The following is a 43691-nucleotide window of genomic DNA, read 5'->3' on the forward strand; positions in this document are numbered from 1 at the left end:
AACGTTATACTATGCTTATATTTCACCGCGAAACGAGCTTTTGCCGCAAGGGCGGCTTCAGCCGTTTACGCTTGAAATATAAGAAAGTATAAATTTTAACGTTATACTATGCTTATATTTCACCGCGAAACGAGCTTTTGCCGCAAGGGCGGCTTCAGCCGTTTACGCTTGAAATATAAGAAAGTATAAATTTTAACGTTATACTATGCTTATATTTCATCGCGAAACGAGCTTTTGCCACCAAGATGGCGTCAGCCGTTTACGCTTGGATAGCGAGGGCATTTATGTTTATTTATACGTACGCATGTCATGAGGATGAGGCTGCCTTGTGCGGGCTTGAGCTGCAAACCTTGTTCGGCCAGGCGGCAGCCAGGGGAGTGATTCGCAGTCCGTATGCCATATCCGTCCACCGCAGTCCGTTCATCAAACGGCGGATTGAGGTTACGCATCAAGCGGATAGCTTAGAGGAGCTCATCCTTCAACTGCCGTCAATTGATCTAAGTAACCGAACGTTCAAGGTGTTGTTCACGCAAGGGGATGAGGCGTTCGCCTACGATGAACAGAGGCAGCTCGAGAGGGCTGCCGGAGCGGTCATCCGGGGTAAAGCAGACATGCGCAAAGCAGAACGGCTCTTTGGTTTAACGAAGCATCAGGGCAGCTGGTTTTTCGGATTGCTTGAGGAGAACAGCGCGGCTTGGCTCAAGCATCAGAACAAGCCGCAAAATTATTCGACGGCGCTTCCGACTAGAGCAGCGAGGGCGATCGTTAACCTTGCAGCGGGGCGCTCTCCGGAGGAGCTGCAGCTCATCGATCCCTGCTGCGGAATGGGCACTGTCCTCATTGAAGCATTGTCGATGGGGATTCGTATTCAGGGGGTGGATATTAATCCGCTTGCCGTTAAGGGAGCGAGGGTCAATCTCGCTCATTTTGGTTATCCTAATCAGGTGAAGCTCGGCGATATGCGGCTCCTTGAGGGGATGTACGATGCGGCAATTGTAGATATGCCATACAATCTATGTTCTGTTTTGCCGGAGAACGAGCAGCTTGTTATGCTGGAAAGCATAAAAAAATGGGCAAAGCGAGCGGTTATCGTGACGACGGAACCGATCGACCGGCAGCTGCGGCAGGCAGGTTGGCGGATAACAAATAACACAACCCTGAGCAAAGCCTCTTTTACCAGATATATAAGTGTAGTAGAATAAGAATATGTAGTGCATGAAGTGAGGTGAACCTATGTCTACAATCGAACAAAATGAATCTGCAGAGCAGCCGAAGAAGCTGACTCAAGCAGAGAAAGCGAAGCAGCTGCTCGCTCAGAAGAAGCAATCGAAAGCTGGAGGAGCTCCAGGCCAAACGCATCTTTCTACCGGGACGCAGGCACTGAAGAGCCAAAACACGAAGAAGGTAAACAATCAGCGTAAAAAAATGGGTGTATAGCTGTTAAAGTCGGTTAGTTAGATGCAGCAATAATCAAAGAAGAGCGCCGGCTAACAACAGCCTGGCGCTCTTCTTTTTAAATATATAAGAATTTATAAGTTATCACTTATAAACGTGCTTATATATCTCCGCGAAACGAGCTATTGCCGCCAAAGGACGGCTGCAGCCGTTTACGCTTGTAAATATCATAAATATGCAAGAATGAAATTTGCGGTAAACCCACATAATGAATATAAAGTTACGGGTTGAAAATCATAAGATTGAGCGACACAAGTTAATGTTTATTTTGGAGGGAATCGTTATGACGGCGACCAAACCATCACGAATGAATATCTATTTGCTTGCCGGTATCGCAACATCCAACAGTATTTTTACCGAATGCAAAATAAAGCTTGAAAAGCTGTTTCAATCTGACGGCGTGGAGCCCGACATTCATGTCATTTTCCCCTATGGCGACGCCAGCCGCAGTTTGGTCCGGCAGGTGCTTGAGGTAAAAAGCGATTTATCTAATCGTTTAACGGCAGGAAGAATCGGCGGGCAGCATGCGCTTGGGAAGATTAAAGAGACATTGACCAATGAACGCATTCTCCTGATTGGGCACAGCGGCGGCGGAGCGGCTGCCTATCAAGCAGCGAAAATGCTGTATGAACAAGAAAAGATCGAGGATTTCCGCATCGTGCAGGTCGGCTCGCCAAGAACCCCAATTGAGCCTAAGCTTCAGGACCGCGTCAGTTATTTTCATTCAATCGACAGATTGGGTAATCCAAATGATCCAATTAGCCGGATCGGCACCTGGGGCGGCTGGAGCAGAGATCGCTTTACGATGCCAAGATGGAACCGCATGAAGTATGCGCCTGGTTATGTTGAGGGTATCCCTACGGTAGGAGGACATGCCGATTATTTTCGCCATACGCAGGACTATGCCGACCAAGAGGCCATCTGTAATTTGGATAAAACGGTTGACCGTGTGCGCGGCTGGTTGAAAGGATGGGTATGATCCTATACACTAAGAAGAAAGTATGCGGCCCGAAGGAATAAGGGTTCATGCTTACGACTTAGGAGGTGAGCCAGTGGCAAATACCCATACGTACTCCAGAAAAGAAGAAATAGCTAACGCTGTCACCCATGGTATCGGAGCTGGTCTTAGCGTAGCCGCGCTTGTGCTGTTGATTGTATTCGCAGCATCGAAGGGGACGGGTCTTCATGTGGTTAGCTTTACGATATATGGAACGGCAATGCTGCTGCTGTATGCAGCTTCTACACTCGTTCACAGCTTCCCGGAGGGAAAGGCGAAGCGGGTATTCGAATCGCTGGATCACTCGTTTATCTATGTGTTTATCGCGGGTACGTATACACCGATTTTGTTCCACATCGTAAAAGGGACGCTCGGCTGGGCATTGTTTGGCATAGTATGGGGAGCCGCTCTCGTCGGAGTTATATTTAAAGCGTTTTTTGCATCGCGTTTTCTCTTCACGTCAACGATCATTTATATTGCTATGGGATGGATTATCGTTTTTGCCTGGAAGCCGTTGATCGAGCATTTGGCACCAGGCGGCATACAGCTGCTCGTTACCGGCGGTTTGTTATATACATTCGGTACGGTGTTTTATGTGTGGCGCGGTTTTCCTTATCACCATGCGGTATGGCATTTGTTTGTACTGGGCGGATCGATTGTCCACTTCTTTGCTATTTTGCTTTACGTGCTGCCGGCAAAATAAGGAATCCGCGTAAACAGCATAGCAAAAATAATTACGTATCCAAAAATAGTGAGGCAAATCTCATTCACCATGAATCCAGTTTCATGGAGGTAGAGATTTACTTCACTATTTTTTTTTCGAGGCATGCATTTAGAGATCAATCGCAGGGCACCATCCGGGAGGATCTGCGCAAATGGACAAAGCAAAAGAGGGATCCTCGTTTGCTAGATCGGCAAAGTAGCTTGATAAAATGTGATTGCCCGCGACGGAGCCCATCCGGAACGAGCGCTTAACTTCGCCTTTTACATGCATGTAGTAATACGTTTGTTTGGTTTTCGGGGATTGGTAAACGAGCGTTGGCAAATGCGGTACGATATCAAATTCATTTTGAAAGCGCCAGTGAGTTGCGATTGTTGCGTTATAGGTCGTCACAAACTTTGGATCGCCAATCCTGGGGGTCCCAAATGTATATACAATGGGGGACGTAAAAGCAGAATTGTTTGCCAGATCAATGGCCGCCAGCGTTGCTAGCGATCCGCCAAGGCTGTGCCCCGTAATGAACAATGGTTTATCGGAAGAAAGCTCTTTTAGTATATCGAGTATGCCGATGCGGGCGGACATATAAATGTCGGTAAACCCCTTATGGGTGAGGCCCGCGTTTTTGACGGGGCGGTATGCGGTCTGCTGAGCGATGAAATCGGATACCCAATCCACTGCGGAACCGCTGCCGCGAAAAGCAAGCACGGAGGCTCTCTCCGAAGTCAGCACAAAACCAAATCTCTCCGCGCTGTTATCATAGGCTTTTGCAGTAAATTCGCCGACTAGGCTGTAGCCCCGCGGTACAAGGAACAAACCGTCCTTGTTGTTGTACTGCATATAGGTTTGCCCGCAAACGGCTGCCAAAAACAGAGCTGTTCGCAGATCCAGCTCCTGTGGTGCTTGTGTGTTTCTCGAGTTTGCTCCCTTTGCTCCCATATCATCCCTCCGCTCATACGGCTCCGGCTGTACCGATGTAGTATTGTATGATGAACTGGGCTAATGGGTACCGGTGGATATAAAGTGGATATAAATGGACTTTATGATGGCAATCCAAGTATAATCGGGGAAGAAACCGATTCTGAAAGGGGATTCATTCATGACACTTCAAATAGGTATTGTGGGTACAGGCTGGTTTGGCATGATGCATGCAGAGAAGCTGGCCAAGCTGGACGGTGTGAATGTCGCGGCTTTCGTTGCGACGAATCAACAGAAAGCAGATGCGGCAGCGCAGCGTTTTGAGGGCGCCCGGGGTTATGATTCGATTCATCATATGCTTGATGACCGCAAGCTTGATGCTGTGTATGTATGTGTACCGCCGTTCGCGCATGGTGAAATCGAGTCAGCCTTGCTTGAGAGAAGCATTCCTTTCCTGGTGGAAAAACCGATCGGAGTAGATGAGCAGCTGCCGACTGCCATTTTGAAGGGCATAGAGGAGAAGCAGCTTATCACATCAGTCGGCTATCATTTCCGTTACATGGAGGGAACCGACCGTGCAAGAGAGCTTCTGCGCGAGCGTACAGCTTTAATGGCGCTTGGTTACTGGATGGGCTCCATGCCAGGGGTAAGCTGGTGGCGCAAGATGGAAGGATCGGGCGGACAGTTCGTTGAGCAGACCACCCATATCGTGGATTTGCTTCGTTATACCGTTGGTGAAGTAACAGAGGTTTATGCGGCGTACGGCGACCGTTACATGAGCATTGTCGAGGAAGGCATAACCGTTCCTGATGTGGGTACGGTAACCTTAAAACTAGCAGGGGGCGCAGTGGCGACGATTAGCAATACTTGTGCCATTCCGGCGGGCGATCGTGCCGGATTGCATATTTATACGAATAAAGGCGTGCTGGAGCTGGGGCATGGCGGATTGATTGATATGGAAGCGGGACGCAAAACGGAATATGTCAACCGAACCAATCCCTATGAGCTGGAAAACGATGCTTTTCTGCACGCGGTGAGAACGGGAGATACGTCGCGTATCCGTTCGAGCTATGCGGATGCGGTGCTTACGCATCGAGTTACAATTGCGGCAAACTTATCTGCGCGTTCAGGACAACCAGTCAAGCTGTAGGCAACGATTTAAACGAAGAAAAACCATCTTTACAGGTTATTAACCTGCATGGACGGTTTTTTTGTTTGCATGCTGATGAAATGGTTTACGGCATGTAAAGAATCGGATTAGTTTTTTTTTCGGCCTGAACGGGTTTTTGCTTGCGGCGGCGGTGTAGAAGCTGCTGCGGTAGACGTTCGTTCTGAACGGCTTGCCTTCATCCGATCTGAGCGCTTTCCCCTTGCAGAGGAGCCATCTGGTGCAATGATTTCATTTGGCGTACGCCCATTCAGTAAATCGCCAGTCCAGCCTTTCTTCCACAGCCAAATATACATGAAGAGAGTGATTATGCTAATGACCGCTATCATGGCCGCGAAACTCCATTTATAGTCCTTGAACGGCAGAATTTCGAAGTTGACCCCCCATATGCTGCCTATGATCGTAGCGGGCAGGAATAGGACGGTAAATATCGTGAGCGTCTTCATGATATCATTGCCGCGGAAGTTAGAGATGGCATCGTCCATGGAGATAAGGGTATCAATCTCAAGCGCGTAATGCTTGAGCAGAGCATCGATTCGCTCAAGTTTATGGGTGATTCGCTGAAAGCTGTCAACATCGGTAAGATCATTCATGAAAGCTTCTTTTGCGGCGCTGTGCACCTCTCGGATGGGGATAAAGAGATGGCTCCAATGCAGCAATTCATACCGTCTCTCGAAGATAATATCGATAAGACCGGTGCGGTTCTCTTGGCGCATCGTCGTTTCCAGTTCGCCAAGCCGCGTCTCAAAGCCGTCCAAGCCGGCATGAAAGGTATCCAAAACGATGCTAAGCATAATGAAAAACGCTTCAGGGGCGGTCGCGCAGCTGTCGAGCTTTGAAGTATGCTGAGCGGATTGCAGCCTAAGCGGAAGGCGCATATCCTCATGCATCGTCAGCAAGCGGTCCTCGGTCAGCCAAAAATGAAAGGGCTGAACATCTGCTTGATCATCGGTTATTTGAAACATGAGTGTGCCGAAGAGCAGCTTCTTCGAATGAGAAGCATCACCTACCGAAATCATGTTTGTCCGTCTGCCGGAACATTCATCAATCCAAGAAGCGCATTCCGGAAAAAGATGCTTTAGCTCATCCGTGTGCTGCTCAGCAGCATCCTGCTCTTTTCTCGTAATGGCTTTAACGGCTCTTTGCTCTTCGCGTGAAGCATTTGTATGTTTTTGTGCATCTTTTCTGCTTGGCAAGGGTTCATTTCTTGGGGGTTGCTGCCTTGCTTGCTGCAGTACATGCCATTCCCATCCTGCGGGATAGCGAAGCATCCGATGGATCATCGCTTTGCCTCCTGCTTGTCCGAATTTCCAATATCTATTCCTTCATCATACCGTGAACTGCATTGATGCACAACCTAATCGTCAGATTAGGCAAAACCATCATAAATTCAAGCTGCCATTCTACAAAATGCGACTTATTCCGTCAAAAACAGGGCATACCAAGATTAGCTTGAAGCATGAACAGCATATGTATTTCTGTTTGTATCCAGGAGGTAAAGTCGATGGCTAGAAAAATTGGTATTTTTGAAACCGAACAGCAAGCAATTACGGCGATAGAACAACTCGAGCAGGCTGGCTTCGTCCAGGGCGAGCTAAAAGTGCTTGCCAAGGATTCCGAGCATTCCAGGCGCATAGAAGCGGAGAGCGATGTCCATGTTGACGAGCTCAGAGAGCTTGAATCTACGTCAGATCATGATGGATCAGGCAGCTTTGGAATGGCCGCTGCTACCGGTTATGCCGGCGTCGGCACAAATGCCGTTTACGGGATAACGGGTTATGGAGCGGCGCCTTATGCCGTGGGAGGCAATCCTTTTGCGGCTGCCATATTGTTTAATGAGGATGAGCACAGCAGCAGTTTGCATGCGCTCGGACTTGACGATGACGAAGCGCAAGTGTGCAGCAAAGCGCTGCAAAGCGGTTCTTTAATCGTCATCGTTGAAACCGATGAGAGCAAGTCGTTGTTTGATAAGGAAGGCGGACCTGATTTGTCGCGCCTCGGCGCGGCAGAGGCCGTTTTTCGTGAATGTAACGCCTCAATAATTGCATCCGGTGCATAAGAGTCATTGTTAAGGATGCAAAAAAGAAGTCTCATTTATTACGCAAGTTGTTTCTTGCGGCTAGATGAGGCTTCTTCTTATTTATCCAAGCACGTCTACATGCATGCAGGCTGTCTCTAGACATTAGTCAGGGATTTACGGTCTAGCTTAACGATATCGATTAAAGGATGTTTATCGCCAAAAATCAGATCGCGTACAATATGGGCAGCAATCATACTGTATACGGTTCCGTTGCCCCCGTAGCCTAAACAGTAATAGACGTTCTTCCAAGCAGGATCGGCACCGATAAAGGGTAGATTGTCACATGATTCCCCAAAAGTAGCGCTCCATTCAAATTCAATTGGCGCCTGAAGCTCGGGAAATAGCGTTTTTAGCTGTTCATGCAGCTTCTCGCTTCGTTCTTGCCTTTGCTTTTCACTGTGGAGAGGCTGCTCGATATGCTCATCCAAGCCGCCAAGGACTACGCGTCCATCGAGTGTCGTACGCATGTATAAATAGGGGCGAGCGGTTTCCCACACTAAAAAACGCTCGTGCCAGCTTTGAAGATTACACTGGATACCGGTTACGAGCGCGAAGGAGCGGCTCATCTCTGCTTTGATTAGCTTGCCGCGAAGCTCCTCAGGCTCGTAGCCGACCGCGTAAACCACATGTTCGGCTTCTATCTCATAACCATCCGCAGTGCGAAGGCGGTGAATACCGCTTGGCAGTGTATCATGCGCCACAATATCAGTTTGCTCAAATATCTCAAGCCCGGCATCGGCTGCGGCGTTAGCGACTCCGTTTACAAATTGATAGGGATTTACCTCTGCATCGCCATGTGTAATGATCGCACCAGGCTTCCGGAATGGGAAATGTTTCTCGATTTCATCAGGGGACCAGTATTCAACATCAAGTCCACATGTTTTCAGTGCCTCGTACTCTTTTTTTAGCTTCGGCAAGTCTTGTTCGGTCGATGCGAAAAAGAGGCTGCTTCTTCTTCTAAAGCCGACATCCTCGGATAGAGATTCGGCCGCTTTTTCAATCAAATGGACAGCATCCCTGCATGCCCTATAAAAACTTTGAGCGTCACGCTCTCCGATTTGGTCGATTAAGTCGCATAACATGATATCGTTTGAAAAATGCAGCAGACCGACATTTGCGGAAGTGCTGCCGCCTGACACTTGTCCCCGTTCTGCCATCAACACGGATAGGCCGCTGTTAATAAAAGTGGATGCGCAAATACTCCCCGACATACCGCCGCCGATGATGGCAACTTGTGTTTTTTTGTTCTCCCGCAGTGGTGCATATTCCCTTGTACTGTCTAATGTATCCGGCCAATATAAGTTGCCGGTATATAGCTCCTTCATTGGTCATCACTCCCTTAGATAGTATTACCCGCTTTTAGGAATATGAAGCGACGGAAGGCCGATACTAATGCATGCAGGTTAAATGGTAAAATTATTCCTCAAGGTTCCGCATCGCTTCGCGATATGCCGTTGGCGATTGTCCGTGAAAACGGCGGAATTGCTTCGAGAAATAAAGCGCGTCCTGCAGTCCGACAGAGGCGGAGATCTGTTCAATCGTAAGCTCGGGACGTTCGCGCAGCATCTGCCGCGCTTTGTCGATTCGCAGTTGAAGGAGGAATGTTACAGGGGATACGCTGGTCCGCTGCTTGAACAAGCGCGACAAATAGGCCCGGTTATAACCAAGTGATTCCGCCATTTGCGCAATAGAAACCGGATGGGCATACTGCGTGGACAAGTAATGGACAACCTGCCGGAACAGATGGTCGCCCTCTGCCTGCGCGGTGCGCGGCGAGCTTCCGCTTTGTGAATGCAATAATGTTTTGTATTCGGCCAGCAGCAAGTGCAAATAGCCGGCCGCCTTCATATCCGCCGCGATACCGCCGCGCCTGAAGGTCTCGAATATTTGACGAAACAAGGCACTGGTGCGCCGTTTATCCGGAGTAAACACAACCTGCTGCCCGGCAGTAAAGCCGGATGCGGAAACGAGCTCGGCCGCTTGCGTTCCATTAAAAGCGACCCAGCGGTACCGCCAAGGCAGGTCGTTGTCCGATTCGTAGCTGATCAGCTGCTCCGGCTCAATCAGGAAAGTGTGGCCGGCACGGAGCTCATGCCTATTGCCGTCGCAAATAAAAAGCCCCTTGCCCTCGAGCACGGTATGCATTAAATAAAAATCATACACCTTTGGGCCAAGCCGGTGGAGGGGTTTGGTTTGGCTCTCGCCGGCAAACAGCACATTCAGCCGCGCTTTCTCGCTGCCGTCAATGACCGGATTGGAGGCCACCTTATACATATCCTGCTGCATTTTACATTACACCTGCTTTATATTGAAATGATAATGCGAACAATTGCATAGTTTTCACTATCATAGCATGTCCTCTGACCAACAGAGAAGTCACATTAATCCATATAAAAAGCACTTGCCGCCATTTCGTTTTACAGCGGGTTCCCTTATACTGAAGTTGAAATCAAAACAAACTAAATTGATAAAAAGGAACGTGATAGCAAATGGCAAACATTGACGCGCTAACACAGCAATTCATACAGCAATACGGCGGAGAAGCGGGCGACATTGCCGTATTCCATGCTCCGGGCCGTGTAAACCTGATCGGGGAGCATACAGATTATAACGGAGGTTATGTTTTCCCGGCTGCACTAACCTTCGGTACGACTCTGCTTATCCGCAAGCGTCCAGACAACCAGCTTGGACTTGCGACAACGAACTTCCCTTCCTCGAAAAGCTTCTCGCTGGATGCGATTGTTTATGATGAGGCTGACGACTGGATGAACTATCCAAAAGGAATCGTATATGAGCTTCAACAAAGCGGCGTGCAATTCACTAGCGGCTACGACTTGCTATACCATGGCGAGATTCCGAACGGAGCTGGACTTTCCTCCTCTGCTTCCATTGAAGTTGTAACGGCGTACGCGCTTCAAACGCTGGAAGGCCTAGAGACAGACAAAGTGAAAATCGCTTTGCTTTCGCAAAAATCCGAAAATGAATTTAACGGCGTGCAATGCGGCATCATGGATCAATTTGCAGTAGCAAACGGCAAAAAGGACCATGCGATTCTCTTGATGTGCGATACGCTCGAGTATGATCTTATTCCTTTTGACGCAGGCAAATATAAGCTTGTCATCGGAAATACGAATAAACGCCGCGGTCTTGTTGATTCCGCATATAACGAGCGTCGTGCACAATGTGAGCAAGCGGTTCAGGATTTGCAAGAAGCGTTCCCCGAGCTTACGCTGCTCGGACAAATCAGCCTTGAGCAGTTCAATTCAGCTAAACATTTGATTAAGGATGAGACCGTACAAAAACGCGCTCAGCATGTCGTGGAAGAAATCGACCGCGTTCTGCAATCGATCAAAGCTCTGAAAGCAAATGACCTGGCTCAATTCGGCCATTTGATGAACGGTTCCCATGATTCATTGCGCGATCTGTATGAAGTAACAGGCGCAGAACTGGATGCGATGGTTGCGGCGGCTCGTCAAGTGCCGGGCGTGCTTGGCTCCCGTATGACGGGCGCGGGCTTTGGCGGATGCACGGTTTCGCTCGTGCATGAAGACAGCGTAGAAGCGTTCCAAGAAGAGGTAGGCCGCAAATACAACGAAGCGACAGGCTTAACGGCTGACTTCTACGTTTGCACCATTGGTAACGGCGTAGAACGTCTCGTATAAATCACTTTATTTCAACAGCAACCATATGGAGAGGGGAAATGAAAGATGGCAGTTTTAGTGACAGGCGGAGCAGGTTATATTGGCTCGCATGCCGTAGCGGCTTTACAGGAGCGCGGAGAAGAAATCGTTATCGTCGACAACCTGCAGCAAGGACATCGCAGTGCATTGCTTGGAGGGAAGCTTTACGTGGGAGACCTTCGCGATGCAGCTTTCATGGATACGGTTTTTAAAGAAAATGAGATCGATGCAGTCATTCATTTCGCAGCAAACTCGCTTGTGGGCGAGAGCATGAAGGACCCTGGGAAATATTATCACAACAACGTATTCGGTACGCTATGCCTGCTTGAGAAGATGAACGAGTATAATGTTCGCAAAATCGTATTTTCGTCCACTGCCGCAACTTACGGCGAGCCGGAAAACGTGCCAATCGATGAGTTTGACCGTACGCTTCCGACCAATGCTTATGGCGAAACGAAGCTGGCAATGGAAAAAATGATGAAATGGTTCGATGTTGCACATAACATCAAGTTCGTTTCCCTTCGCTACTTCAATGCAGCCGGCGCGCATGAAAGCGGCAAAATCGGCGAGGACCACAGCCCGGAAACGCATTTGATTCCAATCGTGCTCCAAGCAGCGCTTGGTCAGCGTCCGCATATTTCCGTCTTCGGGGAAGATTACGATACACCGGACGGCACTTGCATCCGCGACTATATCCATGTAAGCGACTTGGCTGACGCGCATGTGCTGGCTGTGGACCGCCTTCGCAGCGGCGCGGACAGTGCTGTTTACAACCTGGGTAACGGAACGGGCTTCTCGGTCAAACAAGTCATCGATATTGCCAGAGCCGTAACCGGAAAAGAAATTCCTGCCGTATTTGAGGCTCGCCGCGCAGGCGACCCGGCTACGCTTGTCGCTTCGTCTGATCGTGCCCGCAAGGAGCTGGGCTGGAATCCGAAACGCGATAAACTCGAGGACATTATAAGAAGCGCTTGGAGCTGGCATGAAGCGAATCCAAACGGTTACAACGACTAAGGTTACCCGCTTAACCGAAAGGGGCTACATCCATTGGCAAAAGAACAACTAGAGATATCAGCTAACGACGCGCTGATTCTAATCGAAAGATTGCTGCAGTTCGCTGTGCAGCGTAAGCTGCTGGCCGATCAGCTGGATACGCATGCAGCCAGAAATGAGCTGCTTGATTTGTTTGGCTTTACGGAAGCTTTCGAGGGGAATGTAACCGAGGAGCATCTGGAGAGCGCGGTTCCGCTGCTGGAGCAGCTGCTCGATTACGGTTATGCAATCGGATTGATCCCAGACAACATTACAACATACCGCGACCTGCTTGATGCCCGCATCATGGGTTATTTATTGCCGCGTCCATCCGAAGCGAGCGCTGCATTTCAGCGTTTAACTAAGGAAGAGGGGCTAAAAGCAGCCACAGATGCCTTCTACAATCTGAGCATCGACTCGAATTATATTCGAATGGACCGCATACGCAAAAATTTGTACTGGCTCCATGAGACGGAGTTCGGCAAACTCGAAATCACGATTAACCTTTCGAAGCCGGAGAAAGATCCGAAGGAAATTGCCTTGCTCAAAACGATGCCGCAGGCGAAATATCCGAAATGCTTGTTATGCGTCGAAAACGTAGGATACGCGGGACGTCCGGATCATCCTGCGCGTCAAAACCTGCGTGTATTGCCGCTGACGCTGCAAGAGGAGCAGTGGTATTTTCAATATTCTCCTTATGTGTACTACAACGAGCACAGCATTATTTTCAAAGGCGTGCACGAGCCGATGGTTATATCCCACTCGTCCTTTGCAAGGCTGCTCGATTTTGTTGAGCAATTCCCGCATTATTTTATCGGCTCTAACGCCGATTTGCCGATCGTTGGCGGCTCGATTCTAAGCCATGACCATTTCCAAGGCGGCCGTCACGTGTTTCCGATGGAGGCTGCCTCCACTGATGTCTTATTTGTTGATCCGAAGCTTCCAGGCGTTCGCTTTGGTATCGTGAATTGGCCGATGTCTGTCGTCCGGGTCAATGGCACGTCAAAGGCAGACGTACACAGCGCGGCATGCCGACTGCTGGACGAGTGGCGGGCTTATAGCGATGCTGCGGCAGATGTGCTTGCTTTCACCAAAGAAGCGGACGGTAAGCTAACGCCTCACAACACCATCACGCCTATTGCAAGGCTGCGTGATAACGGCGAATATGAGGTCGATTTGGTGCTGCGCAACAACCGTACAAGCGAAGAACATCCGGATGGCATTTTCCATCCGCATCAGCACTTGCATCATGTTAAGAAAGAAAACATCGGGTTAATCGAAGTTATGGGGCTTGCGGTGCTGCCAGGGCGCTTGAAGGATGAGCTTGAGCAAATCGCAGCGTATTTGACAGGCGAGGCAGTAGCTACTTCCGCTGAACTTCAGGCTGATACGCGTCCGCTTCATAAGCATGCGGACTGGCTCTTGTCGCTTATCGAGCGCTTTGGCACGGCTAATACAGCGGAGCAAGCCAAAACAATCGTAGAGTCTGAAACAGGCGGCAAGTTCTTGGAGGTGCTGAAGGACGCAGGGGTGTACAAGCGTACAGCAGACGGCGCTGCAGCATTCGAGCGGTTCTTGACGACAATACGGCTTCAGAGAGCATAGTATAAAAGAACCTTCATTTGCGCTAGATGATCAGCGGCGGAATGGAGGTTTTTATTATTTTATAAGAATGAGCCAAAACGCTTAATAAACATGGAATGTGAAATTATATTAATTTGTAAAGTGACAAAATTTATGGTATTTTTTATATGATAAACAAAGCTATATGAATAATTATTTTTATAACTCTATAAACTAATTATCGGAGGGGTCATGATGTCCGAAAAAATGCTGCCGCTAGACGATTTTTTGCAGCTGAGCACAGACGAGCAGGTAGAGAAGCTTAAGCGTTGGAAGATGGACTATACGCTTAAAGATATTCGAGAGGCTTGGAATTTTAAACATTCCGCGCAATATTACATGCTGCTGAAGAAGCTGCGCATTTATGAAAGAGTCGTAAATAAATCAGATAAATTTTATCCCGTACAGGAGCAGCTGATCGCCAGGGCAAATGCGGGCGGAGATCGCGGCTGGGCAGGGCAGAATGCTTATTCGGATCGGAAGCTGCCGGCAGATAGTTTTGACTATCACTTGAATACGACGTTAAGCGGCCCTGAACTCGCAGACAAGCTGGAGAGAATCGCACATTTCCTTAAAGGCGAGCATAAAGAAGTATCGATTAAGCTGTCTATAGAAGCTGCGGAAGTGGAAGCCGAAGAACAGGATTAATAGCTGTAAAAGCAAAAAAAGAACCGAGCTCGGCGAAGATGCCAGGCTCGGTTCTTCTTATGTTGGAAAATGAAAATTATTGTCTGATACTGGAATATTTTGCTTTAAAAAAATATTATTGTATACGCAGCTTGCCAAGCTCGGACACAAGAGCTTCAACCTCGCTGATGCTAAACTTTTCCTTGGATGCGACGACTTCGTACAGGTCTCTTATATCCTCATATTTGGCAAGGTCGAAGTTAGATGCCTGCATAGCTGCGGCGGAAGCCATTTTAAGCTTTGTTTTGATAACCTCAATCATAAATTCGACATTTTCTTGAGTTTGCAAGTCTAAATTAGTCATGGAGTGCCTCCTGAATTTTTTATGAGCCGTAAGCGGCCTCGGGGGAAATAAGCATATTCGGACATGTTGCTTTGCTGCAATTGTAACATGTTTCAAAAGGGAATGACCACAAATTGAACAGTAACTTAAAATTGGATACAATTAATAGTAGAATGACAAAGTAATCAATCACAGGGCAGGTGCAAGGCGACGGAACAGCTAACGAAAAGTGAAATAGATCTATTTCTTGAGGCAGTTGCAAATAAGCATCAAGATCGAAGCCGCATTGCATTTGTTTGTATTGGCAGCGACCGTTCAACCGGCGATTCCTTTGGTCCTCTTGCAGGAAGCCTGCTTAAGGACCGCGGCTGGCCGAATGTCATCGGGACGCTGCAGCAGCCTTGCGATGCGCATGCCGTAGAGCACGCGGCACTTGAGATACCTAAGGAATGTACGATCATCGCTATAGATGCTTGCCTTGGAAAACCAGGCTCTATTGGACGCTGCCTAGTGTCGGAGGGCCCGCTTCAGCCAGGGAAAGCCATCGGCCGCAGATTGCCGGCAATTGGAGATTACAGTATAGCCGGCGTAGTGAATGCAAATGGCCCAAAGGCCTATTGGATGCTGCAAACGACGTCGCTTTATCAAGTGATGCGTATGGCAAACGAGGTAGTGAATGCAATCGAAGCAGCTTGGAGCAGCTACATAGATGATGCGACATCAGTAAATCCTGAATTACAAATCCCGGTTTTGTAAAGGAGAATGCAGCAAATGGGCAACGAAGAATTAGGTAATGTGGAGTCAATCGCGCAGCGCAAGCTATTTTTGAATAACGGAGTAGAACTGGCTTATTATGATTCCCACCCGCATGACGGCGGAGCAGCGGACGGTATTTCCGAGGTTGTAGTTTTGCTTCACGGGTATTGCGGCAGCTCTGCGTATTGGGAGAGCATCGTAGAGGAGCTGGAACAATCGGTACGCATTATTGCGCCTGACGCGCGCGGACATGGCAGAAGCTCTGCGCCAACCGATGAGGTCTACACGATGGAAATGTATGCAGAGGATATTGCCGAATTGCTGATCAAGCTGCAAATTCACAACGCGGTGCTGCTCGGTCACTCTTTAGGCGGTTATATCACTTTGGCATTCGCAGAGAAATTTGCGAAGAAGCTCTCGGGCTTCGGTCTCATTCATTCGACAGCGCTCCCGGACAGCGACACAGCGAAGGAAAACCGGGATAAGGCCGTTGCGGCATTAGAGCAAAACGGTGTTCAGCCATTCGTAGACGGGCTTATTCCTAAACTCTTTGCCCCGGCTAACGTCGAAGCTTTGCAAGGCGAGGTTGAACGCGGCAAACGAATCGGCTACGGCACAGCTCTGCAAGGCGCGATCGCCACGGCCAAAGGGATGAAGGCCCGGCCTGACCGCAAGCATATTATCGAGCAGGCTGAGCTGCCCGTGCTGCTGGTAGCAGGCGCCAATGATAAAGTCATTCCGCTGGAGAGTGCTTTTGCGGCAGTGAACGGTTCAACAACAAAGGTAGAACTAGGCAGCTCCGGCCACATGGGAATGGTGGAGCAGCCGAAGGAGCTGATCACAGCGATCGTCAGCTTCGTGAATGCAAAGCAGTAACATGCAGGGAGAGGGGAAACGATATGTTTCAACGCGATTACTTCATGCGGATGATTGAGCAAATGACGGAAGCGGTCGGCCAAATTTTGAATCTGAGGCGAGAACGAAAGCATGAGGACGCGCTGCTTTTCATAGACGAGCTGCTGGATAAAAAATTCCGTCTGAGCAGCAAGCTCATTCGTTCCTTATCAGACGACGATTTGATGAGGATGATGACGACGAACGGTATATTGGAAACCGATCATTTGCAAGCAATCGCTATCTTGATGAAGCATGAGGCTGAGCTGAATGCGGAGCTGGGCAAGGAGGACGAGAGCTTCATTGCCAATCTGAAGTCTCTCCATCTCTTTTTGCGGTTATCGCTTGTTGGCGCGGAGCCAACGCTCGCGGAGCCTCGCTTGCAAATCAAGGAGCTGCTGGAGCGGCTCCTGCCATATGAGCTTCCGAGGCAGACCAAGCGGTTGCTTACGGATTGGCATATGGAGGAGGGCCGTTATGATTCCGCCGAGAATCTCATGCATGAGCTGCTCGAGGATAACGGACTTGGCCGGGCAGAGGCAGAGGAGCTTTACAGCCGAATGCTGCTGCAGGCGGATGAACGGCTTGAGGCAGGCGGGCTGCCCCGCGAGGAAATCAAGCAGGGCCTAGAAGCTTTATCAAACAAGTAAATATGACTTTAGACTAAGCGTAAAACGGTAAAACGGTATGCTTAGCTTCAATAAAGGCCTAGGAGTGAAGATGCGCATGACGGAACAATGGCGGCAAGACATCTCAAAATGGATCAGCGGCAAAGAGCTGCTGCAGGCAACGCTAAGCCAGCCTAAGCGGAAGGACGGTACCGTGGCACCCAAAACGGTCATCCGTCCAATCGAGATGAAGAGCGGACTCTTTTATCAATTTGAATATCATTTTGCGAATAAAGTTACGCATGACAATATTGAAGGGACAAAGGCTGCGGAGAGAGTCATTGACCTGCTGCAGGAAAATTACCGGCAAGCTCTTGTGAAAACGCCTGAGGCTGATGTCCAGCTGCTCTTTAATAAGAAAGGCAAAGCAGCCGTGCTGAAGAAGCCTCCTACAGGGGATTCAAAAAAGGGAGTCCAGCAGCATAACAGGCAAAAACAGCGCGTGCTCGCGGAAGGCAAAGCTGCGCCGTTCCTTGTCGAGCTGGGCATCATGACGCCTGAGGGCTTGGTCCATGCGAAAAAACAAGATAAATACAGGCAGATCAATCGTTTCCTGGAGATGGTTACGGATGTACTTGCGTACTTGCCGACGGACAGGGAGCTTACAATCGTTGATTTTGGCTGCGGTAAATCGTATTTGACGTTTGCGCTTTACCATTTGCTTGCAGTAGAGCAGCAGCGGAAAATTAATATTATCGGTCTCGATTTAAAAGCGGATGTCATCGCATTCTGCTCTGAGCTTGCGGAGAAGCTCGGTTACGATAAGCTGCAATTTCTTGTTGGCGACATTGCCGAATATGAGGAGCTGCAAGCTGCTGATATGGTCGTCACCCTGCATGCATGCGATACAGCCACGGATGCGGCTCTTGCCAAGGCGGTCAACTGGGGAGCCTCGGTTATTATGTCTGTTCCGTGCTGTCAGCATGAGCTGTTCAAGCAGGTCGATAACGATGTACTCTCGCCGCTTTTGTCGCAAGGCTTGCTGAAGGAGCGTTTTTCCGCGCTGGCAACGGATGCGGCACGCGGGACCCTGCTTGAGGTATTGGGTTACAAGGTGCAAATGCTAGAATTCGTAGATCCGGAGCATACGCCCAAAAATCTGCTTATTCGTGCCGTTCGTTCGGAGCAGCAGGGGATTTCTATGAAAAAATGGGAGCAGTACGAGCAATTCCGCCAGTTTCTGAATATCTCGCCGTCACTTGAGCAAATGCTCGCTGAGCGTTGGCCGAATGCTATCTCTAAATAATGGTTATTAAGACGATTGTTAAACTTTGAGTTTTTTGATGTTAAGTAATTGTCGATATAATTAACATTTGCTACAATGGAAGAAGATGGCTATCAAATGAATGGGTGAACCGTAATGGAATGGATGATCTGGCTAGACTTTAGTATGTTTCTAGTGCTGCTCGGCTTGTTTTTCTACGTGTTTGCCACAAGCACCGTTACGGTCCTGCATCGCATTTACCTTTCTTTACATATCGTTTTTATGAGCTGGACGTTCTCTCAATTCGTTTACCAGACAGTTACCGCAACGGCCTTCAAACTATTCTACCTCTCGGTTTCATACATAGGGCTTTCCTTGCTTGGCATTGGCTGGTTTGCTTTTATCCTTTTTCTTACCGGCCAGTCGTATGTGATTCGAAAGAGCCGGTTGTTCATTTTAGCAATACCTGCTCTTACATCCGTAGCAGCAGTCGTCATCAACCCAAGCGGCATGTTTTTAAGTATCAATGAACGGCTCAGCCCGATGAAGCAGCTTCAGCATGGGCCGTTATATTGGATTATGATTGTCCAGCTGATTCTTTATATGGTAATCTCGTTCACGATCATGTTTTACAAGCTGCGGGGTGAAAATTCGGTTAGGCAGCGTACTTTAATCAAGACAGCAATAACCGGCATGTTCGTGTTGGTTTCGTTTGCTATCGCTGATTTGATTGTCAATATTTTTCTCATAGAGGAAATGAATCGATATGTTCCGCTTATTTCAGTCGGCATGGCGCTTGCAGCTGTCTATCTGGTTCATGCCATCAGAAGGAATAAAGTACTCGACATTATTCAAACGGTCCAAAGGGACGTTATGAATACGATGTCGATGGGCATTATCGTATTGGACGAAAATGATATCATCATAGAAGTGAATAAAGTGATCAAGCCGATCCTGCGGCTGCGCATAGGCGATAAATTTAATCCTGCCCTGCTTGGCCCGCAGTTCAAGGGAGAGGCATCAAGAGGGTTTACGGCTTTTTTCGAGGAGCAGCGTAAGCGGCCTATGGACAGGCATGAGATCGAAATTGCTATATCTTACGATAAGTACCGGCATATTATCGTTCAATCGGCTCCTATTCTGAATAATAAGAAAACACCGGTAGGAAGGCTGCTTACCTTCCAGGACGTAACCGAGCTCCGGCTGCTCGTAGAAGAGACAAATAACCAGAATGAACAGCTTCAGGATCGAAACCGCGATCTGCTTATTATGCAGGACGAGCTGTTTCAAGCGAATAAAAAACTGGAGCATATGGCGATTACCGACGGATTGACAGGCTGCTTCAACCGACGGTATTTGCTGCATCAGCTTGAGCTAGAGGTCGTTGCGAATATCCGCTACGGCATTCCCTTTTCAATCTTTTTATTTGATCTGGATCATTTCAAATCCATCAACGATAAGTACGGACATCTGGTTGGCGACGAAGTGCTTTGCGGCACGGTGGATGCAGTGCGGGGCTCGTTACGGTTTACGGATATTTTGGCCCGCTACGGCGGAGAAGAATTTACGGTGTATTTGCCGCATACAAACCGGGAACAGGCGGATCAAATTGCCGAGCTGCTGATGGAATCGGTTGAGCAGAACAAAATCAATATGGGGAACGGTGAAATGCCGGTCTCGGTAACGATAAGCATGGGCGTCATCTCCATTGAGCATTTTGAGCCATCAGACCTTGCGGACCCCAAAGCCTTTTTGCGGGAGCTGCTCGCGCAGGCGGATGCTGCGCTGTATGAAGCGAAATATAATGGCCGCAACCGGATTGTAAAACGAAAACTAGCCTAGTGGCCCGAACATGATGTTCGGGCTTTTTTTCAAAATATAGGAACTTATAAATTTTAACCTTATACGATGCTTAAATTTCACCGCGAAACGAGCTTTTGCCGCCAAGGACGGCGTCAGCCGTTTACGCTTATGCGGTCTGCATAGTCAGTAGGGGATAGTTCTGCTAAAATAGATGCTATCCGGTTACAATCGCTAAACTATCGAAGGCGGGAACTAATCTAATGAGAAAAGTGCAAATTGGAATGGTCAAGCCGGGAGACAGAGTGGCTAAACCCATTTTCCAAGAAAACGGCAACGTACTTCTGGGAGAAGGGGTAGAGCTCAATGATCGTTACATCGATCGATTGCATAACTTGGGCATTGATTTTCTATTCATAGAGGATGGCTTAACGGCGGATCTTATTCCCGAGGACACGATCAGAGATGAAACGCGCAAGCAAGCGGTCGATACCATTTATAAAACGATGAACTCCTTCAAAGACCAAAACGTATCAAAAGGCCGGACGATCGCACCCGACATGGGCCGGAATTTCCGGGCGGTGTTCGGACAAATCATGCAGGACCTATCTTCAAGACCAAATATGCTAGTTAATTTAACGAGTATTCATGCCATGGACGGCTATTTGTTTCAGCATTCCTTTAATGTTGCGGTGCTTGCAGGCATCATGGGCATAGCAAAAGGCTTTAACCGTAATCAGCTGGAAGAGCTGGGCATTGGCGCTCTCCTCTTCGATATCGGGATGACAAAGGTTCCGCAGAAGCTATTGAATCATACGGGAGCCTTATCGGCAGAGGAACGTACTATCATTCAAGGCCATGCGAAGGACGGCTTCGATATTTTGCGGAAGTATCATGATATATCGATCGTATCCGCGCATTGCGCGCTGCAGCATCATGAGCGCTTTAATGGTTCGGGCTATCCGCGCGGGCTCAAGGAAAGTGAAATTCACATGTATGGTCAAATCGTCGGCTTAGCGGACACGTTTGATGCGTTAACTTCCCCGCGGCCGTACCGGAAGCGTTATACGGCGAGCGAAGCCATCGAGTTTCTGTTTGCCGCAGGAGGTACTTTTTTTGATCATGAGCTTATCAAGCTCTTTTGTCGACATATATCGATTTATCCGGTGGCCACCTCGCTCCTGCTCAGTACCGGGCAGGTCGGTGTCGTATCGGAAAATAACGAGCTTGCCGTTCATCGTCCGCGCGTGCGCATCATCATGGAGCCCGATGGCACGATGCCGGCCTCGCCCTATGAGATCGAGCTGAAGGACGAGCTGTTTATTACCGTCGTCAAAGAGCTATAAAGCTTTCGCCGGTTAGATTAGGCATTTCATATAGGAGCCTGACCATACCAAATCTTCGATTCTCGCATATTTTAATATAAATGCGGGAAGGAGTGAAAGTATGGCAAATCGAGTAGTACCCCCTCTATTTAATCCTAAAAACGTAGATAAAATACTACTAAATAAATCAAGTGCCCGCAGAATTCAAAGCGGTCCTACATTTAATCGCTTGACGGTATTATGGGTTGACGGCAGCGGTGTTCCATTCAATACAACAGGCTTTAACGCAGCTTTGTATAGAGGCAGTACGCTTATTCAAACCGCGGCTTTTGATCGTTTCGGCGTCGTGTTTTTTAGTTTGATAACGACATTAACGACCACGAATTATACCATTCAGGTATATGATAGCTTTGGCAGAGTCTATCGCACCAAATCGATACCGGCGGGCGTAGAAGCGTTCTCGGTTATCGGCTAACCAAAGGAACTTGGAAACCTTCCAAATCGGCGGCTGCATGCTGTCAGAGCGGAAGGTTTCTTTTTGCAATAATGGTAGACTTGCTTTATATCTGGTAGCGTTTAAGGTAAAATGATGAGAAAAAGAGCCAGTAGGGGATGTGAGTTCACTTATGGGATCATTACAGCACCACAAGCTCTCCAAGCTCGAAGTGCTGCGAAGAGTACTATTTATTACGCTCGGCGCTGCGCTGGTCTCGGTTGGATTGGAAATCTTTCTTGTACCAAATCACATTATTGATGGCGGTATTGTCGGTATATCGATTATGTCTTCCCATTTATCCTCATTACCGCTCGGTCTTTTTCTTTTTTTATTGAATTTGCCTTTTTTGTTTCTCGGGTATAAGCAAATCGGAAAAACCTTCGCGATTTCGACCTTATACGGCGTATCGGTGATGTCACTCGGAACGTTTTTGCTTCATCCGGTGCCGCCGCTTACGGTAGAGCCCTTTTTGGCCGCTATTTTTGGCGGCGTGATTCTGGGCATTGGAGTCGGTATGGTCATTCGTTTCGGGGGCTCGCTTGACGGCACCGAGATCGTTGCGATCTTGTTTAATAAGAAGCTTCCGTTTTCTGTTGGCGAGACGGTAATGTTTTTCAACTTATTTATTCTCGGCAGCGCTGGTTTTGTATTCGGCTGGGACCGGGCAATGTATTCTCTTATCGCGTATTACATTGCTTTCAGAATGATTGACATCACCATCGAGGGCTTTGACGAATCCAAGGCGGTATGGATCATTAGCGAGGAATCGAAAGAGATCGGCGCAGCAATCATGAGCAGGCTGGGACGCGGCGTTACTTATTTGCATGGGGAAGGCGGCTTCACGGGCGGCAGCAAACGCGTTATTTTTTGTGTCATTACGCGCCTGGAGGAAGCAAAGATGAAGTCTATCGTACATGAACTCGATCCCGTGGCGTTTCTCGCTGTCGGCAATATTCACGATGTGAAGGGCGGACGGTTTAAGAAACGGGATATTCACTAATGATGATAGTAGTCCTTATGAACAGATGACGAGGCCGGATCAGCTTGCAGCGAGCGGCAAACTGAGGCTTGGATGAAGGAGAACTGCATGTTGGATGAGTTTGCGAGTATTCATCATTGGACGGCGGCTCGGCAGGAGAGCAAATGGCAGCAGCAGCTCGGCGTGATTACGGGTATAGGCGACGATACCGCTGTCGTGGATCCTGCTTCCGCGGAGGATGGCGTAGCTGCTCCGAAGCGGCTGCTGCTGGCGGTCGACACGATGGTGGAGACCGTCCACTTTAAACAGTCGACGATGCGGGACGAGGATGTCGGCTATAAGGCGCTTGCGGCGAACATTAGCGACATTGCCGCGATGGGGGGCGTGCCCTTGCATGCGCTCGTCTCGGTCAGCGTACCGGCCGCGTACACGCCGGAGCGGATGCGGAGGCTGTACGATGGGCTGTACGAGTGCGCCGAGCGCTATGGGGTTGCGATTGCAGGCGGCGATACGACGTCGACGCCGGGGCAATTGGTTGTCGCGGTAACGGTGACGGGAACCGTTGAAGCGGGACGTGAGCTGCTTCGCTCGGGCGCGAAGCCGGGCGATGCGGTGTTTGTGACCGGCGCCATCGGGATGTCGGCGGCGGGCTTGCACGCGCTGCTGGCGCAGGAGGAGCGTGCAGGTGAGACGCTGTATCCGGCTGATTTCAGCGGTGAGCCGGAGGCGTCGATCGTGCTGGCGCATCAACGGCCGAGTCCGTCGGTGCGTGCCGGGCGGCTGCTGCTTTCGCGCGGAAGCTGCCGCTCGCTAAACGATGTTAGCGACGGGTTGGCGAGCGAGGCATGGGAAATTGCGGAATCCTCGGGGCTGCGCCTTGTGCTGAGGGAAGCGCAGTTGCCGAGAAGCGGAACCTTGGCAGCTTATGCGTCAAAGGTGGGCATCGATCCGCTTGATTGGATGCTCTATGGCGGCGAAGATTATGTATTGCTGGGAACGATGGCTTCCGAGGATGCGGAATTCATGCGAGCTGCTTTTCATCAAGAGGGCCTGCCGTTTTTTATTATCGGGGAAACCGAGGAGGGCGAGCCCGGAGTAGAGCTCATACGCTATAATCAGGTTTATAAGTCCCCTTCGGAGAAGAGAGTAAAACTTAAGAAGCGCGGATACAATCATTTTTCGTGATGAACGGGTGAATAGAATATGCAGCAACAGATAAACCAAGCCACATGGCTTACGCAAACGGAGCAAGACACGGTAGCCTTGGCTGAGCAGCTTGCTGCTTGGGTAAAACCGGGCGCAATACTTGCGTTGGACGGCGATTTAGGCGCAGGCAAAACGCGATTTTCGCAAGCCTTTGCCAGAGCAATCGGCGTAAAGGGAATCGTAAATAGCCCGACCTTTACCATTATAAAAGAATATGAAGGGGAACAGCTTCCCTTTTATCATATGGATGTATACAGGCTGTCGCTGGAGGAAGCGGACGAGCTTGGTTTGGACGATTATTTTTATGGCGACGGGGTAACGATCGTAGAGTGGGCAAGCTTGATTAAAGAGCTGCTCCCAACTGAGCGGCTGGAGCTGTATATCGAGCACCTAGGTGATGAAAAACGGCGTATACTGCTAACAGGCTATGGCGAAATTTACGCAAGCTGGTGCCGTGCAGTAAGCGAGATAGGAGCAGGCAGATGAAAATCGAACAGAGGCAAGAAGGAACCATTTTGGCTTTAGATACGTCAACGGCATCGATGGCTGCCGCAATTGTAAGCGGTCAAGAAGTGCTTGCTGAAATACAAACATTGGCTGAGAGAAATCATTCGGTTCACGTAGTTACGCATATTAAGGAAATGCTGTTGAAAAGCGGGATTAGCGATTCAGACATCGAGGCAATCGCTGTAGGAAACGGACCTGGCTCCTATACAGGAATGCGTATTGCGGTGTCCGTAGCCAAGACGCTTGCTTGGGTTTGGAACAAACCGTTAATCGGCGTATCCAGCCTAGAGGCGCTTGCTTATGGCGCTTGGCACCAGCATTCGGAGAAGCAAGCGGAGTTAGATAATACGCTGGATGGCGAACACTGGATACTTCCGATTATGGATGCACGGCGAGGGCAGGTTTACTCCTCCTGTTTTTCGATGACCAATAGGACAGAGTGGAGCCGCTGGCTTGATGATGGCGTGCGTCTTATGAAGGACTTTGTGGATCAGCTGGAGCAGCGATTGGCAGAGCAGAAGGGCAAGGTTCGAAGCATCTCGCTAGTGGGGGAGTTGTCTCTTCATGAGCAAGAGGCGGCGCGCTTGCAGCAGGTTGGCGAGTCCGCAGGCGCAGCGGTTCGGCTCCAGCCATTTATCCAAGAGGGACAGTGGGTAGCAAAGCTTGGCCGTATTAGACTTGAAGCAGGTCTGGTAGAGGACCCGCATACTTTTATTCCTAACTACACACAGCTTACCGAGGCTGAAGTCGTTTGGAAAGCGAAGCAGGCAGGTGAAGCGAAGGTATGAAGGTAGATGTGAATGAGCTCATTTACCGTGCCATGACGATGGCGGATATTCCTGCTATCGTTGATATCGAGCATGAAGCCTTCACGAGTCCTTGGACAGCGGAGGCATTTACGAATGAGCTTATGAATAACTTATTTGCCCGTTATATGATCATGGAATACGAGGGCCAAATCATAGGCTATGGCGGCATGTGGGTCATTATGGACGAAGCGCATGTGACGAACATCGCGGTAAAAGCTGATTTTCGCGGGCAAGGGCTCGGGAGCTGCTTGCTTGCCGAGCTGCAGCGGACGGCGGTTTTTTTTGGCGCAGTCAAAATGACGCTGGAGGTTCGTCCCTCCAATGAAATTGCCCAGCAGCTGTACCGTAAATACGGTTTTGAGCCGGCAGGAATTCGTCCGCGTTACTACTCGGATAACAATGAAGACGCGCTTATTATGTGGGCGGAGCTTGACCATGAGCGGTTGAAGACAGGGGAGCAATGAACGTGAGTCAGTCGGAACAGGCAGCTAGTACACAGTCGATGAATGATATTATTTTGGCAATAGAAACAAGCTGTGACGAGACATCGGCAGCCGTTATTCGCGGCGGCAAACATATTTTATCAAATGTGGTATCCAGTCAAATTGAAATTCATGAGCGCTACGGAGGCGTCGTGCCGGAAATTGCTTCGCGCAAACATGTGGAGTCGATCACGTTGATTATCGAGCAGGCTGTCAAGGAATCCGGGCTCACGCTAAAAGACATGTCGGCCATTGCAGTCACGCAGGGTCCGGGTCTTGTAGGCGCTCTGCTCGTTGGGATTGTGGCTGCAAAGAGCTTAGCGATGGCGCTGGATATTCCATTAATCGGCACGCATCATATCGCCGGACATATTTATGCTAACGAGCTTGTGCATGACATTGTATATCCATGTATGGCACTCGTGGTTTCTGGCGGTCATACGGAACTCGTGCTTATGGAGAGCGAAGGCGATTTTCAAGTCGTTGGGCGCACAAGAGATGATGCAGTAGGTGAAGCGTATGACAAGGTAGCGCGCGCTCTGCGTTTGCCCTACCCAGGAGGGCCGCATATTGACAAGCTGGCTGTCGAAGCCGAGGAAACGATTACTCTTCCGCGTGCTTGGCTGGAGCCTGACAGCTATGATTTCAGCTTTAGCGGTTTGAAATCTGCAGTGCTTGCCGTTATTAACCAGACAAGAATGAAGGGTCTGGAACTTAACGAAGCAGCGCTTGCACGCGGCTTTCAAGAGTCGGTTACCGAGGTGCTTGTTACCAAGGCGCTGCGCGCAGTTCGTCAATACGGCGCGAAGCAGCTGCTTTTGTGCGGCGGAGTGGCGGCTAACAGGGGCTTAAGAGCAGCTTTAACGGCGAAATGCGAGTCTGAACGTGTACCGCTGCTTATCCCGCCGAATACGCTTTGCACGGATAATGCGGCTATGATTGGTGCGGCAGCTTATCTAAAACTTAAACGGTCTGAATTTACCGATCTCGACATGAAAGCCGATCCAGGCTTTTCGCTGGAGAGCTGGTCTGTTAGCAAAAACAGTTAAAAAACATTTGGAAATGGAATTGACAGACTATTTATAAGAGCATATAATAAGCAACAATACTTCAAAACTTCAATCTCATACGTTACAAACGCAAAGAACAGGAACAGTAAAGCTTGTCCGGGAATGTTGGCAGCGCCGTTATGAATGAGCTTCATTCATGTACTGCTGCAACACAGAGAGCTGCGGGTTGGTGCAACGCAGTCGAAGGATGCTTGAAGCTCACCTGGGAGCGGAACAGTGGAAACGATGGCGGCATTTTTATAAATGCTGATCAGCCATGCAGGTACATTGTTACGGTTAACCTCCGTAATCGGGTGCATGTGAGTCAACATCCGGAGTTGGCCATATGCTTAAGTTGGGCGTCCCTGCTCGTTTGCGAGCGTATGGGAGTCAACAAGGGTGGTACCGCGCGGGTCTTTATAGCCTGTCGTCTCTTGATTCAAGAGACGACAGGCTTTTCTTGTTGTCTATGAAGTGAAGTATATGACCTTTAGTCGAATGTGCAGTAAACCATATAGAGTAGAAACGCAAGGAACAGGAGCAGTAGAACAATAAGCTGGCAAAACGGAATTCGCTAAACTCATGCTGAGCAGTGAGGAATCGAATCCGTACAGAGAGCTGCGGTGTGGTGCGACGCAGTCGAAGCTGAGTTTGAATCTCGCCTGGGAGCGGAACGGTGGAAAAGGGCTGCGTTACGGTTGTGACAGCCCATATCTACACCGTTACGGTTAGCCGCCGTCATCGGGCATTTAAGCGGGCATGGATTCCTGCGAGGTAAGCAAAGAACCTTTTATAAAGGGCAGCTTTGTCGAACTTCTGCGGTAAGATTCTGTCAATTAGAGTGGTACCACGGCAGCGAAAGCTCGTCGTCTCTTACAAGGAGACGGCGAGCTTTTTTTGTACCCAAAAAAGGATTTATCAATATCAATTTCAATCAAACCTTAGGAGGAAATAACAATGGCGAACGAAATGAAAAAAATACAAATATTCGATACGACTTTACGGGACGGTGAGCAATCACCAGGGGCTTCGATTGATTCGGAACGCAAAATCATCATTGCACGCCAGCTTGGAAAATTAGGAATTGATGTTATCGAGCCTGGTTTTCCCGTATCAAGTCCGGGCGAATTTGCTGCCGTACAGCAAATTTCCCGTGAGCTGCAGCATGTAGAAATTGCCGGTTTTGCTAGAGCAGTGAAGGTAGATATTGACGCTGCAGTAAAAGCGACACAGGATGCCGCTCGCAGACGTCTTCACCTGTTTATTTCATCGTCAGACATTCATCTGAATCACCAGCTGCGTAAATCGCGCGATGAAGTGGTGAAAATTGCCCGCGATATGGTCGCTTACGGCAAGCAATTCGTAGATGAGATCGAGTTCTCGGCAATGGATTCGACACGATCCGGCCGCGATTTTGTTATTCAGCTGGTTGAAGCGGTTATTGCGGAGGGGGCGACGATCATAAACCTTCCGGATACGCTGGGGTACGCGATGCCAGAGGAAATGAGGGAGCTGTTCCAAGCCGTTCGCAAGGAGGCGAGAGGTGGAGGCACGGTACGATACAGCGCACATTGCCACAATGATCTGGGCCTTGCCGTAGCAAACAGCATTGCAGCCATCCATGGGGGCGCTACGCAAATTGAAGTTACCGTAAACGGAATCGGCGAGCGCGCGGGCAACTGCTCCTTAGAAGAGCTGGTCATGGCCATTGAAACGCGCAAGGATGCGGTTCAAGCTGAAACAAACATTCAAATCGGCGAAATTTATGAAACTTCGCGTATCGTAAGCCGCGCGATGAACTTCCCGATTGCTTATAATAAACCCATTGTTGGACGGAATGCATTCCAGCATGAATCAGGAATCCATCAGGACGGCTTGCTGAAAAACCGCAATACGTATGAAATCATGGATCCTGAAGCGATGGGTATATCGCGGAACATGATTATTTTAGGAAAGCATTCCGGTCGCCATGCCATTAAACACCGTCTTTCAGAATACGGCATCGACATGACGGAAGATCAGCTTCAGAATGTGTATGACAAGTTCAAGGAGAAAGCTGATGCTCAAAAGATCGTTACGGACGATGAACTGATCCGTATCGCGGGAGAGCTTACCCAAACCCAGCCGGATCCATACGTACTGGTAGATCTTCATGTACACGCCGGCACACAGCGGTCGCGCACGGCAACGGTAACGATTCGTGAAAATGAGTTCGGAGCAGAGCAGTCTTACATCGCAATGGGAGCAGGCCCGATTGAAGCGGTTATCCATGCGATTCAACAAGCTATTCCAATAGCTGCCGAATTTGAGGATCTGGAGCTTCATTCGTTATCCACAGGCGAGGATGCTCATGGCGAAGCGGTTGTCAGCATTGTGCACCAGCAGCAGCGCTTCCGCGGGACTTCGATTCATAATGACATCGTGCTGGCAGCTGCACAGGCTTATGTATCAGCATGCAATCAAGCGGTTATGACAACAGGCAGCAGAGTAGTCGAAACAAAAACAAGCCGAGCGGCAAATTGATCTTTATGGAGAGCTAAGTCTTGTTATCCCTTAGTAGAAAATGTTTCTTCGTTCTCTACTATGGGATAATCAGCATTATTTTTGGAGTTAGCCTTATTAAAGGAGGCAAATGAAATGAATCATATCGTTCAATATTATAATCAATTTGATGAGTGGGGGCGTCTCGATAGAGCGCCCCTTGAGTTTATCGTGAATTGGCATTTTATAAGCCGATTTGTGCCTAAGGGCGGACATGTGTTGGATAACGGGGCTGGTCCCGGCAAATACGCCATGGAGCTTGCCCGGGGTGGGAATACCGTTACACTGACCGATTTGACGCCGAGGATGGTACAAATCGCACGCGAAAAAGCAGAGGAGCAGGCATTATTAGAACGTTTTATAGGTTTTCATGCAGCGGATGCCAGGAGCTTGAGCATGTTTTCCGACGAGACGTTCGATGCTTCGCTTATGATGGGGCCGCTCTATCATTTGCAGCTGCCAAGCGACAGGGAACAGGCTGTTAAAGAGCTGCACCGGGTGACGCGAAAGGACGGTTATGTGTTTGTCTCTTTTATGACAAGAATTAGGCATTTGCTTAATGCGCTGGCCGATCCGCAAAGCTGGAGACCTACCGACAATATGACTCAGATTCGGACTTTCTTGGAAACAGGCGTATTCAATCATTCAGATGAAGGAAGGTTTACGGGCGCTTATTCTTTTCATATAGATGATATTAAGCCTTTAATGGAAGCAAACGGGTTTGAAACCGTCAAGCTAATCGGTTCTTCGAGTATTGCCGGAGCGTTGACAAAGGAACAATTTAATTATTGGAATGCAACTGGGGATAACGAATATCGTTCGTTTATGCAATTGATCTATGATTCTGCAGAAAATGTTCATTTGTTAGGTTCATCGTCACATTTGTTGTATATAGGGATTAGAAAATAAAGCTAAACATTTGCCAATATTAGTGTTGTGCACAAAGTTATCCACAAACACCCCCCATTTTGTGTATAACATGCTGAAATACGCGAAAACACTGGATTTACGAAAGGTTAACACTGTGAACTAATGGGGGATAAAATTTATGCCATTAAACTGTGGATAATGTGAATAAAGTGGATAAATGAAATGAACGTGAGAAATTGTACCTATAAATCGACGAAATCCGCGGAATTCCTACTATAATACTAGAGCACTACTGACAGAATTAACTAACAATTTATACAGAACTGTTGATATCTTTGTGGATAACCGTGAATAGTTTTTTTTGGGTATTTGAAGATAGAATGAATCGATGCCCATTCTTTTGTTTTGCGCTTTCATTGCGGTCACGCAAAAAAATTGCGTGAATTACTAGACAGGTTTTCGGTGAAAAAGTTTGCCGCATGCGTTATCGTAAAACTATGACGCATACCAAAACATAAATCTCACCTTAAAGCTAGTAGCTTAAGAATGCTTAAGTGTGAATGGAGGTTAACCAAGGAATGGATAAGCAAACGATCATTCAGGTAAGCTCGGTCAGCAAGTATTATGGTGCGAATAGGGCAGTAGACCAAGTATCCTTCAAAGTGAACGAAGGTGAAATATTCGGTATTATCGGTACTCATGGTGCTGGAAAGACGACACTGCTAGAAATGCTAATGGGTATTCGCATGCCGGACCGAGGCAGCATTCGCATATACGGACATGATGTGGTTCTCGAAGCAGAACGGTTGAAGGAAGATATCGGTATTCATCTGCAGAGCACGACTTTAGTAGATAAAATGAATGTTCGTGAAGCAATGGAGATGTTTCAGGGCTTTTATAAACGGAAAAACAATTTGGATCGCATTATTGAACAATTCGGACTTAGCCCCTATTCGGATAAATTAGTAAAACGGTTATCTGGAGGTTGGAGACAACGGACGGCGCTCGCTATTGCACTCGTAAACGATCCGAAAATCATATTTTTGGATGAACCGACGACGGGACTCGATCCGCAGGCCAAGAGGGATTATTGGGCGCTGCTGCAGCTGCTTAAACAGCAGGGGAAAACCATTATTGTCGCTTCTCATGATATGGAAGAAATTCAGCGCAATTGCGATCGGGTTTCCGTCATGCGCAAGGGTGAATTCGTGACATGCGATAACCCGTCTACGTTAATTGCTCAGCTGCCGGGAGGCGGAATGACGATGGAAGCCGTTTATATGCATCACGCAGTTGAAATGGATGGGAGTGTAAGCGTATAAGGATAAACGGAGAATAACTTCGGCTTTTCAATGTATAGGCATACCTCAAGGAGGGCTTTTTAGTCAATGGATCATCGCGATCGCATCGAAAGTCCGTCAGTCGAGCGCAGAAAACTATTAGAAAAACGGATGGAGATGATTGCAAGTTTAATGAATCAAATGAATGAGGAGGAAAGTCAGAAGAAAGAAACGCAAAAGGAAAAAAAGCGCAAACGCATCTACGACTGCCACGGCATAAAGACACTACATTGGTTGGGACAATTTGTAACTACATTTCAGCGTATGTTCTCTTAATGAATTCATAGTATAATGATAGGATCTTGATTTGGCGGAGGATCGCTTGTGAAAGATTGTATTCCACTCATTGGACAACAAATGCAGAAGCAGGTTCAGCGCTTTTTTACAGCTGAGCCTCTTCTTCGTTTTGCAGAAGTATTTATTGAGGACAAGCTGGCTGAATCGCTTCGGTTTGGTCAGCTGACAGTGCTGCACTATGATATGTTCGGCGGTCAAGGAGAAGATCCCTACAAAGCAGCCGCAGCAGTGGAGCTATTTATACTGGCATCGGATATATTAGACGATATACAGGATCAGGATGCGCCGCATAAGCCTTGGATGCAAGCGCCTCTAGCTGTAGCGCTTCATGTTGCGACAGCGCTCCTTACCTTGTCGCAGCAAGCAATGCTTCAAAGCACTTCGAATGCTGAGAAGCGAATTGCACTTTTAGATATGATGAATGAGCAGCTGATGAAGTCGGCAAACGGCCAGATGTTAGATATTTTGAATGAAATGAATGACGAGCAAGCCTATTTGGAAGTCATAAAGCAAAAATCCGCGGCATTGCTTCAATTCGCTTGCATGACAGGCGTTATGCTGGCGGGGCGCCCTTGGCATCCTATCGTTGCAGAATATTCGTTTGAAATTGGCCTAGCTGCCCAGATTCAAAATGATTTGCGAGATTTGCTGAGATGGGACGATAAAAGCGACTTTTTGCAAAAAAAGCGGACGTTGCTTACACTATATTTAATAGAAGGCGATGCGGAAGAGGACCTTTGGATCAGGGAGTATTTTCAAGGAAGCCGAACGGTTGAAGAAGTTTCCATGAACCATGAGATTTTTCTCGAAGCATGCGAAAGAACAGGTACTATATTATACGGGTCTGTAATGAGCCGAATGCACTACAACAGGTTTGAAGAATTACTAGACGATATACAGGAAATTAGTCCTTGGAAATCGACATTTTTGCATATAATAAACCCTAAAACTACATAATAACCAACAAAGATATCAAATCACGCAAAAGTCATTTCGGTAAATACGAATCACTTTTGCGTTTCATGTCGATTCATTTCCTGTTATATTATATTAGTATACTAGTTTTCTAAATATTAGTAGAGAAGCGGAGGAGTTAAAATGTTAAAAGAAACAATTCGTCAGTTGGTAAGCAGCACTGGAAAAATGTCTATGGCTATGGGTGGTCAACTGCAAATTGCAGGTGTTTCAGCAGCTGAACAAAAAGCTCTTCTTGGCGAACTTAAAGAAAAAAATGAAAAAAACAGCGGCTACGCTTATATGTGGAGCTAAACTTTTAACTATGCTTGAAGGGAAGAGGACAACATGAAACCTACACTATTGAATCGCATTATTGTAATCCTCTTCCTGGCAGTATTTTTATCATCGTTATTGTATCTGACTTCAGTTATAGTCCGGGTACCATCGATAGGTGTGGTACTGATTAAGGATTCTAGTGATCGTTATATCGTGAAATCAATAGAACCAGCGGGACAGGCAGAGGTAAAAGGAATTCAGGTAGGCGACCAAATAATCGAGGTAAACGGAAAACCCGTAAAGGAATTCCGCAACGTTGAGAAATATAACTCAATCGAGTACGCCGATAATGTTCTTATCTTACATAAAGACAATGTTCAGCAAGCGATAGCTTTTCCAAAAGGCTGGACAGGTGATCATTCACTCTGGGAACTATTGATTCAGTTGTACATCCCAGGTATATCACTTGTTATTTTTTGTGCCTTCTCAGGTTTTCTGTATGTAAAGCGCAGGAATGACAAGGCCGTTATTATGCTTATTCTATTTTTTATTTCAATTGGAATCAGCTATTATAGCTCAGCTGCGTCCTATCGCAGCGATCCTGTAGGAATCACTATAATATATCTCTTATTGCCTGTTATATCTTTGTTATTCATGGGCTTTATGAATATTTATTTACAAAGATTCGATGTTCAGTTTATTAGCAGGAAGCTATTGCGGACATTGTTTGGTGTTGCAGGAGTAGTAGGCGTCGCAAGCCTGCTATATATTTGGACGGATTTGTTTCCTATTCAATTTTATAGCTATATTGAGATGGCCTTTAGCGGCATTGTGCTTTTAGGCAATTTACTATGCGTTTATAAGCTTATTCGTAAGTTTATCAAACACCGGAATACGAAATTACATTCCTTGTTTACTATTACTTTGATTTCGCATCTGGTAGCATTTACTCCATTCGCAACACTCAATTTGCTCCCGCAAATATTTGGGGAAAGCCAAATATTACCGGCAGCTTTTACTGCGCTTTTCTTATTCGTTCTGCCAATCGTTTATTTCTATCTCTCAACCTCAAATCAATTATTCGATATTGATTTTATATTGACTAGATTTAAATACTATACGGCGCTTGCTTTCATTCCAGCTGTTATTGTAGCTGCACTTGTGGTGTTTGTACTACTAGGAGAGAACAATCCGTCATGGACCGCATGGTTTGGCGTGTTTTTTGTCATCTACATCGGAATGACGTTGTTTTTATATGCGAAGGAACAGATTGATCAGCGATTCAGGCCAAAGCTCTTTAAGGCAATGTACAGCTATCAAGATAGTTTGGATCGTTTTTCACGTAAGATTGCCAGGGTTATGAAGCAAAGCGATTTGGAAGCCGTTCTAAAACAAGAGATTTCTGATCTTTTGCCAGTCAATCGAATTACCTTTTTGCTCGTGGAGCAAGCAGAGAATACCGTATATCCGATGGGCGAGCACCCGGAGGAGCTTATTACAGCAGAATTTTTGTTAGGAACGGTAAATTCCCTGCAGGTAGGCGAACTGATAGAGCTTCCTTATGGGCTTGGCCTTGTAATCGGTAGACAGCGTTCAAGGTATCATATCCTGTGGATTGGGATGAAGACCAATCACACCCGCTTCAACTCGGACGAGCTTCGCTGGCTGAAGACGATGTCGAACTACTCCAGTATTGTTTTCGAAAACTTATATTTAATCGAAGGATTAATCGAGGATTTGGAATCAGAGGTACGCAAGGAACATTCAACCTCGCCTTGGGTTCTTCGCCTTCTATTCTGCTTGTCTGAGAACGAGAGAAGAAAGCTTGCTGCGGATTTGCATGACTCAGCGCTTCAGGACCAACTGCTTTGGTACAGGAAGCTGGAAGCCATTATGATGGACTATCCGATATCGAATAGTCTAGGCCGTGAGCTTGAGGATATAAAAGAAGGGCTTCTCGATGTCATCCATCAAATACGAGAAACCTGCAATGAGCTGCGTCCGCCTCTTTTGAAAGAGATGGGTGTAGTTGAGGCTGTGGAATCCATTATTGAGCATACTCAAATGCGTGTGAATTTCGCGGTCGATTTCCGTGCCAAATCGTTTAACCGCCCGCTAAATGAAGAGCAAATAACGGCGATTTATCGTATTGTGCAGGAGTTGCTGCGCAATGCGGATAAACACTCGCAAGCTAAACTAGTTATCCTTGAACTTGAGCTGCGAAAAGGAACTATATATTTCCGATACCAAGATGATGGTGTCGGTATGGATGTCAATCAAATGATTGTTTCTTTTGAGCACATGGGCTTGTCAGGAATTAAAGAGCGGGTGACAGGACTTGAAGGAGATATATCTTTTTATTCTCAAAGCGGTAACGGCCTGGAGGTTGTTATATTATTGCCAGAGATTATGACAACCGGTAGATCGGAGAGGGGTATATCGCGTGATTCGTATCTTATTAGTTGATGATCATCCTTCCGTTGGGGAAGGGACGAAAACAATGATCGAGCAAGATAGCGAAATGTCGGTATCGGTTGTTTTATCTGCAATCGAAGCGCTGGATATCGTGCAAATTGAGCATTTTGATCTCATATTATGTGATTTAAATATGCCTGGCATTAGCGGATTAGAATTGACGAAGCGACTAATACAACAGGATCCCGAACGCAAGGTTATTATATACTCCGGCTACGAAATCGGTTCGCATTTTAATTTGCTTATCGAATCGGGTGTATCCGGCTTTATATCCAAGACCGTATCAAGAGAACAGCTCCATAATGCAATAAGATGCGCTATGAGAGGGGAAACGGTGATCCCTATTACGCTGCTAAAGCAGCTGAGGCGGCATGAAGTGACCATAGGTCGCACGGAAGTAACGATTGAGGATGTATCCATCAACGAGAAGGAACAAACGATCTTACATGAGGTGGCTACCGGTATTAGCAACAAAGAGCTGGCAGCCATGCTTCACGTAAGCCAAAGAAACGTGGAATATCAGCTTTCGCGAATATTCGATAAACTTAATGTGCGTTCTCGTTCCGAAGCGATCAAAGAGGCACAGCGATTAGGCTTAATAAGCTTAGAGCAATATTAGAAATGCATGCATTCGTTTCTTTATCCAGCTAAGTATTAAAGGGATTAATAGTAAACGGCAGATTAGGGCTTTGGCCTTAATCTGCCGTTTCGTATGCGGGCTATTGTTAATGGCCCGAAGCTTTATCCAATAAGCTAAGCATATAGGCATCAAGTCGTTGGATCATCAAAGCATCAGTTAACCCGGTTACTCCAAATGCGGGCCAGCCCGGATACACGGATGGCGGCCCAAAAAGGATATCGATTAAAGACAAGAGATCCCAGTAAGGCTCATATTGAAAGCGTGAACCTGCATGCTTCTCATAAGCGTTCAGAAAAGCATCCGCAGTATTAATGCCATAAAGCTGAGCTAAATTTAATCGACAATGGCCGATGTCAATTCCAGCAGGCCCTTGGCACGCATTCACCCAATCGACAACGCCGCTTATTTGGTTATGCTGCCATAATACATTAGTAGGATGATAATCACGATGTATAAAGCATGGTTTCGCAATGGGGCGAGGTCCTTTTACTAGGGCAATTACCTTGCTCCAATCCTCCTTAAAGCTAGACCAAGAGGGAGCTTCCAAGGCAGGGACATCATTGTAGGTAAAGTAGCTCCAAGGATAATCCTTCGCCTCAGTCGTATGGATTTGAGCGAGCGTTTTCGCCAGCCCATCGACCCAACTATCCATATCTGGAGGCTGCAGGTCTACGGTACCCTCAAGCTGAGTCATTAGAACAGCAGGTATTCCGCAATCCATGCCTGTTTCGTCAAAAGCTAGGATTTGCGGAGTTGGCACGCCCGTCTTTGCTGCCCATCGGAGGTTTTCAGCTTCATGAAGCGCCAAATCAGGCTCTTGGCGAAGCCATTCGGCATTGTCGAATTGACGTAAAACGACTTTTGATTCGACGGCTTGAACTTCAAGGGTGATACTGTGAACGATGGAGGACATTCCGCCATGCAGACGAGTAATGGATTGAACGGAAGCAAGCGGGTGAATCGCTGCAGCCACCCACTTGAGAAGGCGATCTGGAAGTATTTGATTTGAAATGACAGTCATATTTTCCCGTCCTTTCCCAAATTAATCAGCTCTTCTTACATGTACTGCTCCCATTCCTCATAAGCGGCAGCTAAAGAGGTTTTGCGCGATTCGATGGCTGCTTGAATTTCTTGGATGCGGATATAATCATTGAAAATGCCGGGATCAGCCAGCTGTTCCTCCAATTCGGTAACTTGCTGCTCTAATGAAGCGATATCTTGTTCCAATTGCTCAAGTTTGCGCTGCCTAGTCCGTTCTTCCCGTTTGGCTTGTTTGTCGGCCTCATACGAATTCGTCGGTATATTGTCGGTTACGCTGGCAGATTTCGAGCCGGAAGCTTGTTTTGACAGCGCTTCGAGCCTTGCTTCCTCGATTTCATTTTTTTTCTCTATCATTTCGTCATAATTTCCTAGGAAATGATCGGTTCCTGACGGTTTGAGTTCGACAATTCGTTCAGCCATCTTGTTTAGGAAGTACCGGTCATGTGAAATGAAGAGCAAGGTTCCTTCATAATCAAGCAAGGCTGCTTCAAGAACTTCCTTGCTGAAGAGATCGAGATGGTTGGTAGGCTCATCCAAAATCAACACATTGGCCTGAGCCAGCATAAGCTTGGCCAAAGAAACGCGAGCCTTCTCACCGCCGCTAAGCGAAGAGACCCGCTTCAGTACATCTTCGCCGCTGAATAAGAAGTTACCGAGAACAGTGCGTATTCGAGCTTCTTCCATATGGGAGTATTGGCCCCATACTTCTTCAAGGACGGTATTTTGGCCGTTAAGTCTAGTCTGTTCTTGATCGTAATAACCGACCTTTACATGGGTTCCGAATCTGACGTTACCTGCAGTAGGCTCGTTTTGACCGACAATAACCTTAAGCAGCGTCGATTTTCCAATACCGTTAGGGCCGATTAAGGCAACGGTCTCGCCGCGGGTAAGCTGGAAGGACACATTGCGAAAAATCGGTGTATCTTTCTCGGCGAAAGTGACGGAAACATCATTAACTGCGAGTACATCTTTTCCTGTCGGACGTTCGATTTCGAAGGTGAAATGCGCTTTCTTCAAATCGCCTTGAGGCTTGTCCAGACGGTCCATTTTGTCGAGTGCTTTGCGTCTGCTTTGCGCACGCTTGGTTGTCGAAGCGCGAACGATATTGCGTTGGACGAATTGTTCCATTCGCGAAATTTCATCCTGCTGCTTTTCAAATTGCCGCATATTGATTTCATATTCCGCGGCTTTAAGCTCCATATAGCGGCTGTAATTGCCGGTATAACGCTTCGCGGTGTGCCGCTCAATTTCAATAATGGTTTGGGCGAGCGCATCGAGAAAGTAACGGTCATGAGAAACGACCAGAATGGCACCCGAATATCCGCGCAAATAAGATTCTAGCCAGGTTAATGTCTCAATATCGAGATAGTTGGTAGGCTCGTCCAGCATCAGCAAATCAGGCGCTTGAAGCAGGATGCGCGCAAGCGCCAGGCGCGTCTTCTGGCCTCCGCTAAGTGTCGAGATTAACGTGTCGGATGGAAAACTTCCGAAGCCCATCCCATGCAGGACGCTGTTGATGCGGGTATTGATTTCGAATCCGCCCTGTTCCCGGTACCAATCCGAGCGCTTGGCATAACGATCAAGCGTATCCGCATAACGTTTCTCGTCCCTATGAAGAGCCGGGTCTGCAATTTTGATCTCAAGGTCGCGAAGCTCCTGCTCCGCTTCGATTAGATGTGAGAAAACGGCACGCATCTCTGCTTCAATGGTCCGATTGGATTGCAGGCCGCTGTTCTGGGCGAGATACCCGATTTTTGTTTCTTTTGCTTTGTGAACGGCACCTGAATCAGCAGACATTTCACCTGCGATTATTTTGAGGAGCGTTGATTTCCCGGCGCCGTTTACGCCAACGAGACCGATACGTTCCCGCTCCTGCACCTGCATAGAAATATTGGATAATACGACATTTACGCCGTAGCTCTTTGTAATGTTAGAAACCTGCAGCAGCATTTTGAAACCTCCAACAAAAAATTGTAAAGAACGAATGCTTTTACTACTTAATAGTGTACCATAAACGAGCGCTGGCATTGGCGAAAGTTGCATAACAGTGGTAAACTACTTTTAATGAAAGAAAATGATTGGGACTAGAATAGGTGAGTGTTTTGGTTGAACCAAATCAACTGGGCGATAAAGCTTACATACGTAATCAAATGACGATTAAACGAAACAGCTTGTCTTCGGAGCAGCGGAAATTATGGTCAGAAGCTGCTTGTGCGAAGGCGGAAAAATTACTCGAGAGCCGAAATGCCGATGCATTTATGGTTTACGTAGCTTTCCGAAGCGAGCTTGATTTATCACGACTCATTGAATGGGGCTGGCGCACAGGACGGGATGTCCTTGCACCGCGATGCTTAGCCGCAGACCGGTCAATGACGCTGCATTATTTGCGGAGTTGGGACGACCTGATGCCTGGAGCTTACGGCATCATGGAACCGAATCCCGATAAAACGCCAAGACTGGATGATTATGCTCCTTCCGTTGTTTTTGTTCCAGGTATCGCTTTTAATGAGCATGGTGGCCGTCTTGGCTACGGCGGTGGTTATTACGACCGTTTTGCTGAAACCTACCAAGGAAAAAGCGGTAAGGCAGCGAATACGTTATGGATCGGAATGTCGTTTGAGGATCAGCTTACAGCAGAAATTCCGCATGAGCGGCATGACTTGAAAATGGATGGCTTGATTACTGAGCGCGGCATCTACTTGCTTTAGCGAGAGGTATGAACGCGATACGTGCTTGAGCCGTTAGAAGGCAAAGTATTCGATTACGCTAGAAGGAGCGATAGAGGTGGAGTTGACACATTTTAACGAGCAAGGTCGAGCAAGGATGGTGGACATCTCCGATAAGGAAGTCACTTCACGTACGGCAGTCGCTCAAACCAAGGTAACAATGAACCAAGAAACGTTAACGCAAATCAAGGCGGGTAAAATCGGTAAAGGCGATGTGCTTGCAGTTGCCCAAGTGGCAGCAGTCATGGCTGCCAAAAAAACATCAGATTGGATTCCAATGTGCCACCCACTTCCTCTTACAGGCATAAATGTGGTATTCAGCGATAATGGGACGGATGAGCTTTACATCGAAGGAACAGTGAAGACGACCGGGAAAACCGGCGTTGAAATGGAAGCTCTGACAGCCGTCTCAGCTGCAGCGTTAACGGTATACGACATGTGCAAGGCGCTGCAAAAGGATATGATCATCGGGCCTACTCAGCTCGTTTCCAAAACGGGCGGTAAAAGCGGCGATTATCAGATTTCGTTAAACCCATGAGCGAACAAGGGATGGGAGGAATGGTAAATGCGGTGGAAGGTAGCAATATTAACAGCAAGCGATAAAGGCTCACGCGGAGAACGAGAAGATACAAGTGCCCAGGTTATTCGTGAGCTGGTGGAGGAAGAGTTGGGCGGCGAAATCATCGATTATCGCATCGTTCCGGATGAGCAGGATGAAATTATGGCAGCTCTTATCGAAATGACGGAGTATTTTCATGCTGATCTGGTACTAACGACAGGCGGAACGGGTCTTGCGCTCCGTGATGTTACACCTGAAGCAACGCTAAAGGTCATTGATCGTGTGGTGCCGGGTCTGGCAGAGGCAATGCGAATGGGAGCTCTCCAAAAGACAAGAAGAGCGATGCTCTCGAGAGGCGTATGCGGAATAAGAGGCAGCTCGCTCATTATAAACCTGCCTGGCAGTCCTAAAGGGGTACATGAGAGTTTAATGGCCATCATGGATCAATTGCCGCATGCACTGAACATTTTATCCGGACAACTGGGGGATCATAGCGTATGAGTCAGAAAAGGCAGCATTCAGAGGACGAAGTCCAGCAGCATGGATCGACCGTTCTTAAAGAGGTGTCGGTATATGATGCAATCGGATTGCGCTTGGCTCATGATTTGACACGTATTATTCCCGGACAATTTAAAGGCCGTTTATTCAAAAGAGGGCATATCGTGACAGAATCAGATATTCCTAACCTTCTTGATATCGGCAAAGAGCATATATATATTATGGAGCTGGGCGAAAGTGAGCTTCATGAGGATGATGCGGCCATTCGTATGGCCGAAGCGTTATATGGGGATCAGCTCATGCTGTCGGAGCCTCATGAGGGAAAAGTAAGCATCAAATCGAAGCTGCTTGGCCTTGCTGAGGTTGATAAGGGAATGGTTTATGCCATTAATGAGCTGGGCGAAATAGCGCTGGCTACAATCAGGTCGAAGTCGGTCGTTAAGCCAGGACAGCCGCTTGCCGCAACGAGAGCGATTCCGCTTGTCGTACCGAAAACGAAGGTGGAGACGGTAGAGAGGCTGGCTGCGGAATATCGCAAGGCAAATGGCGGCGCAGCTCCGCTGCGTGTTCGCCCTTTCCGTAAATTTCGCGTAGGGTTGCTAACGACTGGCGGAGAAGTATTTAATGGCAGAATAGAGGATAAATTTGGCCCGGCCGTTAGAGGCAAGCTGGAGGAACTTGGTTCAGAGGTTGCAGAGCAGCGTTTTTCTCCCGACGATCGACAAACAATTGTCAAGGAAATACACTATTTGCTCGAACAACGATATGATATGATACTTGTAACAGGCGGAATGTCGGTTGACCCCGATGATCGCACGCCAGGCGCAATTAAAGCCGCAGGAGCGGATATCGTAAGCTATGGTACGCCAATGCTTCCAGGTTCAATGCTGCTTGTCGGTTATATCAATGGCGTGCCGATTATGGGACTGCCGGGATGCGTCATGCATGATCCTTATACATCTTTCGACGTGCTTCTGCCGCGGGTTTTAGCGGGCGATACCATAGTACGCGAAGATATTGTCAGTATGGGATACGGCGGTTTAAACAACTGTTAGTTTTTGCTGCTTACGAAGTAAGCTTACTGCGTAAAGCTTTAAGGAGGTATACAACATGTCAGGAATAGGTGCAACGGGTATTATACTGCTCGTTCTGGTTGCTTTACTTCTGTTTGGACCGAATAAGCTGCCAGAGCTTGGACGTGCTTTTGGACGGACGCTGCGTGAATTCAAATCCGGAGCGAGAGAGATGATGGATGACGAGGACCGTAAGGACAAGGATTCGAGCCGCGTTGAAGTGAGTCGTTCGGAAAATAATGATAAAGACAATAAGCGGCTTCCGGACTAATCGGGCCCGCTTTTTTCTTGAAAAAAAAGGCTGTTAATGCTTGGCGAAGGAGGTAAGTACGGGTGGGATCGGATGCAAATAATAAAACGGAGCAGACATCGCGTAAAGCGCTTCTTCAACAAGAAGGGCTCATGCCGCTTCTAGAGCATCTTGGAGAACTGCGGAAGCGCATAGTCTACGTGCTCGTTATACTGACGATAGGCTTAGTAGTCGGATTAATACTGGCACAGCCTACTTATAATTTTCTAATGAGCCAGAAGCCGGCAAATACGATTTCATTACATACGTTTTCACTTTGGGACGGTATCGGCATGTATATGAAATTCGCTTTTGTTATCGCCTTGATTATTGCGCTTCCTATGATTGCTTATCAGCTCTGGGCATTCGTAAAGCCGGCCCTGCGCAAAAACGAGCAGCGATCCACGCTTAAATACGTTCCATTCGCGCTAATTATGTTTTTAATTGGCCTGGCGTTTTCGTATTATGTCGTGTTTCCTCTCGCGTTCAACTTCACAAGGACGGTCTCGCAGCATTTAAATCTCGAGGAAACCTATGGGATCGCGCAATATTTTACGTTTATGTTTAATTTGCTTATTCCGATATCACTTCTTTTCGAGCTGCCGCTTGTCATCATGTTTTTGACGGCGATTCGATTGGTGAATCCAAAACGGCTTCGCAAAATGCGCAGGCTGGCATACTTCGTTATGGTACTTATCGGGGTAATGATTACGCCGCCAGATTTCATATCGGATATCTTAGTGGCCATTCCCTTAATTATTTTATACGAAGTCAGCGTGTTTTTATCGGGTACGGTCCATAGAAAACAATTGGCAGCGGATGCGAAATGGGAAGCGGAATACGGAGAGTCATGGAATAACGCTTAACGGGAAGAAGAGGGAAATCCTCTTCTTCCTTTTTTGTTTTATAAACGATTATAGGAATAAGTTTTCGCTTATAAATCTGCTTTTATATTAACGTATCACCGTGAAACGATTGTTTTTTCTGCAAAGAAGTACGACGACATAATAATCCCGATTAAGAACCTTGATAAATCAAGGTTCTTTTTTATTTGTACGGATTTTCTTGTCGTTTTTTTTGGACATGAAAATCCCCATGATACTGTACTAGCGACAAAAAAACCACCTTATTACGGTTTATTTAAGTCTTACTTGGACAAAAATTGATACTAAGAAACTCAAACTTCGCAGAGCGAAATTGGCTTTAAACCCTTGATAAGTATAGCTAAACCAAGAAAATATTAATCTCTTGCAAAATAGAAAACACCGCTTCGGTTTGGTATAGTGATTGTGA

General features: G+C 47.7%; 44 protein-coding genes. 37 read left to right on the forward strand and 7 right to left on the reverse strand.

The window, feature by feature from the left end:
• Window positions 1–284: 284 nt before the first annotated feature.
• The 4 genes from RCO25_RS29015 (at window position 285) to trhA (ending at window position 3155) form a co-directional block, all read left to right on the forward strand.
• Window positions 285–1202 (forward strand): TRM11 family SAM-dependent methyltransferase, encoded by a 918-nt coding sequence (locus tag RCO25_RS29015; RefSeq protein WP_308999562.1) that lies wholly within the window; start codon window positions 285–287, stop codon window positions 1200–1202.
• A 31-nt stretch (window positions 1203–1233) separates the two neighbouring features.
• Window positions 1234–1437 carry a hypothetical protein gene (locus RCO25_RS29020; protein WP_183562303.1) on the forward strand — a complete coding sequence of 68 codons (204 nt, stop codon included), beginning with the start codon at window positions 1234–1236 and terminating at the stop codon, window positions 1435–1437.
• A 301-nt stretch (window positions 1438–1738) separates the two neighbouring features.
• Window positions 1739–2434 carry a lipase family protein gene (locus RCO25_RS29025; protein WP_308999563.1) on the forward strand — a complete coding sequence of 232 codons (696 nt, stop codon included), beginning with the start codon at window positions 1739–1741 and terminating at the stop codon, window positions 2432–2434.
• Between the two features lie 73 nt (window positions 2435–2507).
• Complete coding sequence (gene trhA / locus RCO25_RS29030; RefSeq protein ID WP_308999564.1) at window positions 2508–3155, forward strand: PAQR family membrane homeostasis protein TrhA; 648 nt, start codon at window positions 2508–2510, stop codon at window positions 3153–3155.
• Between the two features lie 129 nt (window positions 3156–3284).
• Here the strand turns inward: trhA and RCO25_RS29035 are convergent, their stop codons facing one another.
• Window positions 3285–4109, reverse strand: a complete 825-nt coding sequence (locus RCO25_RS29035; RefSeq protein ID WP_308999565.1) for a lipase family protein — start codon at window positions 4107–4109, stop codon at window positions 3285–3287.
• A gap of 160 nt (window positions 4110–4269) precedes the next feature.
• Between RCO25_RS29035 and RCO25_RS29040 the strand changes: the two genes are divergently transcribed.
• Window positions 4270–5238 (forward strand): Gfo/Idh/MocA family protein, encoded by a 969-nt coding sequence (locus RCO25_RS29040; protein WP_308999566.1) that lies wholly within the window; start codon window positions 4270–4272, stop codon window positions 5236–5238.
• Between the two features lie 107 nt (window positions 5239–5345).
• Here the strand turns inward: RCO25_RS29040 and RCO25_RS29045 are convergent, their stop codons facing one another.
• Complete coding sequence (locus tag RCO25_RS29045) at window positions 5346–6539, reverse strand: magnesium transporter CorA family protein (protein WP_308999567.1); 1194 nt, start codon at window positions 6537–6539, stop codon at window positions 5346–5348.
• Window positions 6540–6760: 221 nt separating this feature from the next.
• On the opposite strand from RCO25_RS29045, the gene RCO25_RS29050 reads away from it, so the two are divergent.
• A complete protein-coding gene (locus tag RCO25_RS29050) occupies window positions 6761–7315 on the forward strand; it encodes a general stress protein (protein WP_308999568.1) in 555 nt (184 codons plus the stop codon).
• A 116-nt stretch (window positions 7316–7431) separates the two neighbouring features.
• Here the strand turns inward: RCO25_RS29050 and RCO25_RS29055 are convergent, their stop codons facing one another.
• Together RCO25_RS29055 and RCO25_RS29060 are read right to left on the reverse strand one after the other, a co-directional pair.
• Complete coding sequence (locus tag RCO25_RS29055) at window positions 7432–8661, reverse strand: NAD(P)/FAD-dependent oxidoreductase (RefSeq protein WP_308999569.1); 1230 nt, start codon at window positions 8659–8661, stop codon at window positions 7432–7434.
• A 91-nt stretch (window positions 8662–8752) separates the two neighbouring features.
• Entirely contained in the window at window positions 8753–9622 is an 870-nt protein-coding gene (locus tag RCO25_RS29060; protein ID WP_308999570.1) for an AraC family transcriptional regulator, read from the reverse strand.
• A 203-nt stretch (window positions 9623–9825) separates the two neighbouring features.
• On the opposite strand from RCO25_RS29060, the gene RCO25_RS29065 reads away from it, so the two are divergent.
• The 4 genes from RCO25_RS29065 (at window position 9826) to RCO25_RS29080 (ending at window position 14319) form a co-directional block, all read left to right on the forward strand.
• Window positions 9826–10998: a galactokinase gene (locus RCO25_RS29065; protein WP_308999571.1), complete on the forward strand. Its 1173-nt coding sequence runs from the start codon at window positions 9826–9828 to the stop codon at window positions 10996–10998.
• 45 nt (window positions 10999–11043) lie between these two features.
• Window positions 11044–12030, forward strand: a complete 987-nt coding sequence (galE, locus tag RCO25_RS29070) for a UDP-glucose 4-epimerase GalE (protein WP_308999572.1) — start codon at window positions 11044–11046, stop codon at window positions 12028–12030.
• Window positions 12031–12063: 33 nt separating this feature from the next.
• Window positions 12064–13653 (forward strand): UDP-glucose--hexose-1-phosphate uridylyltransferase, encoded by a 1590-nt coding sequence (locus RCO25_RS29075; RefSeq protein WP_308999573.1) that lies wholly within the window; start codon window positions 12064–12066, stop codon window positions 13651–13653.
• 210 nt (window positions 13654–13863) lie between these two features.
• Complete coding sequence (locus RCO25_RS29080; protein ID WP_308999574.1) at window positions 13864–14319, forward strand: hypothetical protein; 456 nt, start codon at window positions 13864–13866, stop codon at window positions 14317–14319.
• Window positions 14320–14434: 115 nt separating this feature from the next.
• Here RCO25_RS29080 and RCO25_RS29085 read toward each other — a convergent pair whose 3' ends face one another.
• Window positions 14435–14662: a DUF1128 domain-containing protein gene (locus tag RCO25_RS29085; protein WP_308999575.1), complete on the reverse strand. Its 228-nt coding sequence runs from the start codon at window positions 14660–14662 to the stop codon at window positions 14435–14437.
• A 213-nt stretch (window positions 14663–14875) separates the two neighbouring features.
• Here RCO25_RS29085 and yyaC point away from each other — a divergent pair, with 213 nt between their 5' ends.
• The 21 genes from yyaC to RCO25_RS29190 all read left to right on the forward strand — a co-directional run bounded on the left by yyaC (window position 14876) and on the right by RCO25_RS29190 (window position 36191).
• The gene (gene yyaC / locus RCO25_RS29090; RefSeq protein WP_308999603.1) at window positions 14876–15397 is read left to right on the forward strand and encodes a spore protease YyaC; all 522 of its coding nucleotides are present in this window, start codon (window positions 14876–14878) and stop codon (window positions 15395–15397) included.
• 15 nt (window positions 15398–15412) lie between these two features.
• Complete coding sequence (locus RCO25_RS29095; protein WP_308999576.1) at window positions 15413–16273, forward strand: alpha/beta fold hydrolase; 861 nt, start codon at window positions 15413–15415, stop codon at window positions 16271–16273.
• 23 nt (window positions 16274–16296) lie between these two features.
• Window positions 16297–16941, forward strand: a complete 645-nt coding sequence (locus RCO25_RS29100; RefSeq protein WP_308999577.1) for a DUF6483 family protein — start codon at window positions 16297–16299, stop codon at window positions 16939–16941.
• A gap of 70 nt (window positions 16942–17011) precedes the next feature.
• Complete coding sequence (locus RCO25_RS29105) at window positions 17012–18205, forward strand: class I SAM-dependent methyltransferase (RefSeq protein WP_308999578.1); 1194 nt, start codon at window positions 17012–17014, stop codon at window positions 18203–18205.
• Between the two features lie 114 nt (window positions 18206–18319).
• Window positions 18320–20005, forward strand: coding sequence for a histidine kinase N-terminal 7TM domain-containing diguanylate cyclase (locus tag RCO25_RS29110; RefSeq protein WP_308999579.1), 1686 nt, complete (start codon window positions 18320–18322; stop codon window positions 20003–20005).
• Between the two features lie 221 nt (window positions 20006–20226).
• Complete coding sequence (locus RCO25_RS29115; protein ID WP_308999580.1) at window positions 20227–21309, forward strand: HD-GYP domain-containing protein; 1083 nt, start codon at window positions 20227–20229, stop codon at window positions 21307–21309.
• A gap of 100 nt (window positions 21310–21409) precedes the next feature.
• Window positions 21410–21763, forward strand: coding sequence for a hypothetical protein (locus tag RCO25_RS29120; protein ID WP_308999581.1), 354 nt, complete (start codon window positions 21410–21412; stop codon window positions 21761–21763).
• Between the two features lie 151 nt (window positions 21764–21914).
• On the forward strand, window positions 21915–22784 hold the full coding sequence (locus RCO25_RS29125; RefSeq protein ID WP_308999582.1) for a YitT family protein: 870 nt from the start codon (window positions 21915–21917) through the stop codon (window positions 22782–22784).
• Window positions 22785–22871: 87 nt separating this feature from the next.
• Window positions 22872–23948 carry a thiamine-phosphate kinase gene (gene thiL, locus RCO25_RS29130; RefSeq protein WP_308999583.1) on the forward strand — a complete coding sequence of 359 codons (1077 nt, stop codon included), beginning with the start codon at window positions 22872–22874 and terminating at the stop codon, window positions 23946–23948.
• Between the two features lie 18 nt (window positions 23949–23966).
• Window positions 23967–24455 (forward strand): tRNA (adenosine(37)-N6)-threonylcarbamoyltransferase complex ATPase subunit type 1 TsaE, encoded by a 489-nt coding sequence (tsaE, locus tag RCO25_RS29135; RefSeq protein ID WP_308999584.1) that lies wholly within the window; start codon window positions 23967–23969, stop codon window positions 24453–24455.
• The gene (tsaB, locus tag RCO25_RS29140) at window positions 24452–25264 is read left to right on the forward strand and encodes a tRNA (adenosine(37)-N6)-threonylcarbamoyltransferase complex dimerization subunit type 1 TsaB (RefSeq protein WP_308999585.1); all 813 of its coding nucleotides are present in this window, start codon (window positions 24452–24454) and stop codon (window positions 25262–25264) included. The genes tsaE and tsaB overlap by 4 nt, the downstream gene beginning before the upstream one ends.
• Window positions 25261–25749 (forward strand): ribosomal protein S18-alanine N-acetyltransferase, encoded by a 489-nt coding sequence (gene rimI / locus RCO25_RS29145; RefSeq protein ID WP_308999586.1) that lies wholly within the window; start codon window positions 25261–25263, stop codon window positions 25747–25749. Before tsaB ends, rimI begins: the two co-directional genes overlap by 4 nt.
• Before the next feature lie 2 nt (window positions 25750–25751).
• Complete coding sequence (gene tsaD / locus RCO25_RS29150; protein WP_308999587.1) at window positions 25752–26816, forward strand: tRNA (adenosine(37)-N6)-threonylcarbamoyltransferase complex transferase subunit TsaD; 1065 nt, start codon at window positions 25752–25754, stop codon at window positions 26814–26816.
• Between the two features lie 969 nt (window positions 26817–27785).
• On the forward strand, window positions 27786–29339 hold the full coding sequence (locus tag RCO25_RS29155; RefSeq protein WP_483874729.1) for a 2-isopropylmalate synthase: 1554 nt from the start codon (window positions 27786–27788) through the stop codon (window positions 29337–29339).
• 114 nt (window positions 29340–29453) lie between these two features.
• Window positions 29454–30266: a class I SAM-dependent methyltransferase gene (locus tag RCO25_RS29160; protein ID WP_308999589.1), complete on the forward strand. Its 813-nt coding sequence runs from the start codon at window positions 29454–29456 to the stop codon at window positions 30264–30266.
• A gap of 539 nt (window positions 30267–30805) precedes the next feature.
• Entirely contained in the window at window positions 30806–31549 is a 744-nt protein-coding gene (locus RCO25_RS29165) for an ABC transporter ATP-binding protein (RefSeq protein WP_308999590.1), read from the forward strand.
• A gap of 66 nt (window positions 31550–31615) precedes the next feature.
• Window positions 31616–31843, forward strand: coding sequence for a hypothetical protein (locus RCO25_RS29170; RefSeq protein WP_308999591.1), 228 nt, complete (start codon window positions 31616–31618; stop codon window positions 31841–31843).
• Between the two features lie 48 nt (window positions 31844–31891).
• Entirely contained in the window at window positions 31892–32821 is a 930-nt protein-coding gene (locus RCO25_RS29175; protein ID WP_308999592.1) for a polyprenyl synthetase family protein, read from the forward strand.
• A gap of 141 nt (window positions 32822–32962) precedes the next feature.
• Complete coding sequence (locus RCO25_RS29180; RefSeq protein ID WP_308999593.1) at window positions 32963–33133, forward strand: competence pheromone ComX; 171 nt, start codon at window positions 32963–32965, stop codon at window positions 33131–33133.
• Window positions 33134–33166: 33 nt separating this feature from the next.
• A complete protein-coding gene (locus tag RCO25_RS29185; protein ID WP_308999594.1) occupies window positions 33167–35563 on the forward strand; it encodes an ATP-binding protein in 2397 nt (798 codons plus the stop codon).
• Window positions 35541–36191, forward strand: coding sequence for a response regulator (locus RCO25_RS29190; protein WP_308999595.1), 651 nt, complete (start codon window positions 35541–35543; stop codon window positions 36189–36191). Before RCO25_RS29185 ends, RCO25_RS29190 begins: the two co-directional genes overlap by 23 nt.
• A 106-nt stretch (window positions 36192–36297) precedes the next feature.
• On the opposite strand, the gene RCO25_RS29195 is transcribed toward RCO25_RS29190, so the two are convergent.
• Window positions 36298–37233, reverse strand: coding sequence for a phosphotransferase family protein (locus tag RCO25_RS29195; protein ID WP_308999596.1), 936 nt, complete (start codon window positions 37231–37233; stop codon window positions 36298–36300).
• A 35-nt stretch (window positions 37234–37268) separates the two neighbouring features.
• Window positions 37269–39203, reverse strand: coding sequence for an ABC-F family ATP-binding cassette domain-containing protein (locus RCO25_RS29200; protein WP_308999597.1), 1935 nt, complete (start codon window positions 39201–39203; stop codon window positions 37269–37271).
• A 152-nt stretch (window positions 39204–39355) separates the two neighbouring features.
• On the opposite strand from RCO25_RS29200, the gene RCO25_RS29205 reads away from it, so the two are divergent.
• From RCO25_RS29205 to tatC, 6 genes are all read left to right on the forward strand, one after another.
• Window positions 39356–39961 carry a 5-formyltetrahydrofolate cyclo-ligase gene (locus RCO25_RS29205; RefSeq protein ID WP_308999598.1) on the forward strand — a complete coding sequence of 202 codons (606 nt, stop codon included), beginning with the start codon at window positions 39356–39358 and terminating at the stop codon, window positions 39959–39961.
• A 76-nt stretch (window positions 39962–40037) separates the two neighbouring features.
• Window positions 40038–40517 carry a cyclic pyranopterin monophosphate synthase MoaC gene (moaC, locus tag RCO25_RS29210; RefSeq protein WP_308999599.1) on the forward strand — a complete coding sequence of 160 codons (480 nt, stop codon included), beginning with the start codon at window positions 40038–40040 and terminating at the stop codon, window positions 40515–40517.
• Between the two features lie 27 nt (window positions 40518–40544).
• Complete coding sequence (locus RCO25_RS29215; RefSeq protein WP_308999600.1) at window positions 40545–41039, forward strand: MogA/MoaB family molybdenum cofactor biosynthesis protein; 495 nt, start codon at window positions 40545–40547, stop codon at window positions 41037–41039.
• On the forward strand, window positions 41036–42091 hold the full coding sequence (locus RCO25_RS29220; RefSeq protein ID WP_308999601.1) for a molybdopterin-binding protein: 1056 nt from the start codon (window positions 41036–41038) through the stop codon (window positions 42089–42091). Before RCO25_RS29215 ends, RCO25_RS29220 begins: the two co-directional genes overlap by 4 nt.
• Window positions 42092–42146: 55 nt before the next feature.
• Window positions 42147–42380, forward strand: a complete 234-nt coding sequence (locus tag RCO25_RS29225; RefSeq protein ID WP_308999602.1) for a twin-arginine translocase TatA/TatE family subunit — start codon at window positions 42147–42149, stop codon at window positions 42378–42380.
• 131 nt (window positions 42381–42511) lie between these two features.
• On the forward strand, window positions 42512–43264 hold the full coding sequence (gene tatC, locus RCO25_RS29230) for a twin-arginine translocase subunit TatC (protein WP_308999604.1): 753 nt from the start codon (window positions 42512–42514) through the stop codon (window positions 43262–43264).
• The last annotated feature ends 427 nt before the right edge of the window (window positions 43265–43691 follow it).

Source organism: Paenibacillus sp. LHD-38 (assembly GCF_031157315.1).
Lineage (GTDB): Bacteria > Bacillota > Bacilli > Paenibacillales > Paenibacillaceae > Pristimantibacillus.

What these genes read in the sequence shown, in the direction of transcription:
- thiL (WP_308999583.1), top strand. Translation starts at nt 22,872, where the DNA reads ATGTTGGATGAGTTTGCGAGTATTCATCATTGGACGGCGGCTCGGCAG.
- RCO25_RS29120 (WP_308999581.1), top strand. Translation starts at nt 21,410, where the DNA reads ATGGCAAATCGAGTAGTACCCCCTCTATTTAATCCTAAAAACGTAGAT.
- RCO25_RS29085 (WP_308999575.1), bottom strand. Translation starts at nt 14,662, where the DNA reads ATGACTAATTTAGACTTGCAAACTCAAGAAAATGTCGAATTTATGATT.
- RCO25_RS29035 (WP_308999565.1), bottom strand. Translation starts at nt 4,109, where the DNA reads ATGGGAGCAAAGGGAGCAAACTCGAGAAACACACAAGCACCACAGGAG.
- RCO25_RS29055 (WP_308999569.1), bottom strand. Translation starts at nt 8,661, where the DNA reads ATGAAGGAGCTATATACCGGCAACTTATATTGGCCGGATACATTAGAC.
- RCO25_RS29200 (WP_308999597.1), bottom strand. Translation starts at nt 39,203, where the DNA reads ATGCTGCTGCAGGTTTCTAACATTACAAAGAGCTACGGCGTAAATGTC.
- RCO25_RS29100 (WP_308999577.1), top strand. Translation starts at nt 16,297, where the DNA reads ATGTTTCAACGCGATTACTTCATGCGGATGATTGAGCAAATGACGGAA.
- rimI (WP_308999586.1), top strand. Translation starts at nt 25,261, where the DNA reads ATGAAGGTAGATGTGAATGAGCTCATTTACCGTGCCATGACGATGGCG.
- RCO25_RS29025 (WP_308999563.1), top strand. Translation starts at nt 1,739, where the DNA reads ATGACGGCGACCAAACCATCACGAATGAATATCTATTTGCTTGCCGGT.
- RCO25_RS29110 (WP_308999579.1), top strand. Translation starts at nt 18,320, where the DNA reads ATGGAATGGATGATCTGGCTAGACTTTAGTATGTTTCTAGTGCTGCTC.
- RCO25_RS29020 (WP_183562303.1), top strand. Translation starts at nt 1,234, where the DNA reads ATGTCTACAATCGAACAAAATGAATCTGCAGAGCAGCCGAAGAAGCTG.
- galE (WP_308999572.1), top strand. Translation starts at nt 11,044, where the DNA reads ATGGCAGTTTTAGTGACAGGCGGAGCAGGTTATATTGGCTCGCATGCC.
- RCO25_RS29165 (WP_308999590.1), top strand. Translation starts at nt 30,806, where the DNA reads ATGGATAAGCAAACGATCATTCAGGTAAGCTCGGTCAGCAAGTATTAT.
- tsaB (WP_308999585.1), top strand. Translation starts at nt 24,452, where the DNA reads ATGAAAATCGAACAGAGGCAAGAAGGAACCATTTTGGCTTTAGATACG.
- RCO25_RS29195 (WP_308999596.1), bottom strand. Translation starts at nt 37,233, where the DNA reads ATGACTGTCATTTCAAATCAAATACTTCCAGATCGCCTTCTCAAGTGG.
- RCO25_RS29015 (WP_308999562.1), top strand. Translation starts at nt 285, where the DNA reads ATGTTTATTTATACGTACGCATGTCATGAGGATGAGGCTGCCTTGTGC.
- RCO25_RS29160 (WP_308999589.1), top strand. Translation starts at nt 29,454, where the DNA reads ATGAATCATATCGTTCAATATTATAATCAATTTGATGAGTGGGGGCGT.
- RCO25_RS29180 (WP_308999593.1), top strand. Translation starts at nt 32,963, where the DNA reads ATGTTAAAAGAAACAATTCGTCAGTTGGTAAGCAGCACTGGAAAAATG.
- RCO25_RS29095 (WP_308999576.1), top strand. Translation starts at nt 15,413, where the DNA reads ATGGGCAACGAAGAATTAGGTAATGTGGAGTCAATCGCGCAGCGCAAG.
- RCO25_RS29050 (WP_308999568.1), top strand. Translation starts at nt 6,761, where the DNA reads ATGGCTAGAAAAATTGGTATTTTTGAAACCGAACAGCAAGCAATTACG.
- RCO25_RS29060 (WP_308999570.1), bottom strand. Translation starts at nt 9,622, where the DNA reads ATGCAGCAGGATATGTATAAGGTGGCCTCCAATCCGGTCATTGACGGC.
- RCO25_RS29065 (WP_308999571.1), top strand. Translation starts at nt 9,826, where the DNA reads ATGGCAAACATTGACGCGCTAACACAGCAATTCATACAGCAATACGGC.
- tatC (WP_308999604.1), top strand. Translation starts at nt 42,512, where the DNA reads ATGCCGCTTCTAGAGCATCTTGGAGAACTGCGGAAGCGCATAGTCTAC.
- RCO25_RS29185 (WP_308999594.1), top strand. Translation starts at nt 33,167, where the DNA reads ATGAAACCTACACTATTGAATCGCATTATTGTAATCCTCTTCCTGGCA.
- RCO25_RS29170 (WP_308999591.1), top strand. Translation starts at nt 31,616, where the DNA reads ATGGATCATCGCGATCGCATCGAAAGTCCGTCAGTCGAGCGCAGAAAA.
- RCO25_RS29225 (WP_308999602.1), top strand. Translation starts at nt 42,147, where the DNA reads ATGTCAGGAATAGGTGCAACGGGTATTATACTGCTCGTTCTGGTTGCT.
- tsaE (WP_308999584.1), top strand. Translation starts at nt 23,967, where the DNA reads ATGCAGCAACAGATAAACCAAGCCACATGGCTTACGCAAACGGAGCAA.
- RCO25_RS29045 (WP_308999567.1), bottom strand. Translation starts at nt 6,539, where the DNA reads ATGATCCATCGGATGCTTCGCTATCCCGCAGGATGGGAATGGCATGTA.
- RCO25_RS29115 (WP_308999580.1), top strand. Translation starts at nt 20,227, where the DNA reads ATGAGAAAAGTGCAAATTGGAATGGTCAAGCCGGGAGACAGAGTGGCT.
- RCO25_RS29105 (WP_308999578.1), top strand. Translation starts at nt 17,012, where the DNA reads ATGCGCATGACGGAACAATGGCGGCAAGACATCTCAAAATGGATCAGC.
- RCO25_RS29155 (WP_483874729.1), top strand. Translation starts at nt 27,786, where the DNA reads ATGAAAAAAATACAAATATTCGATACGACTTTACGGGACGGTGAGCAA.
- RCO25_RS29215 (WP_308999600.1), top strand. Translation starts at nt 40,545, where the DNA reads ATGCGGTGGAAGGTAGCAATATTAACAGCAAGCGATAAAGGCTCACGC.
- RCO25_RS29080 (WP_308999574.1), top strand. Translation starts at nt 13,864, where the DNA reads ATGATGTCCGAAAAAATGCTGCCGCTAGACGATTTTTTGCAGCTGAGC.
- RCO25_RS29220 (WP_308999601.1), top strand. Translation starts at nt 41,036, where the DNA reads ATGAGTCAGAAAAGGCAGCATTCAGAGGACGAAGTCCAGCAGCATGGA.
- RCO25_RS29125 (WP_308999582.1), top strand. Translation starts at nt 21,915, where the DNA reads ATGGGATCATTACAGCACCACAAGCTCTCCAAGCTCGAAGTGCTGCGA.
- RCO25_RS29040 (WP_308999566.1), top strand. Translation starts at nt 4,270, where the DNA reads ATGACACTTCAAATAGGTATTGTGGGTACAGGCTGGTTTGGCATGATG.